The 56,619-nt window shown below is 72.1% G+C and carries 47 protein-coding genes and 2 pseudogenes (1 of these 49 only partly in view); 19 read left to right on the plus strand and 30 right to left on the minus strand.

Going from position 1 to position 56,619, the window contains the following annotated elements; genetic code table 11:
- The first annotated feature begins 75 nt into the window (after positions 1-75).
- The 3 genes from ACGFYV_RS02750 (at position 76) to ACGFYV_RS02760 (ending at position 3,530) form a co-directional block, all read left to right on the plus strand.
- On the plus strand, positions 76-1,896 hold the full coding sequence (locus tag ACGFYV_RS02750) for an acyl-CoA dehydrogenase (protein ID WP_393876516.1): 1,821 nt from the start codon (positions 76-78) through the stop codon (positions 1,894-1,896).
- A 102-nt stretch (positions 1,897-1,998) separates the two neighbouring features.
- Entirely contained in the window at positions 1,999-2,565 is a 567-nt protein-coding gene (locus tag ACGFYV_RS02755; protein WP_393876517.1) for a hypothetical protein, read from the plus strand.
- Between the two features lie 137 nt (positions 2,566-2,702).
- Complete coding sequence (locus ACGFYV_RS02760) at positions 2,703-3,530, plus strand: maleylpyruvate isomerase family mycothiol-dependent enzyme (RefSeq protein WP_393876518.1); 828 nt, start codon at positions 2,703-2,705, stop codon at positions 3,528-3,530.
- 33 nt (positions 3,531-3,563) lie between these two features.
- On the opposite strand, the gene ACGFYV_RS02765 is transcribed toward ACGFYV_RS02760, so the two are convergent.
- From ACGFYV_RS02765 to ACGFYV_RS02780, 4 genes are all read right to left on the minus strand, one after another.
- Positions 3,564-3,791 (minus strand): hypothetical protein, encoded by a 228-nt coding sequence (locus ACGFYV_RS02765; protein WP_393876519.1) that lies wholly within the window; start codon positions 3,789-3,791, stop codon positions 3,564-3,566.
- Positions 3,778-4,125, minus strand: a complete 348-nt coding sequence (locus ACGFYV_RS02770) for a DUF6400 family protein (protein ID WP_393876520.1) — start codon at positions 4,123-4,125, stop codon at positions 3,778-3,780. The genes ACGFYV_RS02765 and ACGFYV_RS02770 overlap by 14 nt, the downstream gene beginning before the upstream one ends.
- 93 nt (positions 4,126-4,218) lie before the next feature.
- Positions 4,219-5,187: a threo-3-hydroxy-L-aspartate ammonia-lyase gene (locus tag ACGFYV_RS02775; RefSeq protein ID WP_393876521.1), complete on the minus strand. Its 969-nt coding sequence runs from the start codon at positions 5,185-5,187 to the stop codon at positions 4,219-4,221.
- A 149-nt stretch (positions 5,188-5,336) separates the two neighbouring features.
- Positions 5,337-6,002 carry a transcriptional regulator gene (locus tag ACGFYV_RS02780; RefSeq protein ID WP_393876522.1) on the minus strand — a complete coding sequence of 222 codons (666 nt, stop codon included), beginning with the start codon at positions 6,000-6,002 and terminating at the stop codon, positions 5,337-5,339.
- A 399-nt stretch (positions 6,003-6,401) separates the two neighbouring features.
- On the opposite strand from ACGFYV_RS02780, the gene ACGFYV_RS02785 reads away from it, so the two are divergent.
- A complete protein-coding gene (locus ACGFYV_RS02785; RefSeq protein ID WP_393876523.1) occupies positions 6,402-7,703 on the plus strand; it encodes a cytochrome P450 in 1,302 nt (433 codons plus the stop codon).
- 24 nt (positions 7,704-7,727) lie between these two features.
- Here ACGFYV_RS02785 and ACGFYV_RS02790 read toward each other — a convergent pair whose 3' ends face one another.
- Complete coding sequence (locus ACGFYV_RS02790) at positions 7,728-8,285, minus strand: GNAT family N-acetyltransferase (RefSeq protein ID WP_393876524.1); 558 nt, start codon at positions 8,283-8,285, stop codon at positions 7,728-7,730.
- Between the two features lie 165 nt (positions 8,286-8,450).
- On the opposite strand from ACGFYV_RS02790, the gene ACGFYV_RS02795 reads away from it, so the two are divergent.
- The gene (locus tag ACGFYV_RS02795; RefSeq protein ID WP_393876525.1) at positions 8,451-9,254 is read left to right on the plus strand and encodes an isoprenyl transferase; all 804 of its coding nucleotides are present in this window, start codon (positions 8,451-8,453) and stop codon (positions 9,252-9,254) included.
- Here ACGFYV_RS02795 and ACGFYV_RS02800 read toward each other — a convergent pair.
- Complete coding sequence (locus tag ACGFYV_RS02800; RefSeq protein WP_393876526.1) at positions 9,242-10,507, minus strand: glucuronyl hydrolase; 1,266 nt, start codon at positions 10,505-10,507, stop codon at positions 9,242-9,244. The genes ACGFYV_RS02795 and ACGFYV_RS02800 overlap by 13 nt on opposite strands.
- A gap of 169 nt (positions 10,508-10,676) precedes the next feature.
- Between ACGFYV_RS02800 and ACGFYV_RS02805 the strand changes: the two genes are divergently transcribed.
- Entirely contained in the window at positions 10,677-11,681 is a 1,005-nt protein-coding gene (locus ACGFYV_RS02805; RefSeq protein ID WP_393876527.1) for an aminoglycoside phosphotransferase family protein, read from the plus strand.
- Positions 11,682-11,931: 250 nt separating this feature from the next.
- On the opposite strand, the gene ACGFYV_RS02810 is transcribed toward ACGFYV_RS02805, so the two are convergent.
- On the minus strand, positions 11,932-12,546 hold the full coding sequence (locus ACGFYV_RS02810) for a TetR/AcrR family transcriptional regulator (RefSeq protein WP_393876528.1): 615 nt from the start codon (positions 12,544-12,546) through the stop codon (positions 11,932-11,934).
- A 212-nt stretch (positions 12,547-12,758) separates the two neighbouring features.
- Between ACGFYV_RS02810 and ACGFYV_RS02815 the strand changes: the two genes are divergently transcribed.
- The 3 genes from ACGFYV_RS02815 (at position 12,759) to ACGFYV_RS02825 (ending at position 16,650) form a co-directional block, all read left to right on the plus strand.
- The gene (locus ACGFYV_RS02815) at positions 12,759-14,297 is read left to right on the plus strand and encodes an APC family permease (protein ID WP_393876529.1); all 1,539 of its coding nucleotides are present in this window, start codon (positions 12,759-12,761) and stop codon (positions 14,295-14,297) included.
- A 155-nt stretch (positions 14,298-14,452) separates the two neighbouring features.
- Complete coding sequence (locus ACGFYV_RS02820; protein WP_393876530.1) at positions 14,453-16,024, plus strand: amidohydrolase; 1,572 nt, start codon at positions 14,453-14,455, stop codon at positions 16,022-16,024.
- 167 nt (positions 16,025-16,191) lie between these two features.
- Positions 16,192-16,650 carry a Crp/Fnr family transcriptional regulator gene (locus ACGFYV_RS02825; protein ID WP_393876531.1) on the plus strand — a complete coding sequence of 153 codons (459 nt, stop codon included), beginning with the start codon at positions 16,192-16,194 and terminating at the stop codon, positions 16,648-16,650.
- Positions 16,651-16,678: 28 nt separating this feature from the next.
- Here ACGFYV_RS02825 and ACGFYV_RS02830 read toward each other — a convergent pair whose 3' ends face one another.
- The 4 genes from ACGFYV_RS02830 to ACGFYV_RS02845 all read right to left on the minus strand — a co-directional run bounded on the left by ACGFYV_RS02830 (position 16,679) and on the right by ACGFYV_RS02845 (position 21,176).
- Positions 16,679-17,206, minus strand: coding sequence for a universal stress protein (locus ACGFYV_RS02830; RefSeq protein ID WP_393876532.1), 528 nt, complete (start codon positions 17,204-17,206; stop codon positions 16,679-16,681).
- Between the two features lie 5 nt (positions 17,207-17,211).
- Positions 17,212-18,468, minus strand: coding sequence for an SLC13 family permease (locus ACGFYV_RS02835; protein ID WP_393876533.1), 1,257 nt, complete (start codon positions 18,466-18,468; stop codon positions 17,212-17,214).
- Positions 18,469-18,523: 55 nt separating this feature from the next.
- Entirely contained in the window at positions 18,524-19,126 is a 603-nt protein-coding gene (locus tag ACGFYV_RS02840; protein ID WP_393876534.1) for a hypothetical protein, read from the minus strand.
- A gap of 238 nt (positions 19,127-19,364) precedes the next feature.
- Positions 19,365-21,176, minus strand: a complete 1,812-nt coding sequence (locus tag ACGFYV_RS02845; protein ID WP_393876535.1) for a GAF domain-containing protein — start codon at positions 21,174-21,176, stop codon at positions 19,365-19,367.
- A 289-nt stretch (positions 21,177-21,465) separates the two neighbouring features.
- Here ACGFYV_RS02845 and ACGFYV_RS02850 point away from each other — a divergent pair, with 289 nt between their 5' ends.
- Positions 21,466-21,954, plus strand: a complete 489-nt coding sequence (locus tag ACGFYV_RS02850; protein ID WP_393876536.1) for a pyridoxamine 5'-phosphate oxidase family protein — start codon at positions 21,466-21,468, stop codon at positions 21,952-21,954.
- A 12-nt stretch (positions 21,955-21,966) separates the two neighbouring features.
- On the opposite strand, the gene ACGFYV_RS02855 is transcribed toward ACGFYV_RS02850, so the two are convergent.
- Both ACGFYV_RS02855 and ACGFYV_RS02860 read right to left on the minus strand, forming a co-directional pair.
- The gene (locus ACGFYV_RS02855) at positions 21,967-23,037 is read right to left on the minus strand and encodes a zinc-dependent alcohol dehydrogenase family protein (RefSeq protein WP_393876537.1); all 1,071 of its coding nucleotides are present in this window, start codon (positions 23,035-23,037) and stop codon (positions 21,967-21,969) included.
- A gap of 82 nt (positions 23,038-23,119) precedes the next feature.
- The gene (locus tag ACGFYV_RS02860) at positions 23,120-25,585 is read right to left on the minus strand and encodes a phosphoketolase (protein ID WP_393876538.1); all 2,466 of its coding nucleotides are present in this window, start codon (positions 25,583-25,585) and stop codon (positions 23,120-23,122) included.
- 238 nt (positions 25,586-25,823) lie between these two features.
- On the opposite strand from ACGFYV_RS02860, the gene ACGFYV_RS02865 reads away from it, so the two are divergent.
- Positions 25,824-26,516, plus strand: coding sequence for a response regulator (locus tag ACGFYV_RS02865; protein WP_393876734.1), 693 nt, complete (start codon positions 25,824-25,826; stop codon positions 26,514-26,516).
- 14 nt (positions 26,517-26,530) lie between these two features.
- Here ACGFYV_RS02865 and ACGFYV_RS02870 read toward each other — a convergent pair whose 3' ends face one another.
- The 3 genes from ACGFYV_RS02870 to ACGFYV_RS02880 all read right to left on the minus strand — a co-directional run bounded on the left by ACGFYV_RS02870 (position 26,531) and on the right by ACGFYV_RS02880 (position 28,996).
- Positions 26,531-27,004: a universal stress protein gene (locus tag ACGFYV_RS02870; RefSeq protein ID WP_393876539.1), complete on the minus strand. Its 474-nt coding sequence runs from the start codon at positions 27,002-27,004 to the stop codon at positions 26,531-26,533.
- 163 nt (positions 27,005-27,167) lie between these two features.
- Positions 27,168-27,809 carry a response regulator gene (locus ACGFYV_RS02875; RefSeq protein WP_393876540.1) on the minus strand — a complete coding sequence of 214 codons (642 nt, stop codon included), beginning with the start codon at positions 27,807-27,809 and terminating at the stop codon, positions 27,168-27,170.
- The gene (locus ACGFYV_RS02880; RefSeq protein WP_393876541.1) at positions 27,806-28,996 is read right to left on the minus strand and encodes a sensor histidine kinase; all 1,191 of its coding nucleotides are present in this window, start codon (positions 28,994-28,996) and stop codon (positions 27,806-27,808) included. Before ACGFYV_RS02880 ends, ACGFYV_RS02875 begins: the two co-directional genes overlap by 4 nt.
- Before the next feature lie 237 nt (positions 28,997-29,233).
- Between ACGFYV_RS02880 and ACGFYV_RS02885 the strand changes: the two genes are divergently transcribed.
- The gene (locus tag ACGFYV_RS02885; protein ID WP_393876542.1) at positions 29,234-29,797 is read left to right on the plus strand and encodes a heme-binding protein; all 564 of its coding nucleotides are present in this window, start codon (positions 29,234-29,236) and stop codon (positions 29,795-29,797) included.
- A 176-nt stretch (positions 29,798-29,973) separates the two neighbouring features.
- On the opposite strand, the gene katG is transcribed toward ACGFYV_RS02885, so the two are convergent.
- From katG to ACGFYV_RS02905, 4 genes are all read right to left on the minus strand, one after another.
- Positions 29,974-32,202 (minus strand): catalase/peroxidase HPI, encoded by a 2,229-nt coding sequence (katG, locus tag ACGFYV_RS02890; protein ID WP_393876543.1) that lies wholly within the window; start codon positions 32,200-32,202, stop codon positions 29,974-29,976.
- A gap of 33 nt (positions 32,203-32,235) precedes the next feature.
- Positions 32,236-32,673 (minus strand): Fur family transcriptional regulator, encoded by a 438-nt coding sequence (locus ACGFYV_RS02895; RefSeq protein WP_393876544.1) that lies wholly within the window; start codon positions 32,671-32,673, stop codon positions 32,236-32,238.
- A 236-nt stretch (positions 32,674-32,909) separates the two neighbouring features.
- Positions 32,910-33,371 carry a GNAT family N-acetyltransferase gene (locus ACGFYV_RS02900; protein ID WP_393876545.1) on the minus strand — a complete coding sequence of 154 codons (462 nt, stop codon included), beginning with the start codon at positions 33,369-33,371 and terminating at the stop codon, positions 32,910-32,912.
- A 117-nt stretch (positions 33,372-33,488) separates the two neighbouring features.
- A complete protein-coding gene (locus ACGFYV_RS02905; RefSeq protein WP_393876546.1) occupies positions 33,489-34,868 on the minus strand; it encodes a serine hydrolase domain-containing protein in 1,380 nt (459 codons plus the stop codon).
- A gap of 298 nt (positions 34,869-35,166) precedes the next feature.
- Here ACGFYV_RS02905 and ACGFYV_RS02910 point away from each other — a divergent pair, with 298 nt between their 5' ends.
- Positions 35,167-36,378, plus strand: a complete 1,212-nt coding sequence (locus tag ACGFYV_RS02910) for an acyltransferase family protein (protein ID WP_393876547.1) — start codon at positions 35,167-35,169, stop codon at positions 36,376-36,378.
- Between the two features lie 65 nt (positions 36,379-36,443).
- Here the strand turns inward: ACGFYV_RS02910 and ACGFYV_RS02915 are convergent, their stop codons facing one another.
- The 7 genes and pseudogenes from ACGFYV_RS02915 to ACGFYV_RS02945 form a co-directional block, all read right to left on the minus strand.
- A complete protein-coding gene (locus ACGFYV_RS02915) occupies positions 36,444-36,683 on the minus strand; it encodes a chaplin (protein WP_393876548.1) in 240 nt (79 codons plus the stop codon).
- A gap of 41 nt (positions 36,684-36,724) precedes the next feature.
- Positions 36,725-37,152, minus strand: a pseudogene (locus ACGFYV_RS02920) (inositol monophosphatase family protein); the annotation flags it as partial.
- The gene (locus ACGFYV_RS02925; RefSeq protein WP_393876549.1) at positions 37,152-38,990 is read right to left on the minus strand and encodes an RICIN domain-containing protein; all 1,839 of its coding nucleotides are present in this window, start codon (positions 38,988-38,990) and stop codon (positions 37,152-37,154) included. The gene ACGFYV_RS02925 and the pseudogene ACGFYV_RS02920, both read right to left, overlap by 1 nt.
- Before the next feature lie 113 nt (positions 38,991-39,103).
- Positions 39,104-39,256, minus strand: coding sequence for a hypothetical protein (locus ACGFYV_RS02930; protein WP_393876550.1), 153 nt, complete (start codon positions 39,254-39,256; stop codon positions 39,104-39,106).
- 277 nt (positions 39,257-39,533) lie between these two features.
- The gene (locus ACGFYV_RS02935) at positions 39,534-42,176 is read right to left on the minus strand and encodes a glycosyl hydrolase (RefSeq protein ID WP_393876551.1); all 2,643 of its coding nucleotides are present in this window, start codon (positions 42,174-42,176) and stop codon (positions 39,534-39,536) included.
- A gap of 164 nt (positions 42,177-42,340) precedes the next feature.
- A complete protein-coding gene (locus tag ACGFYV_RS02940; protein WP_393876552.1) occupies positions 42,341-43,183 on the minus strand; it encodes a DUF4097 domain-containing protein in 843 nt (280 codons plus the stop codon).
- A gap of 124 nt (positions 43,184-43,307) precedes the next feature.
- Entirely contained in the window at positions 43,308-43,823 is a 516-nt protein-coding gene (locus ACGFYV_RS02945) for a toxin-antitoxin system HicB family antitoxin (RefSeq protein WP_393876553.1), read from the minus strand.
- 322 nt (positions 43,824-44,145) lie between these two features.
- Between ACGFYV_RS02945 and ACGFYV_RS02950 the strand changes: the two genes are divergently transcribed.
- From ACGFYV_RS02950 to ACGFYV_RS02965, 4 genes and pseudogenes are all read left to right on the plus strand, one after another.
- Positions 44,146-46,779 carry a TIM-barrel domain-containing protein gene (locus ACGFYV_RS02950; protein ID WP_393876554.1) on the plus strand — a complete coding sequence of 878 codons (2,634 nt, stop codon included), beginning with the start codon at positions 44,146-44,148 and terminating at the stop codon, positions 46,777-46,779.
- Positions 46,780-46,835: 56 nt separating this feature from the next.
- Positions 46,836-47,251, plus strand: a pseudogene (locus ACGFYV_RS02955) (chitinase); the annotation flags it as partial.
- A 146-nt stretch (positions 47,252-47,397) separates the two neighbouring features.
- Positions 47,398-48,171 carry a polysaccharide lyase family 7 protein gene (locus ACGFYV_RS02960; protein ID WP_393876555.1) on the plus strand — a complete coding sequence of 258 codons (774 nt, stop codon included), beginning with the start codon at positions 47,398-47,400 and terminating at the stop codon, positions 48,169-48,171.
- A gap of 95 nt (positions 48,172-48,266) precedes the next feature.
- A complete protein-coding gene (locus ACGFYV_RS02965; RefSeq protein WP_393876556.1) occupies positions 48,267-48,776 on the plus strand; it encodes a hypothetical protein in 510 nt (169 codons plus the stop codon).
- An 82-nt stretch (positions 48,777-48,858) separates the two neighbouring features.
- Here the strand turns inward: ACGFYV_RS02965 and ACGFYV_RS02970 are convergent, their stop codons facing one another.
- The gene (locus tag ACGFYV_RS02970) at positions 48,859-52,233 is read right to left on the minus strand and encodes a pyruvate carboxylase (RefSeq protein WP_393876557.1); all 3,375 of its coding nucleotides are present in this window, start codon (positions 52,231-52,233) and stop codon (positions 48,859-48,861) included.
- A 73-nt stretch (positions 52,234-52,306) separates the two neighbouring features.
- Complete coding sequence (locus ACGFYV_RS02975; protein ID WP_393876558.1) at positions 52,307-53,152, minus strand: hypothetical protein; 846 nt, start codon at positions 53,150-53,152, stop codon at positions 52,307-52,309.
- 514 nt (positions 53,153-53,666) lie between these two features.
- On the opposite strand from ACGFYV_RS02975, the gene ACGFYV_RS02980 reads away from it, so the two are divergent.
- A complete protein-coding gene (locus ACGFYV_RS02980; RefSeq protein ID WP_393876559.1) occupies positions 53,667-54,656 on the plus strand; it encodes an aldo/keto reductase in 990 nt (329 codons plus the stop codon).
- A gap of 30 nt (positions 54,657-54,686) precedes the next feature.
- Here ACGFYV_RS02980 and ACGFYV_RS02985 read toward each other — a convergent pair whose 3' ends face one another.
- Positions 54,687-56,240, minus strand: coding sequence for an APC family permease (locus ACGFYV_RS02985; protein WP_393876560.1), 1,554 nt, complete (start codon positions 56,238-56,240; stop codon positions 54,687-54,689).
- Between the two features lie 268 nt (positions 56,241-56,508).
- Between ACGFYV_RS02985 and ACGFYV_RS02990 the strand changes: the two genes are divergently transcribed.
- Positions 56,509-56,619, plus strand: partial view of a PP2C family protein-serine/threonine phosphatase gene (locus ACGFYV_RS02990; protein WP_393876561.1) — the 5' portion only. It continues 1,074 nt past the right edge of the window; 111 of the gene's 1,185 nt are visible here — the first part of the coding sequence; its start codon is at positions 56,509-56,511; the stop codon falls past the right edge of the window.

Raw genomic sequence — 56,619 nt, forward strand, 5'->3', positions numbered from 1 at the left:
CAGGAAGATCTCGTCTCAGCGCCAGGGGTCGAGCAGTTCAGCAGCCCAAAGATTGACCGGAACACGTCACTCCGCTTGGACCTGTCCCGGCTCCTCTTCGACGACGGCAGCGGCGGCAGGGAGGGCGGCAGAGAGACCGTGCACGGCCGCTGGCGCCGGCTCATCGCACAGGACACCTTCCGCCACCGCCCGGGACTGGGCGGCGCCGAACGCGCGGCGCTCTCCTACGACTGGCTGCGGCTGGTGAACGACTGCGCAGGCGACCCGGAGCAACTCGCCGACGATCCGGCGAAGTTGGCGGCCCTGCACGAGTGGGCGGCGATCGTGGACGGCGGCGGGGGCCTGTGCACGGTGGCGAGCATCCACTACAACCTCTTCCTCGGCTCGCTGCTCGACCACGCGGGCGCCACGCCGCGCGACCTGTCCGACTTCACCGCCCTCCGGCGTGTCGGCACGTTTCTCTGCACCGAGCTGGAGCACGGCAACGATGCCTCCGCCCTGGAGACCACCGCCGAACTCGACCCGGGCACGGGCCGGTTCGTCCTGAACACGCCGCATCCCGGGGCCCAGAAGTTCATGCCCAACACCAGCATGACCGGCGGCCCGAAGACCGCCGTGGTGGCCGCCCGGCTCATCGTGGCCGGCCGGGACGAGGGCGTCTTCCTCTTCCTGGCCCCGCTGAGCGACGAGAACGGCCCGCTGCCCGGGGTGGGCGTGCGCAGGCTGCCCCTGCGCACGGGCGCGCCGGTCGACCACTGCCTGACCTCGTTCAACCACGTGCTCCTGCCGCGCGACGCCCTGCTGGAGTCCGAGCACGGCCGGCTCGACGCCGACGGTCGGCTGCACAGCACCCTCGGCAACCGGCGCAAGCGGTTCCTGCAGTCCATCGGCCGGGTCACCATGGGCAAACTGTGCATGAGCGGCGCCGCCATCGGCGCGACCCGCGCCGCCCTGGCCATAGCCGTACGCTACGGCGACCAGCGGCAGGTCAGCGGGCCGCGCGCGGGCGAACGCATCCCGGTCAACGCCCACCGCTCCCATCACCGGCCCCTGCTCCAGGGCCTCGCCACCGCCTACGCCATGACCTTCCTGCACCGCGCCGCGCTCGCCGGCTGGGCCGCGCACGGGGCCGGCGCGCACACCGAGCAGCGGGCGGAGGCCGAGCGCCTGGTCGCCGTGGCCAAGAGCTGGATCACCTGGCAGGCGCGCGACATCACCATCGAGTGCCGCGAACGCTGCGGCGCCCAGGGGCTGTTCGCGGTCAACGGCCTGTCCGAGTTCCCGCACTACATCGAGGGCACCGTCACCGCCGAGGGCGACAACACGGTGATCTGGGTGAAGGCCGCCGCCGAGATGCTCTTCGCCCACCAGCCGCCACGGCAGGACGCGGAACCCCCGGGCGCACCCGCACAGCTCAGGGACCCCCGGCATGTGCGGGGGCTGCTCGCCCGCGCCGAGGCCATCTGGCAGGACCGGGCCCGCGCACAACTGCGCCGGGGCCCCTCCAAGGACCCGGTGGGCCGCTGGAACGGCGCCTCCTCCGCCGCGCTGGAGATGGTCTCGGTCCACGCCCGGCTCCGCGCCGCCGACGCCTTCCTGGACGCGGCCTCCCGCGCGAACGACCCCGCCGCCGGGGACCTGCTGGAGCGTTTGTGCCTGCTCTTCCTGCTGCAGGAGATCGGCACGTACACCGGCGACCTGCTGGCCCACGGCCACCTCTCCCCCGAGCAGGTCCGCGGCCTACCCCAGCTCCTGGACGACGTCCTCCACGACCTCGCCCCGCACATGACGGATCTGGTCGACGCCTTCGACCTGCCCGACGCGTACCTGGACGGCGTCCCCATGGCCTACTCCGGCAGTGTCTCCCTGGCCGACTACGCGATACCGGCGGAGTGACCCGCGCGCATTCGGGACCCTTTCCCTCCCCGAACACCGCAACCATTCGCCATATCCGTGTGTCTCACCCCATAACAGCATGACTCGACCAAGGGGGACATCATGCGAAGAATGGGGGCAGCGATGGCGGCGCTCGTGCTGGCGGGTTCCGGCGTGGGCGCGGCGGCGACCGCGGCAGGGGCCGCTCCGACAGCCGCCGCGCAGGCCACGGCCTGCCCAGCCGGCTTCGGCAGCGGGGCCAAGGGCGGTCCCACTGCCGGTGCCGTGCCGCTGGAGGACGTCAGGACCGGCCGGCACGCGTGCTTCGACCGGATCGTGTTCGACGTGCCCGGCGGCGGCCGGTCGATCGGCTATTCCGTCAGGTACGTCCAGCGGCTCCACCAGACGGCGAGCGGCCGGCTGATCCCGGTCGGCGGCGGGGCCGTCCTCGACGTCCGTGTCGGCGCGCCGAGTTACGACCCCGCGACCGGTACGCCGACGTACCCGGGCCGGGTGGGCCGCACCCTGCCGGGCGTGCGGCTCACCGGGTACCGCACCTTCAGGGACACCCGGTTCGCCGGGAGCTTCGAGGGAGAGACACAGATCGGCCTCGGGGTCCGCGCCCGTCTGCCGTTCCGGGTGATCCAGCTGCCCGGCCGGCTGGTGATCGACGTCGCCCACAACTGGTGAGGAGCGAAGGCAGCAAGGCGAGGAGCGAAAGTGAGGGGCGCGCCGCACGTCACCCGCGCCTTGCCGCCCGGTCCCCGGTCTGGTTGGGTACCGGCACCCCGTGCGCACGGGGGCGACAGGCGGGAGGGGCGGGCGGCGTGCACGCGACGGAACGGCAGGACGGGACAGGGCAACTGCCCGAGGGGCTGGAGCAGGCGATACGGGCGACCGCCGAGGAGATCGCCGCGCTGGTGCGCGGTGCGCCGGACACGGCGGCCCCGGTGCCGGGATCGCAGTGGACCGTCGGCGAGGCTGCCGCCCATCTCGCCCTGGCCAACGAGCTGATGGCCGACCTCGCGGCCGGCCGCGCCCGGCCCTACGGGGACGGCACGGCACAGAGCCTGGCCGCGGCGAACGCCGAGTCCCTCACCGTCTTCGCCGAGCGCCGGGCGGAGCCGCTCGCGGCGATGATCGCGGAGCAGGCGTCGGTGTTCCTGGACGCCATGGCGGACCCCGCCGGCGAGAGTGCCGTACCGGCCACGCCGCTCGGCACCATGGACCGGCCCGTTCTGGCCTCGTACCTGCTCACGCACATGCTGGGCCACGGATACGATCTCGCGCGCGCCCTGGGCCGCCCGCACATGGTCGACCGGCCGCGGGTGGGCCTGTGCATGCCGTTCATGCTCTCGGTCATGCCGCGTGTCACGAACACCGCGGCCACCGCCGGGCTCACGGCCCGCTACACGATCCGGCTGCGCGGCGGCGAGGCCTTCGGCGTCCGCCTGGCCGCCGGCGCCGTGGAGGTGACACCGGGGCCGCCGCAGGGCCGCTCGGACTGCACGATCCTCATCGACCCGACCGCGTTCCTGCTGATCGCGCTGGGCCGGCTCAACCCCTGGCGGGCCATCGCCCGCGGCCAGATCCTCACCTGGGGACCCAAGCCGTGGCTGGGACCGCGCTTCCCCACGCTGTTCACGGCGCCCTGAGCCGCCCCGTCCGCGGGAGCGCGCCGCGTCACCTCACCCCTGGGACCGCGTGGCGCCGAAGTTCGTCTCGTGGGTCCAGACGTGCGTGCAGGACGGGCACTGCAGATGGAGCAGGCTGCCGGTGTTGGAGAGCAGGTAGCGCCAGTGGGCGTGGCAGGTACGCCCCTGCGCGCAGGTGGCACAGCCGCCGCGGTCGTCGCACTTCGGGCAGTCCACCCAGGCCCGGCGCCCTATGTCGGCCTGCGGATCAAGCGGCAGCATCGCCGCCCCCGCGCCTCGGGAGCACCCCGGCCGCGAGCAGTCGGTCGTAGATGCGCTGCTGCTCGGCGTCGAGGCCGGAGTACAGCAGGTCGTACGCCTCCTCCTCGCCGCGCAGCGCCGCGACGGGGTCCCAGTCCGGGCCCAGCGCGGCCAGGGCGTGCGTGCGGCGGAGCATCTCGTGCGCGGTCAGGTCGACGACGAAGTCGACCGGTTCGGACGGGCTCACGTCGGCCGGTCCGGACGGGCTCACGTCGGCCGGTCCGGACGGGCTCGCCGCGGCGGGCTCGCGCGGCTCGTCCGGCCCGTCGGGGAGGTTCGGGTCAAAGGAGGACATACGACCGAACGTAGGTAGGCCTTTCCCGCCGAGGCAAGAGCAGGTGGGAGAAGTCACAGCAGGTCAGCGCGGTGCCGGGCGCTGACCTGCGGGTCAGCGGCCGACGAGTTCGGTGAAGCGCCCGGTGTCGATGTTGCCGCCCGAGGCGATGACACCGATCCGCCGCGGCGGATCCTCGACGCGTCCGGCCAGGAGAGCCGCGAGCCCCGAGGCGCCGCTGGGCTCCAGGACGATCTTCAGCCGCTCGAAGGCGAACCTCATGGCCTGGACGATCTCCTCGTCGCTGACCAGGGCGACGGCGTCGACCAGACGCCGGTTGATGCCGAAGGTGATCTCGCCGGGGGTGGGGATCGCCTGGCCGTCGGCGATGGTGCGGGGCACGGGGATCGTGACGCGCTCACCACTGGCCAGGGAGCGCTTGGTGTCGTCCCCCGCCTCGGGCTCGACGCCGATCATCCGGATGCCGGGGTGAAGCGCCTTGGCGGCGACGGCGCTGCCGGCGATGAGGCCGCCCCCTCCGACCGGTACGACGAGCGCGTCGAGTTCTCCGGTGTCCTCCAGGAGTTCGAGCACGGCGGTGCCCTGGCCGGCGATGACGTGGGGGTGGTCGTAGGGCGGGATCAGGGCCAGGCCGCGGTCCTCGGCCAGGGCCTCGCCAAGGGTGGTGCGGTCCTGGGCGTAACGGTCGTACGTCACGATCTCGGCCCCGTAGCCGGCCGTCGCCTCCCTCTTGGAGCGGGGGGCGTCCTCGGGCATCAGGATGACGGCGCTGGTGCCCAGTTCCCGGGCGGCGAGGGCGGTGGCCTGGGCGTGGTTGCCGGAGGAGTAGGCGGCGATGCCCCTGGCGAGCTGCTCGGGCGGTAGCTGGGCGGCCGCGTTGTAGGCGCCACGGATCTTGAAGGCGCCGATCCGCTGGAAGTTCTCGCACTTGACGAACACCTCGGCACCCACGAGCGCGTCGAGCGTGCGGGAGGTGAGGACGGGGGTGCGGTGGGCGATGCCCTTGAGGCGCACAGCGGCCTCACGGACGTCGTCGAACGTGACGGGCGAGGCGTCGGGCATGGGGTGTCCTTGGGGTGGAGGTGTCGGTGGTGGGGCAGAGCGCCTGTGGTGGGGACGGGGTGCCCGTGGCGGAGAGGGAGGTGGCGGGCGGGAGCCGGGCGGCTGACGGGCGGCTGACGAGCGGCGGCCCTCGGCCTTCTACGGCCCCTTCACTTCGTGTAGTTGTAGACGGTCGCCCGGGACACGCCGAGCAGGTCCGCGATGGCCTGGGCGGCGTCGCGGGAGTGGAAGTAGCCGTCCTGGCGCAGCTGTTGCACGAGCGCCTTCTTGTCGTCGCGGCCCAGCGACCTGGGCGTGCCACCGCGGTCCGCGGCGCGGGCCTCCACGGCGCGGCGAAGCTCCCGGGCGTTGCGGTCCCGCAGGGTCTCCAGGGACTGGTCGCGGTGTTCCGTGTCGGTGGCGACGAGGTTGGACAGCGCGAGCGTGACCGGCGACAGCACGGAGACGTCGAGGTTCAGGCACAGAGCGGCGATGTACTCGCCCGCGCCGTTCCTGATCCCGATCGACGTGCTCTTCGCCGGGCGGCCGTCGGGGAACCGGTTGGGGTAGTTCTGGATGACGCTGGGGTACCGCGGGTCGGCGATGCGGGCCAGGCCCAGTCCGGTCGCCGAGTCCCCGATCCGGCGGCCGGACAGGTTGTTCTCGATGGCCCGGATCGCGTGCTGCGGATCGCGCAGGTCGTGCAGCACCACCTCGCACAGCCCCGGGAACATCCGCCCCAGGGCGACGGCGACCTTCTCCATCTCCGCAACGAGGTGCTCGTCCGCCTCCTGAACGAGGTGCTCGTCCGCGCCGGCCGTGGCGTCGTCGTCCATGCATACCTCCGCGAACGTGCGTGGGCTCACGCGCGCCCCGATCACTCACTCGACTAATTTTCCAAGTCTGGACAGCATAGTTCAGACGGACTCGCCTTATCCACACGCGCTGCCGTTACTCCGGACGCCGAATGTGTGAAAACATGGCATATATGGCATTTGGTGCTGAAGACAGGCGAGAGGAGTACGTCATGATCGCCAAGCTGCTCGGCAAGCTGTCCTTCACCCGCCACTACGGCGCGTACGGGGCCCACGAGTGGGATGCGTACGCCGGGGACCGAGGCTGACCGCAGTGCCGGTGGGCGCCCCCCGGGCACCCACCGGCTCCCCGCCACCCTGCCGACGACATCGACCTGGACGGTAGGAGAGTCGAGGGGTAGAAGAGTCGAGGACGATCTCATGGGCCGAACGAACGAGCCGCCCCGGTTGCCCGGAGGCGGCTTCGCTGCCTGGAGCCGCGACCGGCTGGCGCTGGCGCGCCGCGGCGCCGACGAGTGCGGGGACGTCTGGCAGCTGGAGCCGGGTGTCTGCGTGGCCGCTACGGCCGGGCCGTGCGAAGCCGTCCTGCACCGCGCGCAGGACTTCCCCAAGGCACCCTCGCCCCTCTTCCCGCCGCTGAACCGGTCGAGCGGGGCACCGACGCCCGAGGAACGCGTGCACGCTCACGCCGCCCGTATGCGCGGGCTGCGCCCGCAGGCGGTCGCGGCCAGGACCGGTGAGATCGCGTCCGGGACCGCGCGGTTCGCCGACCAGTGGCCCACGGGCCAGGACGTCGAGATCCTGCCCCCGGTCCGGCACACCCTGGCAGATATCGGCGTGCGCTACCTCTTCTCCGAGGACGCTCCCGCCCTGCTGCCGTTCGCCGCGCAGCTGTTCCTGGCCCGCGAGGTGCTCGTGCGCCCCTCGCGCTGGGTGTGGCCGCGCTGGATCCCCACACCGGCACGGCGGTTCCGCACACGGCAGCAGACCGCCTTCGTCGATGCTCTGCGGCCCGTCGTCCGCCGGCGCCGTGCGTCGGGCCGGCTCGGTGAGGACGTGCTGGGCCAGATGCTCCGACCCTCCTCCCGCTACGGCCTCCTGGCGGAAGAGGCCGTTCTCGACACTCTCCCCGGGATCACCGTCGCCACCTTCGAGACACCTTCGCGGGCAGCCGGGTGGATTTTGCTCCACCTGGCCACGTACCCCGAGGCAGCGAGCCGCGTCGCGGCCGAAGCCGCCTTGCTGCCCGCGGACCCGGCCGCGACGACCAGCGCCCACCTCGACGCTCTGCGCTACACCCAGGCGCTGGTGCGGGAGGTGCTGCGGCTGTACCCGCCGAGCTGGCTGCTGACCCGGAGCGCCCCCCGGCGGACTCAGCTCGCCGACTACACCATCGACGCCGGGTCCACCGTTCTCGTCTGCCCCTACACCGCCCACCGCGACGCACGGGAACACCGCGAGCCGGACCGGTTCCGGCCGGAGCGCTGGCTCGACGATCCCGAATCACCGGAGAGACCCGGGGTCTTCCTCTCCTTCGGCAGCGGTCCGCACGGCTGCGAGGGAGCCGCCCTGGCCATGGCGATGCTGACGCTCCTGACCGCGCAGACCGCCCGCTCCTACCAACTGAGCGAGCCGCCAGGACCGGAACCCGGCTACCGGGTCACCACCCTCGAAGGTCTCGCGACCACCGGCTTGCGCCTGCGTGCCACCGCGCGCGGCTGACGGAAGTCCTGCTGATCGAACCCGTCATGGCGCGCTCATCGTGTGCCGCCGGTCGAACTCACCCGCGAGCATGCCCCACATGACGAGGTCGTGGTGCCGGCCGCCGAAGAAGACGTGTTCCCGCAAGCGGCCCTCCTCGGTGAAGCCGAGACCCCGAAACAGCGCCAGCGAAGCCTCGTTGTGGTCGAAGACCGCTGCCAGGCACTTGTGATAGCGCCGCTCGGCGAACATGAAGCGCAGCAACAGCACCATGGCTTCCGCCGCGTAGCCCCTGCGCCGGTGGTCCGCGCCGATCGTGACATCACACTCGAACCAGCCCGAACGCCGGCCGGTGCGATGGGAGCCGACCGCGCCGACCAGCTCTCCCGTGGCCGTCGTCTCGACCGCCAACCGGAAACAGTCGTCATCGCACTCGGCGACGGCCTGCGCCTTCGCCCAGGTACGGTAGCTCTCGGCGGACCGCGGCAGATCCAGCCGGCTCTCCCGCCGCCCGTCTTCGTCGGCGAAGCGCATGAACGCTGTCCAGTCGTCGGGCTCGACAGCGCGCAGGCGTACTCGCCTGCCGGTCCAGGACGTTGCCATGCCGCATTTGATCACGCTGCCGTGCGCGCGGGACCGAGAGGCACGCCGAGGACGGGCATCCGCGGATGAAGCGGAGGCGTCGCACGGCCCGGGGCGAAGGGCTGCGTGGCGCGTTCGAAAAGCGTGGCAATATCGTTGCGGCCTCAATCACGGGTCGGGACCTCGATGACGGGTCGGAGAGGGGATGTCGGCGTGGCATGGAAAGCCCTGCGGTCGGCGTTGGAAGCGGTGTACGTACGGCGTCTGAACCACAAGCTGGAGGGCCTGCCCAGGCCACGGCACGTGGCGATCATGCTGGACGGGAACCGGCGTTGGGCCCGGGGCGCGGGGCACAGCGACGTCCGTGAGGGCTACCGCGTGGGCGGCGCCAAGGTGACGGAGTTCCTGCACTGGTGCACCGATGCCGGCATCAAGCACGTCACACTGTGGATGCTGTCCGACGACAACCTGCACCGGCCGGCCGATGAACTCGGGCCGCTGCTCGACATAATCGAGGAGACCGTCCGGCGTATCTGCGCCCCGGACGAACCGTGGGAGATCGAGATCATCGGCGCGCTCGACCTGCTGCCGGGCGACACCGCCCGCGTGCTGAAGGAGGCCGCCGCCGCGACGCACGGCCGCGGCGGGCTCAAGGTCGACGTGGCCGTCGGCTACGGCGGGCGCCGCGAGATCGTCGACGCGGTCAGGGCGGCCTTCGACAAGCACATCGGCGCCGGCGGCGATCCGCGGGAGCTGGCCGCGGACTTCGACCTGGAGCACATCACCGACAACCTGTACTCACCGGCGGGACACGACACGGACTTCATCATCCGCACCTCCGGTGAGCAGCGGCTGTCGGGCTTCCTGCTGTGGCAGTCCGCCTACGCCGAGGTGCACTTCGTGGACGTGCTGTGGCCGGCGTTCCGTCAGATCGACCTGCTGCGTGCCCTGCGCTCGTACGCCGCCCGCGACCGCCGCTACGGCCGCTGACCGCGCGGACCGGAGAGGTCGACGGCCCGGTCGACGTCCTGGGGGCGCAGCACGCGCAGGATGCCTTCCAGCAGGTAGTAGTCGGCGTAGGGGAGGGAGATCTCGATGCCGTCCTCGGCCGGCCGGTTGCGGGTGCAGCGGGCGACGACGGCCTGGGCGCGGCTGGAGTTGTCCGTCAGGCAGGTCTGCGCGAGTGCGGTCAGGATGCGCAGGGCCGCGTCCCGGTAGCGGGGGCGGCCCGAGGCGGTGGCCAGGTCGAGCAGGCCGCAGGCCGTGATCGCGCCGGCGGAGGCGTCCTTGACGTCGTAGGGCTGCTGGGGTGCCCGGTAGTCCCAGACCGGGACGTGATCCGGTGTCAGGGCGCCCAGCGCGTAGTCGGCGAGGCTGCGTGCCGTGGACAGGAAACCGTCGTCGCCGGTGCGCCGGTACATGGTGGTGAACCCGTAGATGCCCCAGGCCTGTCCGCGTGCCCAGCAGGACGTGGGGCTGTACCCCTGGACGGTGTCCGGGCCGATCGGGGCGCCGGTCGTGGGGTCGAAGTCGTACACGTGCGGGGTCGAGCCGTCCGGGCGGGGGAACGTGCGCCGCACCGTCCGGGCGTGCTCGACGGCGATGTCGCGGTACTTCGCGTCGCCCCTCTGCCGGGTCGCGAAGTCCAGCAGGTCCAGGTTCATCATCGTGTCCATGATGACGCGGCCGGCGTTGCCGGGGTCGTCCAGTGCGCCCCAGGCCCGGATGAAGTGGCCGTTCGGGTTGTAGCGCCGTATCAGCGAGTCGGCGGCCCGTACGGCGCCCGCGCGCCAACTGTCGTCGCCGGTCAGGCGCCAGGCGGTGACCCACGACGGGTAGAAGAGGAAGCCGAGGTCGTGGGTGCTGGTGTCGTACTGGCGCGGGGAGAGCTTCTTCGCGGAGTCGAGTGCCAGGGTGCGGAAGGTGTCGTCCCCGCTGTGCAGCCAGGCCATCCACAGGGTGCCGGGCCAGAACCCGCCGACCCAGTCGCCGTTCTGGGAGTACACCCACTTCTCGGCCTTCGTGCCGACCGGAAAGGCCGTCACCGTGGGGGCGACGGTACGGAGTTTGGCGACCGCGTAGTCGGCGGCGGCGCGCAGGGTGCGGGCGGTGTCCTCGGTGGGGGCGGGTGTGGCCGCGTGAGCCACCGTCGCCGTCGTGGCCGCCGTCGCCGTCACTGGCGTCGCGCACAGGGTCGCGGCACCGGCCGCCGTGGTCAGCACGGAACGTCGCGAAAGGTTCATCGGGCTGTGTGCCCCCTCCAACTCGATGTCAACGTACGGGAGTTGATGGAGCGTCGCACGATCCGGACCCTCATGTACACCCACGTGAGCAATGTTCATACACATGAACGTCCATCTCGCCGACGAAAACCGCTGGCCGGTCGGCGGGCCGCGCTGCTGGGATGGGCCGATGACGGAACGCGATGCCTCACCGGCGGTGGACCGGGGCCTTTACCCGGACGCGGTCACACCCTGGGAGCAGGAGACCTGGCGGGCCGCCGCCTTCGACTGGGTGGACGGCGCACTCGCCGCGCACGGCCTGCGGGCCGGTGGTGACCCGCGGGTGCGACTGCGGCCCTGGTCGGTTCTGGTGCGGGTGCCGGTGGCCGGGCGGGAGGCCGTGTGGTTCAAGGCGAGTCCCCCGGCCGGCGGATTCGAGGCCGCGCTGAGCACCGTGCTGGCCCGCCGGGTGCCGGAGCACGTCCTGACACCGCTCGCGGTCGACGCCGACCGCGGCTGGTCGCTGCTGCCCGACGGAGGGGACCTGTTCCGGGACGTCCTGGAGCGGGACGCCGTAGCGCCCCGTGCGTGGGAGGACCTCCTGCGCCAGTACGCGAGCATGCAGCGCGCCCTGGTCCCGCACGCGGAGGAGATCGGGAAGGCGGGCGTCCCGAGGATCCGCACCCCGGAACTGCCCTACTCCTTCGACGAGTTGCTCGCCGACAGCTCAGCGCTGGCCCCGGAGGAACGCGCATCGCTCGCCCGGCTGCGGCCCCGGCTGGTGGAGTGGTCCGCCGAACTGGCGGCCCTGGGCATCCCCGACTCCCTCGACCACGCCGACCTGCACGACGGCCAGGTGTTCAACCCGGAGCCGGGCCGGTACACCTTCTTCGACTGGGGCGACGCCGTCCTCTCCCACCCCTTCTGCAGTCTGTGGGTCCCGGCCCGACGGGCGCGCGAGCGGTACGGCGCCGAGGTGCTGCCGCGACTGCGCGACGCCTATCTGGAGCCGTGGACGGGAGCCGGCCGGACGGCGGCGCAACTGCGGCGCGCCGTGCGGCTCGCGTGGCGCTTCGGCGCTCTGGGCCGTGCCCGCGCCTGGGGCCGCCTGTTCCCGGGCGCGGCCGGCTGTGTTCCGGCCGCTGCGGAGAGTGCCCGCACACTGCTGGAACTCCTCGATGATCCGCCGTTGTAGGTGATCCGTGGCTGTGGGTGATCCGTAGCTGTCGGTGATCCGTGGCTGTGGGTGATCCGTCGCTGCAGGCAGGGGTGGTCAGGCCGTCGGGTCGCCCTGCACAAGGTGATCCTGTTCCTGGCGGTACCGGGAAACCGTCCGCTCAGTGCCGCCGGCCGTCCCGCTCAGTGCCGCCAGCCGTCCCGCTCAGTGCCGCCAGCCGTCCGTTCCGTGCCGCCAGCCGTCCGTTCCGTGCCGCCGGCCGTCCCGCTCAGTGCTCCCGGCCGTCCAGTACGGCCCGCGCGTGGTTCATGAAGGCGGTGAGGCCGACGTCGAAGGCGCGGTCTGCGCGCCCCTCCCCCACCGCGGCAAGGACCTCGGCGAGGCGGGGTGTCGGGGCCCGGTCCGTCAGCTCCCACATCGCCTCGGGGGCGGCGAGGTCGAGGGCCGAGCCCAGGACGAGGTTCTCCAGCGCGACGAGCAGCGGCATGACCTCGGCGGGGGCGAAGCCGGCCGCGAGGAGCAGGTCGACGGCGCGTTCGTACTGCTCCAGCACCCGGGGCGCTCGTACGGGTGACGTCATCAGCATCGGGATGGCGCGGGGGTGCGCGGCGAACGCGGCGCGGTAGGAGCGGGCCCAGGCCTCGACGGCGGCGTCCCACGGCCGCAGGTCCAGGGTGGCGGTGTCGATCGCGGAGGCCACCCGTTCCCGCAGCAGTTCCACGATGCCCTCCCGGCCGTCCACATGGTGGTACACGGAGCCGGTCTGGGCGCCGAGCCGACGGGCGATCTGCGGCACGCTGAAGTCGCCGCTCTCGTCGATCAGTTGCAGCGCGGTGGCGGTGATGCGCTCGCGGTCGAGGAGCGGTGTGCGCGGCCGTCCCATGGTCAGCGTTCCCCCTGAAGGTCTTCCCGGATTCCCAACGGCAGGTTACATTGCGGAAACCGAAAGCCTTTAGGTTTCCGGCTCCGGGCGTCCGCGCACCCGCCCGCCCCGCCACCGCACCATCACCGCACCACCACCGCACCATCGCTGCCACCACCGCTGCCCCGTCACCGGGACCCCCCTCCCGTCCGCCGCCAGAAGGGCTCCCCCGAATGTCCGTGACCACGTCCGAGATCCCGGAGGAAGGAGTGCGGTCCGACGCGGCCACACTCCGCTCCGGCTCCCTCGGCACCGCCGACATCGCCTTCTTCGTCGTCTCCGCCGCCGCACCCCTGACCGTGATGGCGGGCGTCGCTCCCCTCGCGATCCTGCTGGGCGGCATCGGCGCCCCCGTCGGCTATCTCCTCGCCGGACTGACCCTCGCCATCTTCGCCGTCGGCTTCACCACCATGAGCCGCCACGTCCGAAGCGGCGGCGCGTTCTACGCCTTCATCACCCGTGGTCTCGGCCGCCCGGTCGGCATCGGCGCGGCCCTGCTCGCCCTGGTCGGCTACAACGGCATGGAGATCGGCGTCTACGGCCTCCTCGCCTCCACCACCCGGGACACGCTGCACTCCCTCTTCGGCACCGACGTGCCCTGGCTGCCCGTCTCCCTGGCCGGACTCCTGCTGATCGGCTACGGCGGCTTCCGCTCGATCGACTTCGGCGCCAAGCTGCTCGGCATCCTCCTCGTCGCCGAGACCGGGATCCTGGTGCTGCTCGCGGGCGGGGTCCTGCTCAAGGGCGGCGCCCACGGGCTGTCGCTCGGCTCCCTGGCCCCGGCGCACGTGTTCGTCCCCGGCACGGCCGCCGTCCTCGCGTTCGCGTTCGCCGCGTTCACCGGCTTCGAGTCGACCGTCATCTACCGCCGAGAGGCCCGCGACCCGGAGCGCACGGTGCCGCGCGCCACCTACCTCGCGGTCGCCTTTCTCGGCCTGTTCTACGCGTTCATCGTGTGGGTGGCCATCCAGGCGTTCGGTGACGACAAGGTCGTCCAGGCCGCGGGCAAGGACCCGGCCGGACTGTTCTTCACCGCGATCACCACGTACGTCGGCGGCTGGGCGGCGGACCTGATGCACATCTTCATCATCACCAGCGTCATCGCCTCCCTCCTCGCCTTCCACAACGCCATCAACCGCTACGCGCTGGCCCTGGCCGAGGAGGGCGTGTTGCCGCGCCGGCTCGGCCGCATCCACCACCGCCACCGCTCGCCGTACGTCGCGGGCATCGCCCAGACCGTGCTCGGCGCGGCCGTCGTCCTCGCGTTCTGGGCCGCGGGCGCCGACCCGTACCAGCAGTTGCTGCTGTGGGTGAACACCCCGGGAATGATCGGCCTGTTGCTGCTCCAGCTGCTCGCCGCGATCGCCGTGCCCTGCTACTTCCGGCGCATCCGCCACCAGGAGGGCACCCTGCGGACCCTGGTGGCGCCCGTCGTGGCCACCGTGCTGCTGGCAGCCGCGATCGTGCTGGTGGTGGGCCACATGGACCTCTTCACCGGCGCCTCCCCGACCGTGAACACGGTGCTCGTCGTCGTGTCCCCGGCCGTCTTCCTCCTCGGTCTTCCGCTGGCGTGGTGGCTGCGCCGCCGACGCCCCGAGGTCTACGAGGCCTTCGCCGCCGAGCCGTCCACGCCCGCCGAAGCCGCGGGGGCCACCGGAGCCACGGGAGCCACCGAAATCGGCGAGCCGACGGAAGCCGCCACGCCCGCCTGACCGACCGACCGACGACGACGCCGCCGCCGCGCCCGCCGTACCCACGGCACCGCACCCACCGTGGCCGCCCGGCCCGCCCGGCCTCCCCACCTGGCCCGGCCTCCCCGACCTCCCCGCCCTGCCGAACGACCGTCATCCGTACAGGAGTTCCTCTGATGCCCGCTGCCGACCTCATCCTCACCGGCGCCCAGGTCCGCACCCTCGACCCCGCCCGCCCCACCGCCTCGGCCGTAGCCATGCGCGATGGCGTGATCGCCGCGGTCGGCGAGCAGGACGACGTACGCGAGTGGCGCGGCCCCGGCACCGAGGTGGTGGATCTGACCGGCGCGCACCTCGTGCCCGGCCTGACCGACTCCCACAACCATCCCGTGTGGGCCCTGGAGATGGCGACGGGCGCGGACCTGTCGGGCGTACGGGACCTGGCCGGGCTGCGCGCGGCGCTCGCCGCGGCCGAGCGGATCGACGGGTGGGTCCTCGGCCACGGCCTCGATCACAACGCCTTCGAGGGCCGCCCCGTCCACCACGACCTGGTGGCGGACGTCCTCGGCGACGCGCCCGCCTTCCTGCGCCTGTACGACGGCCACTCCGCCCTCGTCAACGGCCCGGCCCTGGCCGCCGCCGGCGTGAGCGGCCCGCGGACGTTCGCCCAGCGCGCCGAGGTGGTGTGCGACGCCGAGGGCCGGCCCACCGGTCACCTGGTCGAGCACGCGGCGATGGACCTGGTCATGGACGTCGTACCGCGCCCCTCGTACGCCGATCGGCGCGCCCGCCTGCTGGAGCTGCTGTCCGCCATGGCCGCCACGGGGCTGACCGGCGCCCATGTGATGGACGGCGGCGACCTGGACCTGATGACCTCGGTGGCCGAGGAGACCGTGCTGCCGATCCGGCTGCGGTTCGCCCCCTGGTGCATGCCCGGCGCGGACGACGACGCCCTGCGCGAACTCATCGAGGCGCAGGGGAAGGGCGGCCGGCACTGGCTGGTCGGCGGCGTGAAGTTCTTCATGGACGGCACCGTCGAGGGCGGCACCGCGTGGCTGGACCACCCCGACTGCCACGGCCAGGGCACGGAGGCGTTCTGGCCCGACCCCGAGGCGTACGCCGCCGCCGTACGCACGCTGCACGCGGCGGGCGTACGGACGGCCACGCACGCGATCGGGGACGCGGCCGTGCGCCACGTCCTGGACACCGTCGCCTCGCTGGGCCCCGGCGGGCGCGGGGTGCACCGGATCGAGCACATCGAGACGGCTCCCGACGACCTCCTGCCCCGCTTCGCCGAGCTGGGTGTCGCCGCCTCGCTCCAGCCGCCGCACACGGGTTACACCCGCGACGACGGCACCGACGAGTGGTCGAAGCGCCTGGGCACCGACCGGTCCACCCGCGCCTGGCGGCTGCGGGACCTGCGCGAGGCGGGGGCCACGGTCGCGCTCGGCTCGGACTGGCCCATCGCGCACTACGACGTCCGAGCCGTCCTGGCCACGGCCCACCACCCGAAGGGGGCCGCGGCGCAGCGGCCGGGACTCACCCCGCTGCAGGCGCTGGAGGGCTGCACCACCCACGCGGCGGCCGCCGCCGGCGAGAGCGCCGTGGCCGGCCGTATCGCGCCCGGTCTGCGGGCCGACCTGACGGCGCTCTCCGTGGACCCCGTTCTCGCCCCCGGCGACGAACTGGCCGACGCGCCGGTCGTGTTGACGGTGACCGGCGGCCATGTGGTGCACCGGGGCAACTGACTGCACCGGGCAACTGAGTGCACCGGGACAGCTGACCTCGGTGCACCGGTGCGGCGTCGGCGCGCGCGGGGGCCGAACGGCCCATCGCCCGGGTCCGGGCGGCCCGTGGCGGCCGGGACCCGGGCGGGCACAGGCTGGAAGCACCAGCGAGGAAGGGAGCCGGTGCGATGACCTCCGCGACCACCATGACCACGGCACTGGAACCCGAGTACCGTGAACGGCTGATGCACCTCGCCCGCGAGGTCTCCTTCGAGGCCGGTACCCGCCTCTTCGAGGAGGGCCGGCGCGCCGACCGGTTCTGGATCGTGCGCACCGGAACCGTCGCCCTCGACCTGCGGGTGCCCGGCCGTCGCCCCGCCGTCATCGAGTCGCTCGGACACGGCGAGCTGGTCGGCTGGTCCTGGCACTTCCCGCCCCGCCTGTGGCAGCTCGGCGCCGAGGCGATGAGCCCGGTACGGGCCTGGGAGTTCGACGCCGACGCCGTAGGGGAGCTGTGTGCGCGGGATCCCGCGTTCGGCCGGGCCGTCGCGGTCTGGGTCGGCCGGGTCGTCGCCCAGCGCCTGCACGCCTCCCGCATCCGCCTGCTCGACCTCTACGCCCCGTACGGCAGCGGTACGACGGCCTGAGCGCCCGGTACCCCGTACCGGTCTGCCGCTAGCGATGATGCGGCGGGTCCGGCGGGTGTGACGGATGCGGCGCGTGTGGCGGGTGTGGCGGGATGGTGGTGATGCCGGGGGCCGGCTCGGGCCACACCAGCAGCAGGGGGCACGGGGCGTGGTCGACGATGAACCGGCTGGCCGGCCCGAGGCTGCGCGGCCCGAGACGGGTGCGGTCGCCGTCACGGGCGAGGACGAGCAGATCGGCGCCCTCGGCCGCGGCGACGACTTCCCGCTCGACGCGGCCGGTGCGGTCGACGCGGGCGCACGGACGCCCCAGACGCCGCGCCGCGTCGTCGAGGAGCTGGTCGGCACTGGCGGCGGCGAGGTGCTCCACTCGTGTGCCGGGATCGCGTTCGGGGTGGCCCCGGCCGAGCAGACCCGCGAACGCGCTGTGCGCCGCGCCCGGAACGTCGGCCGGGGTGACGTGGAGCAGCACGATGTCGGCGTCGTCGGCCGCGTGGGTGTGGACCGCGTCGATGCCGGCGGGCCAGGTGCCCTCGGTGATCCAGACGATGATTCTCACGGTGGTCAGCCTCCGACGAGGGTGAGCGAGGTCCACAGTGCCACCACCGACAGCCCCAGGGCCGCCGGCACGGTGAGTACACCGAGCCGAGTGAACTCACCGAGTTCGACATCTCCGTCGTGGTCGTGGACGATGCGCCGCCACAGCAGGGTGGCCAGGGAGCCGGCGTAGGTGAGGTTCGGGCCGATGTTCACGCCGAGCAGGACCGCCAGGACCGCTCCCGGGCCCGACGGGGCGGTCAGTGGCAGCAGCACCAGCACGGCGGGCAGGTTGTTGATGACGTTGGCCAGCGCGGCGGCCAGGGCCGCGATGCCGAGCAGGGCCACCAGGCCCGTACCGCTCGGGATCAGGTGTCCGAGCCCCCTCGCCAGCCCGTTGTCCACGACCGCGCGGACCACCAGGGCCAGGGCCAGGACGAACGCGAGGAACGGCACCGCGGCGGCGCGCGCGACGGTGGTGAGCGTGGTACGGCACTGGGCCAGAGCCCGCACGGCGAGCACCACGGCTCCCGCGAGGGCCGCCCAGGCGGGGTTGACGTCCACGGCCGAGGTCAGGACGAACCCGGCCAGCGTGCACGCGACGGTGACCAGCGCGAACACCGGCAGTTCGGGGGGCTCGGCGGTGTGCGGCGCCTGGGCCCCCGCGTCCAGATCGGTGGCGAAGAACCACCTGAAGACCACGTACTCGGTGGCGATGGTGACCAGCCAGGGCAGGGCCATCAGGGTGGCGAAGCGCGTGAAACCCAGCCCGCTGGCGGCGAAGGCCAGCAGGTTCGTCAGGTTGGAGACGGGCAGCAGCAGGGACGCGGTGTTCGACAGGTGGGTGCAGGCGTAGACGTGCGGTTTCGGCCGGGCGCCGAGCCGGGCGGCCGTGGCGAACACCACCGGCGTGAGCAGCACGATCGTGGCGTCCAGACTGAGCACCGCGGTGATCACCGAGGCGGTCGCGAAGACCTGCGCCAGCAGGCGGCGCGGACGCCCCGCGGCCCTGCGGGCCATCCATGCCCCGCACGCCTGGAACAGTCCCTCGTCGTCGCAGAGCTGGGCCAGGACCAGGACGGCCGCGAGGAACCCGATCACCGGCCCGAGCCGCTCGGCCTCCTCGCGGGCGTGCCCCAGCGAGAGCGCTCCGGTGGCGACGACCACGCCCGCGGCCGGGACGGCGACCACCGCCTCCGGCCATCCGAACGGGCGTATGACGGCGCACGCGAGCACAGCGAGGAGCAGCACGACGGAGAGCGCCTCCGCCACCGATGAGTTCACGAGCAGATCTTCTCCCCGGCACCGCCGGTCGGCCGCATCGGGAAGCTCGCCCCCGTCAGCCCCTGCCTCCGCTCAGGTTCCGCCATTCGGGCTCGACCCGCCGCCATTCCTCGTCCCACTCGGCCAGCCGGCGCCGCACCAGCCGGGCCCGGACCAGCCGTCCGCCGGCCCATACGGTCGTGCCGGCGACCTGCGCGACGAGCACTCCGGCGAGGACGGTCTGCAGCAGGGCCTCCGACCTGTCGGCGGGCGGCGAGACCATGTGGTCCGCACGGTCGGCCCAGACGGTCACCGAGGAGCCGGCCGGAGTGCCGGGGACGACCTTCGCGCGGTCCGTGTGCACGGTGCCGTCGGCGGTCGTCCACCGTACGGTGGCCCAGACCCGGCCGTCCTCGTACCCGCTCTCGTTGGGCAGGGTCCGCGCCGCGGCGTCGGTGAGGACGGCGGACACGGGGTGCACCTCGGCCCGCCGTGCGGAGAACGTCTCGTCCATGGAGTGGGCCGCGTGCTGGCCGGTGAACACACCGGCCGCCACGGCGAGGAGCCAGGTGACGAGCACGATCCAGGCCTCGACGACGTCACAGTGCCGCTTGAGGGGGTTGCGCTTCCAGCGCCACAGCCGCACCCGGGTGACCGTCGTGGGAGGTCTCCGTGTCATGGTCGCCGCCTCCTCTCGCGTGCCGGCGGCAGTCCGCCCGCGCGAGGCGGACCGTGGGCGGCACCAGGGCCGTGTCACGGACCCGGCCCATGAGCGTCACGACACCATCGTGCACCTCCGTCCGGGCGTCCGCCGAACGGGGGACCGAAACGTCCCCGCACCGGCGCCGTACCGCCCACGGCCCCCGCGCCCGCCTCGCCCACTGCGCCCACCGCCGACCGCACCTGCCACTTGCCGCCTACCGCTCAGACAGCGGCACCCACCACTCGATCACCGCGCCGCCGCCCTCAGGGCCGGACCCCTCACGGCCGGCCACCTCACGCCCGGCCACCTCACGGCCGACCCCCTCACGGCCGGACGCTTCGCCGCTGGACACCTCCAGCCCTCCGCCCAGCTGCCGCGCCCGCTCGGACATGTTCCGCAGCCCGCTGCGGCGGCCGTCCGGCGGGATGCCGACGCCGTCGTCCGAGACGGTCAGGCGCAGCGTGCGGCCGTCGGTCCGCAGGCGCACGTCCGCCCGGTGGGCGTGGGCGTGGCGGGCGATGTTGGTGAGGGCCTCGGAGAGGACGGCCACGACGTGGTCGGCGATCTCGCGCGGTACGTCGGTGTCGAGCAGGCCCTCCATGCGGACGGAGGGCGCGAAGCCCAGGACCGGGGCCGCGTCGCCGGCCACGTGCACGACCCGGGCGCGCAGCCCGCTGCCGGTCGCGCCGTCGCGGGTGCGCAGCCCGAAGATCGTGGAGCGGATGATCTTGATGGTCTCGTCGAGGTCGTCCACGGCGCGCAGGACCCGTTCGGAGGCCTCCGGGTGCTCGATGAAGCGGCCCGCGCTCTGCAGGGTCATCCCGGTGGCGAAGAGCCGCTGGATGGCCAGGTCGTGCAGGTCCCGGGCGATCCGGTCGCGGTCCTGGAGGAGCGCGATCCGCTCGGCGTCCTGCCGGCGCTCGGCGAGTTCCATGGCGATGGCGGCCTGTGCGGCGAAGGCCCCCAGCATCTCGGTCTCCTTGCCGGAGAAGACCGGGCGGCCGGCCTCGCGGGCGAGCAGCACCACGCCCCGCACCCCGTGCTCACCCGTGCCGATGGGGACGGCGACGGCCGGGCCGAGGCCGTGAAAGCGCGGGGGGTCGGGCGCGACCCGCTGGTCGTGGGCGACGTCGTCGCTGGTGACCGGGGCGGCGGCGGAGAACGCCAGGCCCATCAGGCTCTTGTCCAGGGGGAGCACGAGCCCCCGGTGCGCTTCCGCCTCGACGCCGAGGGCGATCTCGACGCCGAGCGAGCCGCCGCCCTCCAGCGGCATCGCGACGGCGGCCAGGGCCGAGTCGGTGATCTCCCGGGCCCGTTCGGCGATCAGGCCCAGGGCCTCGGCGCGCTCGCTGCCGGACATCAGGCTGTGGGTGATCTGCACGTTCGCCCGCAGCCAGCGCTCGCGCAGCCGGGACTCCTCGTACAGGCGCGCGTTGTCGATCGCGACGCCTGCCGCGACGGCCAGCGTCGACAGGACGGACTCGTCCTCCGCGTCGAACTCGGCGCCGCCGCGTTTCTCGGTCAGGTACAGGTTGCCGAAGACCTGGTCGCGGATGCGGATCGGGACGCCGAGGAAGCTGTTCATCGGCGGGTGGTGGGGCGGGAAGCCGTAGGAGGCCGGGTGATCGGAGAGCTTCGACAGGCGCAGCGGTTCCGGGTGCCGGATCAGCTCCCCGAGGATGCCGTGCCCCTGCGGGTAGGGGCCGATCACGGCGATCTGCTCCGCGCCGACGCCGACGGTGTGGAAGGCCGACAGGGTCCGGCCGTCCGGCCCGATGACGCCGAGGGCGGCGTACTCCGCGTCCACGAGGACCGCGGCCGCGTCCACCAGGGAGTGCAGGACCTGCTCCAGCTCCAGCTCCCGGCCGACGGACAGGACCGCCTCCAGCAGGGTGTGCACCCGGTCCCGGGTGCCACGGGCCGCGTCGAGCCGTGCCTGGACCTCCTCCAGCAGCTCGTCGAGCTTGAGCTGCGGCAGCCGTATGCGGGGCGCGTCGGGGCCGGTCACCACGTTCCTCCCGGTCACCACGATCCTCTTGGTCCCCGCGGTGCGGGGATCCGGACCGGGGGCTCTCTTCACCGTATCGGCCCCGGCGCGGGTCCGTTACGCCCGGGGGGCGTGGGACGGCCGGTCCTCGGCGGGGGCCGAACGGCACTGGAGCGCGGGGACGCCGTCCATGACAGTGGGATCAGGAGCGGCACCGGTTCCCCCGCGGTGTCGCTCCGTCTCCTCCCCCGGTCGCAGCCCCGCGTCGCGGCCCCCGAACCCGCGTCACACCGCCGACGCCCGCATCGCACCCCCGAAGAAGTGGGCCATGATCCGTGACGACCGCCCCGCACACCGGCGTATCGACCTCGACCGTGCCGAGGCGCTGCGGCTGCTGGGCAGTGTGTCCCTGGGCAGGATCGTCTTCACCCGGCAGGCCCTGCCGGCCGTCCGGCCGGTCCGGCATGTGCTGGACGGGGGCGACATCGTCTTCCGCGTCCCCGAGGACACGGCCCTGACCGTGCCGGACCGGCGGGACCACGGGGAGGACGGGGCCGGCGGGGACTACGGGGACTACGGGGACTACGGGGACGAGGTCGGTGTGGTGGTCGCGTTCGAGGCCGACGCGATCGACCCGGACACGCACCTCGGCTGGAGCGTGGTGGTCACGGGGTACGCCCGCCCGGTCACCGATCCCGGTGAACTGGCCCGGATCCGGGGGCTGCTGGGCCCGTGGGAGCAGCGACCGGACGCGGACCGGGCGGTGCGTGTCCGCCCGGATCTGATCAGCGGGATGCTCCTCGTCCGGGACGCGTGACACAGCCGGTGGTCAGGCCGCGGGCACGACCACCTCCGCGTGGGGTTCGGCGCCGAGCACCACCTTGAGGGCGCCGGTCTCGGCGGCCCGGGAGAAGACCTCGTACGCCTCCTCCATGAGGCCGAGCGGGAAGGTGTGGGTGACCATCTCGGCGGTGGGCAGCCGGCCCGCGGTGGCCATCCGCAGCAGGGTGGGCGTGGAGTAGGTGTCCACAAGTCCGGTGCTGATCGTGACGTCCCTGATCCACAGGTCTTCGAGGTGCAGCGTGGCCGGCTTGCCGTGCACCCCGATGTTGGCCACGTGTCCGCCGGGGCGGACCATGCGGGTACACAGCTCGAAGCTCTCCGGGACGCCGACCGCCTCGATGACGACGTCCGCGCCGAGCTCGTCCGTCAGGTCGTCCACCAGCTGGCGGGGCGCCTCGTTCGCGTCGGCCACCGCGTCCGCGCCGAACCGCCGGGCCGCCTCAAGGCGGGCCGGTACCAGGTCCACCGCGATGATCCGCTCCGGCGAGAAGAAGCGGGCCGTGGCGATCGCCGCGAGCCCGATCGGGCCGGCGCCGACCACGACCACGGTGTCGCCGGGCCGTACCCGGCCGTTGAGGACGCCCACCTCGTACGAGGTGGGGAAGATGTCCGCCAGCAGCACGGCGTCCTGGCCGCGTATGCCACCGGAGAGCGAGTACACGGACAGGTCGGCGTACGGCACGCGGACGTACTCGGCCTGGGTGCCGTCGACCAGGTGCCCGAGGATCCAGCCTCCGCCGCCCCGGCACTGCCCGTAACGCCTCTCGCGGCAGAACCGGCACTGGCCGCAGGAGGTGATGCAGGAGACCAGGACCCGGTCACCGGGCCGGACGCCGCGCACGTCGCCGCCGGTCTCGACGACCTCGCCGACGGCCTCGTGGCCCAGGACCGTTCCGGGCTGCACCTCGGGCACGTCGCCCTTGAGGATGTGCAGGTCGGTCCCGCAGATGGTCACGGCCTCGACCCTGACGATGGCGTCGGTGGGGTCCTTGATCGCCGGGTCCGGGACGTCCTGCCAGGCGGACTGTCCCGGGCCGTGGAAGACGAAACCTTTCATGGCGCTCCTCACCCTCTCCGGAGGAACGGGCTGTCCCTCCGGTGTGACGGGGTGTCCGGCCGGGCGGCGGCCGGACGGGTGTTCAGCTGTTCCAGCTCCACGCCGCGACCTCGGGCATGTCGGTCCCGTGGGCGCGGATCCAGGCGTGGTGGCGGGTGCGGGCGTCGGCCATCGCCTGGCGTACGGGGGCGGCGCGTACGGCGAGGCCGGGGACCCGGTCGATGACGTCCATGACGAGACGGAACCGGTCGAGGTCGTTGCGCACGACCATGTCGAACGGGGTGGTCGTGGTGCCGGACTCCTTGTAGCCGCGCACATGCAGGTGGTGGTGTCCGGTACGCCGGTAGGCGAGGCGGTGGATGAGCCACGGGTAGCCGTGGTACGCGAAGATCACCGGCTTGTCGGTCGTGAAGAGGCCGTCGTACTCGAAGTCCCGCATGCCGTGCGGGTGTTCGTCGTAGGGCAGCAGCCGGGTCATGTCGACGACGTTGACCACGCGCACCGCGAGGTCGGGCAGGTGCCGGCGCAGCAACTGCGCGGCGGCCAGCACCTCCAGGGTGGGGACGTCGCCCGCGCAGGCGAGGACCACGTCGGGTTCGCCGCCGTTGTCGGTACCGGCCCACTCCCAGATGCCGGCGCCGCGCGCGCAGTGGGCCTCGGCCTCTTCCATGGAGAGCCAGTCGAAGCAGGGCTGCTTGCCGGCGACGACCACGTTGACGTAGTCGCGGCTGCGCAGGACGTGATCAGCCACGGACAGCAGGGTGTTGGCGTCCGGCGGCAGGTAGACGCGGACGACCTCGGGGCTCTTGTTGAGGACGTGGTCGACGAAGCCGGGGTCCTGGTGGGAGAAGCCGTTGTGGTCCTGGCGCCACACATGGGAGGTGAGCAGGTAGTTGAGGGAGGCGACGGGGGCGCGCCAGGGCAACTGCCGGGAGGTCTTCAGCCACTTGATGTGCTGGTTGACCATCGAGTCGACGATGTGCACGAACGCCTCGTAGCAGGAGAACAGCCCGTGCCGCCCGGTCAGCAGATAGCCCTCCAGCCAGCCCTGGCAGAGGTGTTCGGACAGGACCTCCACGACCCGGCCGTGCCGGTCCAGGTGTTCGTCGACCGGGAGCACCGCGGCCTGCCAGGCCTTGCCGCTGGCGTCGAAGACGGCGTCCAGCCGGTTGGAGGCGGTCTCGTCCGGGCCGACCAGCCGGAAGTTGCGGTCGGCGGCGGTGTCCTTCATGACGTGTTCGAGGAGGCCGCCGAGGATCCGGGTGGGCTCGCGCAGTGTGCTGCCGGGCTTGTCGACCGGGACGGCGAAGGTGTCGAGGGGCGGGATCGGGAGATCGCGCACGAGCAGGCCGCCGTTGGCGTACGGGGTGGAGCCGAGGCGCCTCGCTCCCTCGGGGACGCAGGCGAGGACGTCGGCGACAGGCCGGCCGTCGGCATCGAAGAGTTCCTCGGGCCGGTACGAGCGCAGCCACTGCTCCAACTGCCGCAGATGCTGCGGGTTTTCCCGGACGCCGGGCAGCGGGACCTGGTGGGCCCGCCAGGTGCCCTCGACCGGTACGCCGTCCACCTCGGCCGGTCCGGTCCAGCCCTTCGGGGTGCGCAGCACGATCACCGGCCAGCGCGGGCGTTCTGCGTCGCCGTCCTCGACGTCCGCGCGGGCGGTGCGGCCGTCGCCGTCCTCGCCGGCGGTGCGGCCGTCGCCGTCCGCGCGGGCGGTGCGCTGGATCAGGTCGATGCGGTCGAGGGCGGTGTCGAGGGCGGTGGCCAGGGCGCGGTGCACCTCGGCGGGGTCGTCGCCGCTGACGTACAGGGGCTCGTGGCCGTATCCCCGCAGCAGCGCGTCGAGTTCGGCCTCGGGGAGCCGGGCGAGGAGGGTCGGGTTGGCGATCTTGTAGCCGTTGAGGTGCAGAACGGGCAGCACGGCTCCGTCGTGCACGGGGTCGAGGAACTTGTTGGAGTGCCACGAAGCGGCCAGCGGTCCGGTCTCCGCCTCGCCGTCGCCGATGACGCAGGCCACGACGAGGCCGGGGTGGTCGAAGGCGGCGCCGTAGGCGTGCGCGAGCGAGTAGCCGAGTTCCCCGCCCTCGTGGATCGAGCCCGGGGTCTCCGGCGCCACGTGGCTCGGCACGCCGCCCGGGAACGAGAACTGGCGGAACAGCGTCGCCATGCCGGCCGCGTCCCGGGTCACGTCCGGGTAGGTCTCGGTGTAGCTGCCCTCGAGCCAGGAGCCGGCGAGGACGGCGGGCCCGCCGTGCCCCGGCCCCCACACGCACAGCGCGTCCAGCCCGCGCTTCTTGATCACGCGGTTGAGGTGCGTGTACACGAGGTTGAGGCCGGGCGAGGTGCCCCAGTGGCCGAGCAGACGGGGCTTGATGTGCTCGGGCCGCAGCGGTTCGGTCAGCAGGGGGTTGGCCAGCAGGTAGATCTGGCCTGCGGCCAGGTAGTTGGCGGCGCGCCAGTGCGCGTCCAGGGTGCGCAGTTCCTCGTCGGTGAGTTCGGTGAGTACCGAGGTGGCGGCGGGGGCGTCCGGGTGGTCGGCCTGTGACATGGAAGGCTCCGGAAGTCGTCGTCGGTGGTCGGCCGGTATGCGGGGAACATCACGACATGTCCGAGACTACGGCCACCGGGCACACCCCGCGGTACGGCGCTGATCCGCTTCCAGCGTGGCGGTCCGGGCGCCCGCGGGGACAGGGGCCGAACGGCCCTGGTGCCCGCCGTGCCGGGGAGTGATGATCGGTGTCGGGGCCGTCCGCAGCCTGTCCCCGACCGCGGAACGAGAGGTCGTCATGCCGCAGCCGCGCACCTTCACCGCACAGGATCCGATCCGGGTGTTCCTGCTGGACGACCACGAGGTCGTCCGGCGCGGTCTGAGCGACCTGCTCGACGCCGAGCCGGACATCAGCGTGGTCGGCGACGCGGACACGGCCGAGCACGCCCTGGTGCGCGGCCCCGCCCTGCGCCCGCACGTGGCCGTCCTCGACGTGCGTCTGCCGGACGGCGACGGCATCACGGTCTGCCGGGAACTGCGCGACCGCATGCCGGAGCTGGCGTGTCTGATGCTGACCTCGTTCGACGACGAGGAGGCCCTGCTCGACGCGATCATGGCCGGCGCCGCGGGCTATGTGCTGAAGCAGATCAAGGGGTCCGACCTGGTGTCGGCCGTGCGGACGGTCGCCTCCGGGCAGTCGATGCTCGACCCCGAGACGACGGCCCGCCTCATGCGTTCCCTGCGCGCCGACCCCGCCGAGACGCCGTCGCTGCCGCCCGAGCTGGCAAGCCTGTCGCCCCGGGAGAGGGACGTCCTCGCTCTCATCGGGGACGGCCTGACCAACCGCGAGATCGGCAGGAAGCTGTTCCTGTCGGAGAAGACCGTCAAGAACCACATCTCCCGGCTGCTGGCCAAGCTGGGCGTGCAGCGCCGGGTCCAGGCGGCGGTCCTCGCCTCCGAACTGCACCGGCACACCACCGACTCGCGCTGACGCCCCCTTCGTCGTCAGTCCGTACCCGTACCCGTGCCCGTACCGTGCTCGGCCTCGGGGCGCACGATCACCACGGGGCAGCTCGCGTGGTACGACACGTGCTGGCTGACGGAACCCAGCAGGGCGCGGGCGAATCCGCCCCGGCCCCGGCTGCCGACGACCAGGGCCTCGGCTCCCTCGCTGGCCCGCAGCAGGACGTCGGCCGGGTTGCCGTGCACCACGAGCGCCCGTACGGAGGCCGCCGCCTCGGTGCCGAGCGCCGCGGTCAGGTCCGTCGTGATCTGATCCCGGGTGTCCTCCTCGTCGACGTCCAGGTCCACCGCGGGCGCCGACCAGCCGTACATGCCCGGAAGCTCCCAGGCCGCCACCGCGTCCACGGTGCCGCCCAGGAGTGCGGCATAGCGCACCGCCCAGCGCACCGCCGCGTACGAGGTCGACGAGCCGTCGACACCCACCACGACCCTGGGCCGGGAAACCTCCGCGTCCATGCGTCCCACCTCTCTCGCGGCCGGGGCAGGCCTCGGGGCGTTCACCCCTCCCTCCCCACGCTGCGCGAGGTGGCGCCGCACCGCCACAGCAGCGCACCCGCTCAGGGCACCGGCGCATCGCGTGAGGCAACGGCGCATCGGCTCAGGACGGCGGCGCACCGGCTCAGGACAGCAGCCGCTGCTCCTTCGCGACCGCGACCGCGCCCGCCCGGGTGTCCACGCCGAGCTTGTCGTAGATGCGGCGCAGATGGGTCTTGACCGTGGCCTCGCTGATGAAGAGGGCGCGGGCGATCGCGTGGTTGGGCAGACCGCGGGCGAGGTGGGCGAGGATGTCGCGTTCGCGCGGGGTGAGGGCGGGGCGCGGGTTGCGCAGGCGGGACATGACGAGGTCCGCGACCGGGGGCGACAGCGCCGGGCGGCCCTGGGCGGCGGAGTGGATGGCGGCGAACAGGTCCTCAGGGCGCTCGGCCTTCAGGAGGTAGCCGGTGGCGCCCGCCTCGATGGCGCGGGTGACGTCGGCGTCGGTGTCGTACGTCGTCAGGACCAGCACGTGCGGTGCGGGTGCGGCGGACAGCAGTCGGCGGGTGGTCTCCACGCCGTCGATGCCGTCTCCCAGTTGCAGGTCCATGAGGACGACGTCCGGGTTCACCTTGCGGGCGAGGGCGAGGGCCTCCTCACCGCTGCCCGCCTCGCCGACGACCTCGATGTCCGGCGCGCTGTGCAGGAGCGCGAGGAGTCCGGCGCGTACGACGGCGTGGTCGTCGCAGACGAGGATGCGCACGGGCGTTTCGGGTGTCTCGTTCATCGCCGCTCCAAGGGGATCGCCGCCGACAGTGCCGTGCCCTCGCCGGGGGCCGACTCGATGGTCAGGGTGCCACCCAGCTGGCGCAGGCGGGCGCGGATGGCGGGAAGGCCGTGGCCCCGTCCCTCGGCGGCCGGGACCGCCCCCGTGTCGAATCCGTGGCCGTCGTCCGTCACATCCAGGACGATCTGGTCCTCCAGGCAGGTCAGGGTGAGGGTGACCGTCGTGGCGCCCGCGTGTTCACGGACGTTGGCCAGCGCGCCCTGCGCGATCCGCAGCAGGGCCGACTCCACGGGGGCGGGCAGCACGGCGGGCGGTGTGCCCTCGGTGTGGACGCGGACCGTGAGTGTGGACGACGTCTCCCGTTCGGCGACCGCCTCCAGGGCCCGCGGCAGGCCGCCGCCCCCGGCGAGGTCGGCGGGGGTCAGGTCGTGGACGAAGCGGCGGGCCTCGGCGAGGCTCTGCTCGGCGATGCCGGCCGCCGTGCGGACATGGTCGCGGGCCGTGCCGGGGGCGCTGTCCCAGAGCCGGTCCGCGGCCTGCAGCAGCATCCGCTGGCTGGACAGGCCCTGGGCGAGGGTGTCGTGGATCTCCCGGGCCAGCCGCTCCCGTTCGGCGAGGGTGCCCTCGCGGCGTTCGGTGGCGGCCAGGACCCGGCGGGTGCGGACCAGATCGGCGATCAGGGCGTCGCGGCGGGCCGCCTCGCGCTGCATGAGGACGTAGACGGTCGTGGCGACGGCGGCGACGGCCGGGGGCGCGAGCAGCAGGTTGGGGTCCCACCAGCCCGCGAGGCGCAGCTGCGCCGCCACCACGAGCGCCGTCAGCAGCGTGACGAGCGGCACGGCGGCGCGCGGCGGAAGCGTGCGCAGGCCGGTGAAGAAGAGCGGTACGGCGCACCAGGCGAAGCTGGGCGCGAGGACGACGAGCAGGGCCCAGGTGGCGACGACCAGGGCCAGCCAGGTCAGCCGGCGCAGGGTGGGGCGGGCGCCGGGCGCGGGACCGAGCAGGTACAGCACGGCCAGCAGCACGGAGAGCCCGATGATCCAGGGGGTGCGCGGGCCCTCGGCGTGCCGGGCCAGGAAGCGGGCGACGGACGCCGCCAGCAGCAGGTAGAACGCCGTGTGCATGACGAAGGCGAGGGTGCGGCCCTCGTCCTGCTCGGGCGCGGCCATCGGCCTCGCCTCCCTCATGTCCGCTCCCTTGTCCACCGTCTCGCCGCAACCCCGCTCCCGCGCCTGATCTCGGCGTTGAACTGGGCAAACACCCTTCATTGTTCCCTGGCCCGCAGCGTACGGGGGTCATCCGATCGGATGACCCCCGGGACCACCGGTCCGTCGACGGGGAAGGGCCGCTCGCGGACCGAGGATCGGCGAGGGAGCGACACCGCCCCCACGTCCCCGTGCTTCCCACCGAGGAGAGGTCCTGTCATGCCCAGCCGCAAGCAGCCGTCCAGCCGTCGTCGCGTCCTGCTCGGTGGTGCCGTCCTCGCGCTGGCCGGCGCGGGTGTCGTCGGTACGGTCGCCGCCAGCGCCACGGGTCCGGGCGACAGCGCCGCCCCGGCCTCGGTGTCCCCGCGCAAGGGCGCCCTCACGCGAAGCACACACCTCTCCCTCGGCGCGGCCACCGAGGCGGCGCGGGCCGCGGTCGACGCGGCGAGGAAGGACGGCCGGCAGGTGTCGGTGGCGGTCGTCGACCGCGACGGCAACACGCTGGTCACGCTGCGCGGTGACGGCGCGGGCCCGCAGTCGTACGAGGCGGCCCGGCGCAAGGCGTTCACCGCGGTCTCCTGGAACGCGCCCACCTCGGAGCCGGCCGGGCGCCTTGAGCAGGCGCCGGCCCTGAAGGACATCCCGGGCACGCTGTTCCTCGGCGGCGGCGCCCCGGTCACCGCGAAGGGTGCCCCGGTCGCGGGCGTCGGCGTCGCGGGCGCCCCGTCCGGCGACCTGGACGAGAAGTACGCGCGGGCGGGCGTGGCGGCGCTCGGCCACTGAGCGTCGCCCCTGGCGGCTCTGGCGGCTCTGGCGTCCGTGGCGGTTCTGGCGTCCGTGGCGGTTCTGGCGCCCCTGACGTCCCTGGTGCCCCTGGCACGACGACGGCGTCCGGTCCCGACCCTGCCGGGTCGGACCGGACGCCGTCTCACGGTGTGTTCAGGCCTTCACCGCGGTGCTCAGGCGACGTCGAACCGGTCGAGGTTCATGACCTTGTCGAACGCCGCGACGAAGTCCTTCACGAACTTCTCCTTGGCGTCGTCCGAGGCGTACACCTCGGCGAGCGCGCGCAGCTCGGAGTTCGAGCCGAAGACCAGGTCGGCACGGGTGCCGGTCCACTTGACCGCGCCGGTGGCCGCGTCGCGGCCCTCGAACGTGGTCTGGTCCTCGGACGTCGACTTCCACGCCGTACCCAGGTCGAGCAGGTTGACGAAGAAGTCGTTCGTCAGCGTGCCGGGCGTCTCGGTGAGGACACCGTGGCGCGAGCCCTGGTGGTTGGCGCCCAGGACGCGCAGGCCGCCGACGAGGACGGTCATCTCGGGGGCGCTCAGGCCGAGCAGGTTCGCCCTGTCGAGCAGCAGGTACTCGGCCGGCAGGCGGCTGCCCTTGCCCACGTAGTTGCGGAAGCCGTCCGCGCCCGGCTCCAGCACCGCGAAGGACTCGGCGTCGGTGTGCTCCTCGCCCGCGTCGACACGACCGGGGGTGAAGGGCACCTCGACCTCGTGGCCGCCGTCCTTGGCCGCCTTCTCCACGGCCGCGACGCCGCCGAGGACGACGAGGTCGGCCAGGGAGACCTTCTTGGCGCCGGAGGAGGCGTTGAACTCCTGCTGGACGCCCTCCAGCACACGCAGCACCTGGGCCAGCTCGTCGGGCTCGTTGACCTCCCAGCCGCGCTGCGGCTGCAGCCGGATACGGCCGCCGTTGGCGCCGCCGCGCTTGTCGCTGCCGCGGAAGGTGGACGCGGACGCCCACGCGGTGGAGACCAGCTGGGCCACGGTCAGACCCGAGTCGAGCAGCTTGGCCTTGAGGGCCGTGACGTCCGCGCCGTCGATCAGCTCGCCCTCGCGCTCCGGCAGCGGGTCCTGCCACAGCAGCGTCTCCTGCGGGACCTCCGGGCCGAGGTACAGCGACTTCGGGCCCATGTCGCGGTGGGTCAGCTTGTACCAGGCGCGGGCGAAGGCGTCCGCGAACTGGTCGGGGTTCTCGTAGAAGCGGCGGGCGATCGGCTCGTAGATCGGGTCGAAGCGCAGCGACAGGTCCGTCGTCAGCATGCTGGGCGCGATCTTCTTCGACGCGTCGTGGGCGTGCGGGACCGTGCCCTCGCCCGCGCCGTCCTTCGGCTTCCACTGGTTGGCGCCGGCGGGGCTCTTCGTCAGCTCCCACTCGTAGCCGAAGAGGTTCTCGAAGAAGCCGTTGCTCCACCGGATCGGCGTGGTGGTCCAGGTGACCTCCAGGCCGGAGGTGATGGCGTCCGCGCCCTTGCCGGTGTTGAACGTGCTCCGCCAGCCCAGGCCCTGCTCCTCGAAGCCGGCGGCCTCGGGGTCGGCGCCGACGTTGTCGGCCGGGCCCGCGCCGTGGGTCTTGCCGAAGGTGTGGCCACCCGCGATGAGGGCGACGGTCTCCTCGTCGTTCATCGCCATGCGGCCGAACGTCTCACGGATGTCGCGGGCCGCGGCCAGCGGGTCCGGGTTGCCGTTGGGGCCCTCCGGGTTGACGTAGATGAGGCCCATCTGGACGGCGCCGAGCGGGTTCTCCAGCTCGCGGTCGCCGGTGTAGCGCTTGTCGTCGAGCCAGGTGGTCTCGGGACCCCAGTAGACGTCCTCCTCCGCCTCCCACACGTCCTCGCGGCCACCGCCGAAGCCGAAGGTCGTGAAGCCCATGGACTCCAGCGCGACGTTGCCCGACAGGACCAGGAGGTCGGCCCAGGACAGGCTCTTGCCGTACTTCTTCTTCACCGGCCACAGCAGCCGGCGGGCCTTGTCCAGGTTGGCGTTGTCCGGCCAGCTGTTCAGCGGCGCGAAGCGCTGCTGTCCGGCGCCGGCGCCGCCGCGGCCGTCACTGACGCGGTAGGTGCCCGCGCTGTGCCAGGCCATACGGATGATCAGCGGACCATAGTGACCGAAGTCGGCCGGCCACCACTCCTGGGAGGTGGTGAGCACCTCCTCGATGTCCCGCTTGACGGCGGGCAGGTCGAGGGCGTCGAAGGCCTCGGCGTAGTCGAAGCCGTCGTCCATCGGGTTGGCCACGGCAGGGTTCTTGGCAAGGATCTTCAGGTTGAGCCGGTCCGGCCACCACTGGCGGTTGCCGCCGCCCTGCGTCGGGTGCGGGGCGCGGCCGTGCACGACGGGGCAGCCGCCGCTCCCCTCCTCCGACTTTTCCGCGGCGAACTCGTCGTAGTTGTCAGTCATGGCAATCCTTCCGAACTGGACGGAACTCGGTGCTCAGAAACTGCGGCCGGTGGAACAGTCGGGGCAGGTGCCCCAGTAGACGACCTCGGCCTCGTCGATCGCGAAGCCACGGTCGTCGGACGCGGTCAGGCAGGGTGCGTCGCCCACCGCGCAGTCGACGTCGACGACGGCACCGCACGCGCGGCACACGGCGTGGTGGTGGTTGTCGCCGACACGCCCCTCGAAGCGGGCGGGGCTCCCGGCCGGTTCGATACGGCGTACGAGGCCCGCGGCCGTGAGGGCGTGCAGGGCCTCGTAGACAGCCTGGAGAGAAATGTGGCCCACGCGTTCACGGACCCCCGAGGCGATCGCCTCGACGCCGAGGTGGTCGCCGTCCCGGACGGTCTCCAGCAGCGCGACGCGGGCCGCCGTCACGCGCAGGCCGGCACCGCGCAGCTCCTCGGCGGTGGTCGGAGTCGGGGATGCGGTCATGAGGCCGAACCTACCCTCATAAACACGAAGGATTCAAGAAAACGAACCATGCAATTCTGGTTTCCTGACCGCACCCGGGAATTTGCCTGCGCACAACATTCCCGCGCATGCCTGCGAACGCGCCGCGCACACCTCGTACGCATCATGTGACCCCGCCCCCGCCGGGGCGCAGCGGCAAGCCGGGGGATCCTTCGTACGGGTGAGTGCGGTGGTACGGCGGCACGGCGCCGGGGGCGTCACGGCGCGCCGAGCCGGCGCTCGAAGACTATGCGGTCGACTCCGGGCCCGTCGTAGTCGGGGACGGGGCCGGTGACCGTGAATCCCATCGCGGCGTGAAAGGCGACGGAGCGCCGGTTCTGCGGGGAGGTGATCGCCCTGACCCGCGTACGGCCATCGGCCTCGGCCTGCCCGAAGAAGCGCTCGTACAGACGGCGGGCCAGTCCCGCACCGCGCAGCCGGGGCGCCACGCCGACGACGTGGATGTAGGCGGCGTCGGGCGCCGACGGGGACATCAGCCCGACGAGGAAGCCCGCCAGGCCGGTGTCGTCCTCGGCGATCAGGCTCGTGCGGTGGAAGTGGTCGAGGAAGAGGCGGGGCAGCACCGAGCTGATCGGCCGCTCCCACCACTCGTCCACGACGGCGACGATCCGGTCGTGGTCACCGGGTTCGGCGGGCCGCACACGCACGCTCCGATTCATGATCGGGATGCTTCCAGTGCGGGCGCGACCTGTCCACAGCACACCGCCGGAACCCCGCGCCCGCCTCCGCCTTCTCTCCCCCGCCTTCCCCCGTCTCCCCCGCGCCCGCCTCCGCGATCAGGAGGTCTCGCGGACCCGGCCGAAGAGCCGGCCCGCGAGGTCGACGCCGGTGACCGTGCCGTCGTCGTCGAGCGTGAAGAAGCCCCGCTGACCCTTCAGGCCGCCCTCCGTGATGATGTACTCGGCGCCGTCGCCGGGCAGGAATCCGAGGCCGGCCGGCGGGTAGTCCGGCGGCATCTCGGTCCCGGACGCGGCACGGATCTCCGGCTTGATCCCGACGGCGAGCGTGAGCCGGGACCCGTCGGCGGCGATGTCCAGGTCCATGGCGCCGATCTCGTACCGGCCGGCGACCGCACGGGCCCGCGCCTCGTCGTGCGGGACCGGCTCGGGGTCGCGGTCCACCACGCCGAGGTGGTGTTCGAGGGCCCAGCGGGCGACGGACTGGTTGAACCGGTACCCGTCCGGCCCGCCGTTCGCCAGGGCGACGACGGCGAAGTCCCTCTCGGGCACGAGGAGCAGTTCCGCGAAGTGGCCGTGGCCCGACCCGCCGTGCCCGACGGTGCGCACGCCGTCCACGTCCCGCAGGAACCAGCAGATGCCGAAGGCGTCCCCGAGTGTGCTGCCACGCAGCGCGACCGTTTGCGTCCGCATGCTTCGCAGTGCCTCGACGGGCAGCACGCCCTCGCCGGTGCCGAGGTGGAACCGGGCCCAGCGCAGCAGGTCGCTCGCGCACGAGACGAGTCCGCCGCCGCCGGGATTGTTGGCACGGCCGCCGGCCCGGTACACGTTCCACGGCCGCACGGCCCGCATCGTGCCGTCCTCGCCCCGGTTGTGGCCCCGGGCGAAGCGGCCGGCCATGGCGTCGTCCAGGTCGTAGCACGTGCCGGACATCCCGAGCGGCTCCAGGACCAGGGAGGTCACGGCCCGTTCGAACGGCACTCCCGTGACCTTCTCGATCACTCGTCCGGCGAGGTTGAATCCGGCCTGGCTGTACGAGGCCCGGGTGCCGGGCGGCGCGATGACGTCGAGGGTCGCCATCCGGTCCACGAACGCGGGCAGGGAGAGGTCCTCCGCATCGGCGTCCATGAGGTTCCAGCCCAGGCCCGCGGTGTGGTTGAGCAGGTTCATCACGGTGATCCGCCCGGCCGACCGCTCGTCGGCCAGCCGGAGTCCGGGCACGTACCGGCGCACCGGCGCGGAGAGCTCCACCCTGCCCTCGGAGGCCAGGCGCATGAGCGCGGTGGCGGTGAAGGACTTGCTGATCGACGCCACGGGGAAGAGTGACTTCTCGTCCACCGGGAGCGGGTCCTCGATGCTTCGCACCCCGTGCGAGACGAACGTCTCCCGACCGTCCGCCAGAACCGCGACGGCCACGCCCGGGACGTCGAACTCCCCGGCCGTCGCCGCCACGAACTCCGCCAGCGCCTGCTGCGTCACGATGACCCCTCCCCTTTGCTTGAACTAAGTACAAGTGGAGGATAGAGCACCACCTGAACAAAGTGCAAGTACTCACTTGAACTAAGTACACGCGACATGGCGGCACGTCCGCCGCGCGGGCCGGGCGGGCAGACGGCCCTCACTCGTACGGGTGCACCGGGGCGGGCCATCCGTGGCATACCCCGGGTTGTGTCGTTCGGCAGCAGTGTGACCTTTCCGACGTGACGTGAATGAGAGGGCCGGAAGCGGCAACGTTCCCCTTCATGCCCCACGCGAACCTTCTGCGGCAGGTGATTGGATGAGTACGGCGACGACCCGGGCGAACCGGACGCCGCCCGCACGGACCGGCGCGGCCACGAACCCGGCCCCGCCCCCGGACACGTCCAGATCCTCGCCGCCCTCGGCGAGGCCGTCCCTGCCGTCCCTCACCGGGCTGCGGTGGATGGCGGCGCTGCTGGTGTTCGGGCTGCACGTCAACAACTTCGGCTACTTCGGCGGTTACGCCGGTCACCTCGTCCTCTGGGGCTTCGGGGCCGGCGCCACGGGGGTGTCGTTCTTCTTCGTGCTCTCCGGATTCGTGCTGACGTGGTCGGCCCGGCCGCACGACCGTGCGCTCGGTTTCTGGCGGCGGCGCATCGCCCGGGTCTACCCGGTGCACCTGGTGACCCTCTCCGTCGCGTTCCTCATGACGTACACACTGGCCCGGCAGCCGAAGCCGACGGCGTCCCAGGCGCTGGCCAACGTCCTGCTGCTGCATTCCTGGTGGCACCCCTGGTGGCAGACCCTGAACCCGGTCAGCTGGTCACTGGCCTGCGAGGCGTTCTTCTACGCCGCGTTCCCGCTGCTGTTCCTGCTGCTGCGCCGGCTCGGCGCCCGGAGCACCCTGGCGCTCGGCGGCCTCGCGGTGGTGACGGTGCTGGTCCTGGCGCGGGCGGACACCCATCACTGGTGGACGAGCCAGTCGATGTACACCCTGCCCCTCGCCCGCCTGCCCGAGTTCGTCCTCGGCGCGGTCACGGCCCGGCTGGTGCTGCTCGGCCGCTGGCGCGGGCCCGGCCTCGAAGCGTCCCTGGCCCTGGCCGTCATCGGCTACTTCCTCGTCCCGCAGGTCAGCCCCGGCTATCCGGCGACCGTCTGCACCCTGGCCGGGTTCACGGTGCTCATCCCCGCGGCGGCCGTCGCGGACCTGCAGGGGCTGCCCTCGCTGTGGCGGCGCCGGCGGATGGTGCGGCTGGGTGAACTGTCGTTCGCCTTCTACATGATTCACCTGCTGGTCCTGCGCGCGGGCACGAACCTGCTGGGAAACAAGCCGCACTTCGGCATCCTCGCCGGCCTGGCGGTCACCACCGCCGCCTTCACCCTCTCCCTCGTCCTCTCCTGGGTCCTGTACGAGGCGGTCGAACGCCCCGCCAGACGCCTGCTCCTGCGCCGCCGCAGCCGCTCGGCACCCACCGGGGAGAGGGAGCCGCTGCCCTCCGGCCGCGAGGAGACGAAGACCGTCTCGGACTGAACCCCGCCTCCCCGCACACAGCCGTGCGCCGGCCCCCTCGGGAGGGGACCGGCGCACGGGCGTCGTCAGGAGTTGCTGCAGGTGCTGGCGGCGGCCGGGTTCAGCAGACCGATGATGTCGATCGAGTCGCCGCAGAGGTTGATCGGAATGTCGACCGGGACCTGGATCACGTTGCCCGAGACGAGTCCCGGACTGTTGGAGGCCACGCCGGTCGTGGGGTCGGGGTCCGACGCCGCGTGGGCCGCGGTGGCGCCCGTCAGGGCGAGGGCACCGGCAAGAACGGCCGTGGTAGCAAAGCTGCGCATACGCATGAGTTGCCTCACTGGTAGACGATGGAACGTTTCCATCAGACCGGCAGCACGACGGGGCCGCCTGCGCTGGTACGCCGTTCGGGGCGCTGCACGCACCGGGGCATCTCCTCGGGCCGCCGTGTCCGGTTCGCGGCCATCTCCACCAGTGCGGCGTGGGTGCCCTCGTCGGCGGCGGCGATCAGTCCGACGACGCCGGTGCGCAGGGGCCGGCCGTGGAGGCCGGTCGCCGTGCGGCCCGCGGCCCGGCACAGGGCGATGCCGGCCGCGAGGTGCACGCTGTCGCGCAGGTCGCCGTCGGTGACGCAGGCGGCTCTGCGACCGGCGGCCACCCAGGCGAGCGCGAGGGTCGTGGCGACCACCCGGGGGCGGAACCGCTCGCCGAACCCCGGATCGGCCGGCAGCCGGACCGCCCGGAAATCGGGGCGTTGGGGAACGGCGGATCGAGATTGACGTCCACCAGCCTCAACTCCCCGCCCCGGGCGTCGAATTCGGGCGTCCGGTGGGTGTCAGGGACAGGGTCTGCTCAGCCGCGGTACGGCCACCACCGACCGAACTGCCGCTGGAGTCGGTCCAGTTGCGCGGCGCGGCGGTCTCGGCTCGCCGGTCGGGGGTCCCGGACAGGGCGAGGACGAGGCCGCTGTAGCGGTTGACGAGGCGGTAGGTGTGCTCGTCGCCCGCGTTCAGGATCAGGAACCACTGCTGGCCGACGGCCGGTCCGCCGGCCGGTTCCGCGGTGGCCGTCGGCCTGGCACCCCACGCGCGGCCCGCGGTGGAGGCGGAGTCGACGCCCAGCAGGCGCCCGGTCGCGGCGTTGGCGAGGGTGAAGGCACCATCGCCTGTGGGCGTGAAGACCCAGGACTCGCGCGGTGAGCCGGTGGAATCGGCGACGGAGGTCGTCTCCGGACCGCCGGAGGCCTGGGCGAGGACCCTGCCGGTGCCCGCGGCGATGCGGTAGCGGCGGCCGGTCTCCACCGGCGACGCGGCGCGCGCGGCGGTGTCGATCGTGACGTCGACGTACTCGCCGTATGCGTCCTGGTGGCAGCCGAACGCGCAGTAGGAGCGGAACGACCTGCCGACGATCGCGGAGCTGGTGCGGTTGCCGCTGTCGAGGAACCAGCGGTACCAGGAGGCGTTCGTGTAGGCGCCGGTGTCGCCGATGAGATGCCACTTCTGGGAGGCCAGATCGTCGGTGGCGTAGAAGTACTGCGGCGAGTTGCCGCTCTGGTCGACGGCCTGCGGTTCGCCGATGTACAGGCCGAGGTAGGCGTCGTACGCGATGTTCATGACGAACAGCGGGGAGGTCGGGGGCATCGTGCCGGCCGCGATCTGCTCGGCGGAGGTGCCGGTGTTCGCGGGGTCGTACTCGGCAGTGGCGGGGGTGTAGCCGGTGGGGTGGTCGGTGTCGACGGGCACGATGTCGCTCTCCCGGCCGCCCGTGCCGGGCTGGGACCAGGCGCCGTCGTACCACTTGCTCCAGGAGCCGGGCGCCATCTTCGCGGAGATCGGGGCGCGGGCCACGTGCTCGTAGAAGGCCTTCCAGCCGCCCTTCTTGTCCACGATCCGGGAGCCGTAGTAGGCGTAGAAGTAGCCGGAGGCGGTGTCCACGAAGAGACGCTGGTCGCCGTCGCCGTAGGAGTACGTCTGGTTCGGGAAGGCCGTCGTGTCCCCGCGTTTCGTGCTGTACGGGGAGGTGATGACGTGGTCCCTGATGGTCCAGGTGCGGCCCCGGTCGGTGGAGACGGCGTAGTCGATGGCGTCGTAGTGCAGGCCGTCGCCGAAGGGCTGCGGGGTGAACTCGTTGTGGACCAGGCCGTACCAGTCGCCGGTGTCGGGGTCGACCCACACGCCGGACAGGTCGCAGTAGTTCTTCTGCGCGTAGTGCGAGCCGGCCGGGGCGTACGTCGCCTCACGGCCGGTGGGGCTGTTGTTGCACCGCCAGGTGGTGTCGTCGTTGCGGTCGGCGCTGTTGGCCGGGTCGACCGCCCGGCTCAGCTTCTTGTCGAAGGTGGCTGTGTCGAAGTTCCTGCCGGTGTAGAAGTCCCAGGTGCGCGGGTCGTTCGCGCCGTAGAGCGCGGCGGACTGCTGGTAGTGGAACGTGCCGTCGCGGTCGATGTAGGGCGTGGCGGGGGTGTCCGTGGGGTTGTCGAACGGTACCGGTGTCCCCACGGTCACGCTGTACGCCGCGCCGTCGCCGGCGCCGGTGTCGGGGGAGGCGGCGGACGCCGGGGCCGCTGTGCCGCCGCCCAGGACCAGGGCGACGACCGTGGCCACGGCGCCGCCCGCTCTGCTCAAGAGTCGCACGAGTGCTCCTTGTTGCCGAAGGGCCGGTTGCACCGGAACGATCCGGGCAGGGCCGCCGCCGCGGCAATGGACTCCCCTGCTCGCCCTCTTGCACTTTCGCGGCGGCGCGCCGCTCACGCCTGCGGGCCGAGGTCCTCGTCGAGCGGTGTCTCCCAGTCCAGTTGACGGATCAGCGTCTCGTCCGCGCTCAGGGCGTCGGGGGTGTGCAGGCCGAGCGCGGCCGCCGACCCCGCGATACCGCCGCCGATCACCAGGATGCGTGCCATCGGTCCACCCCACCGTCCCGTTGCGCCGTCTGGGTCGTAGGCACAGGTACGCCATGGACGGCGGGCGGGCAAACCATGGCGACCACATCCGGTCGCGCCCCCGGTCCCCCGACTGGTCCCTCAGCCGGTCGCTCAGCTGGTCCCTCACCAGGTCCCTCAGCCGGTCGCTCAGCCGGTCCGTCGTTCCGGGATCCTGCGTGGACGGTCGGGTGCCGTGCGCACGGAACGGGTGGCCCCGGGGTGGCGGGGTCACCCGTTCCGTGTTCCCACGCGGCGCTCAGTCGAGGTCGCGCAGCTTGATCGCGTAGATGCCGCGGCCGTGGGTGGCCGCGTACAGCGTGCGGCCGTCGGGGCTGGTCTTGAGCTGGAGGACGGCGACGGCCGGGAGGTCGCCGACGCGCTGCCAGGTCGTACGGCCCGGGGCGCGGAGGACGACGCCGAGGTCGGTGGCGACGGCGAGGCCGCCGTCCGCCGTCACCACCGCGGAGTCGGCGGGCACGTCGGGCAGGTTCGCCGAGATGTCCTTCCAGGTGGTGCCGCCGTCGGTGGACTCGAAGAGGTGGCCGACGCCCGCGCCGGGGCCCTCGGTCCAGTGCCGGGAGAAGCCGTTGACCGCGAGGAACACGTGGTCGGCGTTCTTCGAGTCGACGGCGAAGCCGCTCAGGTAGCGGTTGGGCACGGTGCCGTCCACGGGGAGGGTGATGTCGTGCCAGCCGGTGCCGTCGGCGTTGCCCACGGCGATGCCACGGGCGAAGCCCTGGTTGTTGCACGGCCCGCACCAGGCGGCGTAGATCTTCCCGCCGGAGGCCGCGACGGCGGTCGCGACGCGGCCGGGTCCGAAGTCGTGGACGCTCGTCCACTCGGAGCCGCTGCGGATGGCGTACCCGTGGGTCTGCACCCAGACGTGCCGGCCGCCGGCGATCCAGGTGGCGGCGTTCTTCTGGTCGGCGGCGAGCGGGGCGATGAAGCGGGCCTCGCCGGTGGCGTTGTCGGCCGGGGCGACGCCGTACGACGTGGCCTTGGCCGGATCGGTGAGCCAACTGCCGTCGTTGAGCGCGCAGTTCTGGGTGACCTGGATGGCGAGGTAGACGTACTCCTCGGCGATGTCGCAGCCGTCGGCGGGGTCGGTGAGGGTGTCGCCGCCATCGCCGCCGAAGTTGGAGCCCATCACCTTGTCGTTGCTTCGCAGGACGGACTGGCCGTTGTCCTGGAGGCCGCCGGTGACCGTGACGCCGCCGTTCTCGCGGTCCTTGCCGATGCCGACGGAGTAGTACTGGAGAGTGTCGATCGTGCCGTCGTTGAGGGAGGCCCAGTCGGTGGCGTGCCCGTCGGTGTCCTGGGCGCCGTCGAGCGGGCGCTTGTAGATGCCGCCGTCGTTGCCGACGTACACCCAACTCCTGCCGTGGTAGCGGCCGATGGCGACGCCGTGCTGGTCGGAGTGGGTGGTCGGGTTGCAGTCACCGGTCTGCTTTGCCGGGTCGATGTTCCAGCAGGAGAAGCCGAAGTTCCAGTACGGGCCGACGGTGGACCAGGTGCTGCCGCCGTCCTTGGTCTCGTAGACCTCTTCGAGTCCGGCGTACACGTGCCGCGGGTCGCTCGGGTCGACGGTGAGGAACTGGTTGTACCAGGCCTGCACGCCGGGCATGTAACCGGGCGAGTTCAGCGCCGAGTTGTCGGCGGCCAGGCCCTTGTAGTCGGCGATCTTCGTCCAGGGGCCGGTCGGCGAGCCGGACGTGGAGACGAAGATGCCTTCGAGGCCGCTGTCCGGGTTGGTGTCGAGTTCTTCCGGCGACTGGTCGACGGCGTAGTAGCGGGAGCCGTCGGCGGAGCGGGCGAAGGTGACGTTGCCGACGCCGTCGGGGTCGGCCGGGAGGTCGCCGAGTCCGCTGGTGATCCGGGTCCAGGTGCCGCGGACCTTGGTGAAGAAGCCGTTGTAGTCGTCACCGCTGCGCCAGCCGACGGCGAGGACCACCTTCGACGGGTCCTTGGGGTCGATGGCGATGTCGTTCGCGATGTTCTTGTACGGCGCTGCCGGGTCGCCCGCCTTCGAACCGCCGGGCAGGTACTCGGGGTTGGGCGCGTACTCCAGGGTCCAGGCCCCGTCCAGGCGCTTCGTGGAGTGGCTCCACACACCCTTGCTGGTGGCGGCCCACACCCGGCCGCCGCCGAAGCGTAGTTCGTGGATGGTGGTGCTGTCCAGCTCGTCGCCGCCGATCCTGCGGCGCGGGGAGAACGTGCCGTGGTGCGGGTCGGCGAGGACGTAGACGCCGCTGCCGAGGTAGGCGTCGGCGTTGGTGGTGGCCTCGCCGGTGCCGAGCCACAGCCGGCCCGATCCGTCGAGCGCGAGGGCACCGGTGGACTGCGCGGGCAGCCGGTCGCTGATGGGCTGCCAGCGGCCACCTCCGGTGTGCGAGCGCCACACTCCGCCGCCGGCGCTGCCCGCGTACACGTAGCCGTCGTCGTCGGCCGCGATCGCGGCCATACGGCCGGTGACGTTGCCTGAACCGCCGCTGGAGTTGGAGTCGATGTCGCGGTAGCGCCCGTCGTCGGAGTTGTACGGCAGTGCGGTGACGTGGCTCCAGTTCCCGTCCGTCGAGGGGAGCTTGTGCAGGTCGCGCCAGGCGGCGCCGTACGCGCCCGGCGCGACGACGCCGGGTGAGGTGCGGGCCTCCGCGTACTGGTCGGCGCCCTCGGCGATCTCGTCCGCCTCGCCTCCGTCGTCGTCCTCCGCCTTCAGATGCGGCGTCCTGACGGTCGCCGACTGCTCGCGCTCCTTGGCGAGTTGGCCGAGCGCCCGGATTCCGAAGGGGCTCGCGTCGCCGCGGCCGGACGCGACGGACGGGGGTATCGCGACCAGCGCGGCGGACGCGGTGAGTGCGCAGACGGTGAACCACCGTCTTCTGCGGGTTGGCACGGACACCAGGGGCCTCCCGAGGGGCATCGACTCTGCCGACGCAGGAGACCCGATCACGGGAGGCGCGGCGCGTCCGCCGCTTGGTGAATTTTTGACGGGAACCTGCCACCGGCAGGAAGTTCTGCCCGTCAACCACCCGCATTCGCTGATGACTTACCGAAGGTGGGTGCTCAGACCTTGGCGCGGAGGATGTCGATGTTGCCCCAGTTGGTGCGCGCGCGGACCGTGACGGCGTCCTCGGTCCGCTCCGGGGCCTCGGACTCGGCGAGCGAGTTGCGCACCTGTCCCCGGTTGGAGGTGACGTCGAGCCAGGCGGCGGTGCCCTGCCGGATGCCCACCTCGATGGGGCCGTTGGAGGTCTCCAACCGGACGTCGCCGCGGGCGACATCGGCGACGCGGAGGTGGCCGTTGGTGGTGGTGGCGGTGACCGACGCCTCGGCGCGACCGATGTCCACGCCGCCGTTGGCGCCGCGCACCCTCAGCTCGCCGGTCACGGCGGCGACGGTCATGGTGCCGTGCGAGTTCTTCAGGACGGCGGGTCCGTCGATGGTGCCGACGCGCACGGTGCCGGTGCTGCTGGTGATCTCGGCCCTGCCCTCGACCCGGTCCACGGTGCTCGCGCCGTGCGACGCGATCAGGGTCAGCGGGCCGGTGGTGTCGAGGCGGACGTCGCCGGCCGAGGTCTTCACGTGGACCTCGCCGAGCCGGCCCTCGCCGACCACGCTGCCACCGGCGCCGCTCGCGTCGACGCGCGAGCCCGTGGGCAGTTGCACCGTCACGTCGACATTGCCGGCGCGCCCGAGCAGATTGGCCTTGGGGGTGCTGACGGTCAGGACGTCGCCCACGTAGGCGACCTCGGTCTGCTCGGCCGCCCGCACGTCCTGGTCCTTCTTCGGGTCGCGGGGCCGCACCTCGACGACGGTGTCGGTGCGGTCGCCCGCCGTGAACCGGATGGAACCGGCGTACACGAAGGCGGTGACCGAAATCGGTTCGGGGGTGTCGAAAGAAGGCATGACTGTCCCGTCCTCTTGAGTCCTTGGTCCGTCCCCGCTGGTGGGACGTGGTGGGGGTGCGGTGCGGTGCGGTGAAGCGGTGCGGTGCGGTGCGGTGAAGCGGTGCGGACGTCGCCGGATCCGCTCAGCGCACCCAGCCCGTGAAGCTCTGGCCGACGCTGCGGATCCTCTCCGTCGCATGCGGCCGGGTGCCGCCGTCGACCGCGGCCGACACGGCCCGCACGAGCCAGGCGTTGACCGACAGGCCCTCGCGGTTCGCCGCCTCCTCGGCGCGCGCCTTGAGGTTCGCCGGCAGCCGCAGGTTGACGCGGGCGGTGCCACCCTCGTCGCCGTCGGCGGGCGCGGGCGCCTTGAACGGCTCGACGGGCGCGGCGGCTTCCATGGCACCACTGTCGGCAGGCGGCAGTGTCACCACGAAGTCGGGGTCCAGCCCCCGCAGCCGTACGTCGACCGAGCCGGGGGCGAGCTCGCGGGTGATCTCGTCCATCGCGGCCGAGAGCACGTTGAGCATGGTCAACCGGGCCGCCGACTCCAGCGGAGCGGTGAGCCGCTCGGCCAGCTCGCGGGCATCCTCCCCGCCCGCTTCGGCGGCCACCGCGAGTTCGCGGCGCAGGTTTTCGACATACGGCGTGAGGTCCATGACGCCATCATGGCACCACTATACCGCCATAGGCAAGCACGATCGGCAGCATGTATGGCACCACCCGACATCACATGACGCCACGTACCCCTCCCTCTCGTTCGCGCTATTGACATGAACCCGCGCCAACCCCGAGGCTCATGCGTGAAGTTGCTCAAAGGTGCTCGAATATCGCTTATTTCAAGCGCTAACAAGCATCCGGTGCAGAGTGGCGCAAGAACAAGAAGAGCAGTGCAAGGGCAAGAGCAGCGCGAGAACAAGAGCAGGAACAGCGAGAGCAAGAACAGTCAGTCCGCAAGGGTGCGAGAGGAGCTGTTCCGCCGTGCGAAGACTCCGACATCGTGTGCCGTGGCCGGCCTGGGTTCCGCTGGGGTTGGCGACCGCCCTGGCCGGGACCGTGCTCGCCGCTCCGGCGCCCACCGCTGCCGCCGCCACAACGGCCGGCGGCACGCTCGACCCGGGTCACGCGAGCGTCAGCTGGCAGAGCCCGGTCTACCCCGAGGGCACCGGCGGCGGCACCGAGAGCTGCCCGGCCGCCGCCGACGACCCGGAGAACAAGGTCTGCGACCGCTTCGACCTGACCGTCTCGGTGCCCGACGGCTACTGGGACGACAACCCCGAGGGCGGCGTCCCGCTCTCCATCACATGGGAGCACCCCTCCGACGACTTCGACATGTACGTCTACGACGACAACGGCAAGCAGGTGGCGTCCAGCGCCGGCACCGCCGACCCCGAGGCCACGGTGATCCCGCGGGCGTCAGGGACGTACCACGTCGTGGTCGTGCCGTACGACGTGCACGACAACTCCTTCGCCGGCACCGCCTACCTGCCCTCGACCACGGATGCCGGCGACCTCACGTCCTTCTCGGGCAAGGACGGCGGCTACACCGTCGAGGCGGGCGGCCTCAAGGCCCGCGCGGACTTCCTCGAAGGCGGTCAACTGCGGCTCCAGGCCGACCCGTCGGGCTCGCTGAGCGATCCGGCCGGCACGGCGATCGTGCGCGAGCAGCCGGCTCTCCAGCGGCACACCTCGTCCTTCGACGCGGGCGACTACTACGGCATCCGGTCCCCCGAGGCCGTCCTGCGCGTCTACAAGAAGCCGCTCCGCTTCGGCCTGTACAAGGCCGACAACCGCACCCGGATCTGGCAGGAGGACAAACCGCTGCGCTGGTCCACGGGCGGCATGCGGCAGAGCCTGGAGCGGGGCGCGGACGAACAGTTCTTCGGCGGCGGCGAGCAGAACGGCAGCTTCTCGCACCGCGGGCAGACCATGTACGTGGCCAACAGCTTCGACTGGAACGAGGGCGGCTACAACAACTCCCAGCCGTTCTACCTCTCCAGCACGGGCTACGGCGTCTTCCGCAACACCTTCGCGCCCGGCGTCTACACCTTCGGCGCGCCGGTCACCACGGGCCAGCAGGAACGGCGCCTGGACGCGTACTACTTCCTCGGCGACGCCAAGCAAGTGATAGGCAAGTACACGGCGTTGACCGGCAGGCCCTTCATGCCTCCGGTGTACGGCCTCGAACCCGGCGACTCCGACTGCTACCTGCACAACGCCAACCGGGGCGAGCGGCACACCCTGGACGCGCTGAAGATCGCCGACGGCTACACCGAGCACCAGATGCCGCTCGGCTGGATGCTGGTCAACGACGGCTACGGCTGCGGGTACGAGAACCTGGAGCAGACCGCTCAGGGCCTCAAGGACCACGACGCACAACTCGGCCTGTGGACGCAGAACGGCATCGACACGCTGGCCGACCAGGTCAAGGCGGGCCAGCGGGTGGCGAAGCTGGACGTGGCCTGGGTGGGCAACGGCTACAAGTTCGCGCTGGACGCGTGCGACGCCGCGAAGAAGGGGATCGAGGACAACAGCGACGCGCGCGGCTTCGTGTGGCTTCCGGTGTCCTGGGCGGGCGCCCAGCGCTGCGGGGTGCTGTGGAGCGGCGACCAGAAGCTGTCCTGGGACTACATCCGCTGGCAGATCCCGACGTACGCCGGGGCGACGATGTCCGGCATCGCGTACAACACCGGTGACGTGGGCAGCATCTACCGGCACGACGCGAAGATGTACGCCCGCGACCTGCAGTGGAAGGCGTTCCTTCCGGCCATCATGACGATGGACGGCTGGGCCAGTGACATCACCACCAAGAAGCCCGCGGACCAGCAGCCCTGGCTGGACGGGGAGCCGTACACCTCCATCAACCGCACGTACCTTCACCTGAAGGAGCGGTTGCTGCCGTACATGTACACGCTGTCGGCGCAGGCGGCGAAGACGGGCGTGGGCGCCGTGCGTCCGCTGTGGCTGGAGTATCCGGACGACCCGAACACCCTGGGCGCACAGGCCAAGTACGAGTTCCTGTCCGGCCGGGACTTCCTCGTGGCGCCGGTCTACGAGGACTCCGACACCCGTGACGGCATCTACCTGCCGAAGGGCACCTGGACCGACTACTGGACGGGCCGCACCTACCGGGGCCCCACGACCCTGAACGGGTACCACGCGCCGCTGGACACGCTCCCGCTGTTCGTGCGCGAGGGTGCGATCGTACCCATATGGCCCAAGAGGACGACGAGTTGGCAGAGCCGTGACCGGCACGAGCTGGACTGGGACCTGTACCCGTCCGCCCACGGCACCGGTCACTACACGCTGTACGAGGACGACGGCGTGACGCGTGACTTCGCCAAGGGCGCGGCTGCGACCCAGCGGGTGTCGGTGCACTCGGACCCGAAGGGAACGACCGTCTCGGTGGGCGCGAGCAGGGGTGACTACGCGGGCAAGGTGGACGCGCGGTCGTACCGGTTCACCGTGCACGGGGACTCCGCACCGGCGAAGGTCTTCCTCGACGGGCGCCGACTCCCGCACTCTGCCTGGTCGTTCGACGCGAACACCCGCGTGACGACGGTCAGCACGCCGAGCCTTCCGCTCGACCGCGGCTTCACGGTGCGCCTCACATAGGGACCGCCGGGCAGGAGTGGCTGGGCGGAGTCCCCGGGCAGAGGTTCCCAGGTAAAGGGAGCGACTTCCAGACCGTGTTGGACTATGCGACCGGTCATCACATGGACCGGTTCACGTCCCGGTCCTTGAACGCGACCGGCAGTGCGACCCGCCCGACAACGGCGGCCGCACGCCCGGAACCTGCTCCGGCGTGGCCCAGAACTCCTGGGACTTCGCCACGTACTCGGTGAAGTTCGCGGGCGCCACCCTGCCCTCCACCACCCCGACGCCGCCCCCCACATCGCCCCCCACGGCGACGCCGACCCCGACGCCGAGCGCCTCCTGCAAGACGGCCTGGAGTGCGACGACGGTGTACACGAGCGGGGACGAGGCCTCGTACGACCACCACAACCGGAAGGCCAAGTGGTGGCCCCGGAACGAGGCGCCGAACGGCGCCGAGTGGGGTCCGTGGCAGGGCGAGGGCGCCTGCTGACCCCCTTGACGGCGCCGGTTCCCAGCTCTACCTTCCGGGTCATCGGGCGAACAAGGATGCGTTCAGCGTTCAGATAACTGAACAGCATCGTTGAACGTGTGAACGCACCCTTGTGAGCGCATCCTTCTGGTGGAAGGACCCCCCACATGTCCCGTTCCCGGCTTCTCGCGGCGACGACCGCCGCGGGACTCACCCTCGTCCTCACCGCCCTCTGCGGCAGCGCGGACGCGGCCGACCCCGATGCCGCACCCGGCGGCAACTTCGACCTCTCGGCCTGGCAGCTCCAGGAGCCCGTCGGCTCCCCCGGCCACCCGGACACCATCCCCTCCTCGCGTCTGCAGGGCGCGGACGGCTACCAGGACGCGTACTTCTACACCGACACGAACGACGGCGCGATGACCTTCTGGGCTCCCGAGAAGGGCGTCACCACCCCCAACTCCCACTACGCCCGCTCCGAGTTGAGGGAGATGAACCGGGACGGCAGCCCCGCCGACTGGAAGCTGAGCGGCTCGCACCGGATGAGCGCCACCCTGCGGACGGTCTCGGTGACCAAGAACGTGTGCGTCGGCCAGATCCACCTCGGCTCCGGTGGCTCCTCCACGAAGCCGCTGCTGGAGCTGTACCAGCACGCGAACGGCGACATCGTGCTCGGCACCGAGGACTCGCCGTCCGGCGGCCAGACCTCGCACGACGTGGGCCATGTGGCCATCGGCGAGACCTGGAGCTACACCATCGCCGTGAGCGGCGGAAACACCATCGACCTGACCGTCGACGGCACCACGACCCACTACGCCATCCCGTCGTCCTTCAAGTCGTACAAGCAGTACTTCAAGGCCGGGTCGTACAACCAGTCCTCCTCCAGCAGCACCAAGAAGGGAGCCAAGGTCGCGTTCTACAAGCTGACCGTCTCGCACGGGTGACACGCGGTGTGACCTGCGCGACTGGTGGATCCGCACGGACGGTCGTAGCGTCGTGACCACTCGGTCGGAACACAGCACGACGAGTGGGAGCGGCCATGCGCGGATCACTGGTGGGAACGGCAGTCACCCTCGCGGCGGGAGCTCTGCTCACGGCCGCGATGCCCACGGCCTCGGCCAGTCCGCCCGGCGGCACGGCCGAGGCCGCTTCCACGCCCGCCACCGCATCCCCGTCCGTGCCCGCCTCCGCGCCCGTGGCCGAGCCCGCGCCGCGGCCGGTGCTCGTGGACTGCGCGTGGGCGCGCCATGTGCGCCCGACGGACTTCATCCTGGCCTGTGGCGACGGCAACAGCGTCCTCACGCATCTGAACTGGACGAAGTGGACCGACAGCGGGGCGGTCGCCGAGGGGATGAACGCGGTCAACGACTGCAAGCCCTACTGCGCGGCGGGCACGTTCCACTCCTACCCGGTGACGGTCCGGCTCGACCGCCCGGAGCCGTGGAAGAAGGACCCGGACGTCACGCACTTCACGCGGATGAGCCTGACCTACTCGGACGCGCGCCCGGACGGCTTCACCCAGGTCAAGACCTACCCGCTGTGGAACTGAGCGGGTAGGCCGGGCTTCACCCGGGCGCGCCCCGGAGGGCGCCGAGCCGTGGTCCGCGCGGGCGACCTCACCTCGGCTCGCCTCAGCCGATCTCCACCAGCAGATCGCCGCCCTCCACCTGCTGGATCCGGTTGATGGCCAGCCGGGAGACCCGGCCCGCCTTCGGCGCGGTGATCGTGGCCTCCATCTTCATCGCCTCGATGGTGGCCACGGTCGCCCCGGCCGCCACCACGTCGCCCTCGGCGACCGCGAGCGTGACCACACCGGCGAACGGCGCGGGCACATGGCCCGGGTTCGCGCGGTCGGCCTTCTCGGTCACCGGCACGTCGGAGGCCGCCGCCCGGTCCCGGACCTGGATGGGGCGCAGCTGGCCGTTGAGCGAGGACATCACGGTGCGCATGCCGCGCTCGTCGGCCTCGCCGACCGCCTGCAGCTCGATCAGCAGCCGGACGCCCGGTTCGAGGTCGACGGCGTACTCCTTGGCCGGCCGCAGACCGTAGAAGAAGGCCTTGCTGTCCAGGACACCGGTGTCGCCGAACGACTGCCGGTGCGTGTCGAACTCCCGTGTCGGGCCGGGGAACAGCAGCCGGTTGAGGGTGGCCCGGCGGTCCTTGGACAGGCCCTCGCGGTCCTCGGTGGACAGTTCGGGGACCGGCTTGGGTTCGCCGCGGCCCCGCAGGGCCTTGGTACGGAAGGGCTCGGGCCAGCCGCCGGGCGGGGTGCCCAGCTCGCCGCGCAGGAAGCCGATGACCGAGTCGGGGATGTCGAACCGGTCGGGGGTCTCCTCGAAGTCCGCCGGGGACACGCCGGCGCCGACCAGGTGCAGGGCGAGGTCGCCGACCACCTTGGACGACGGGGTGACCTTGACCAGGCGGCCCAGGATGCGGTCGGCGGCGGCGTACATCGCCTCGATGTCCTCGAAGCGGTCGCCGAGGCCGAGGGCCACGGCCTGCGTGCGCAGGTTGGACAACTGGCCGCCGGGGATCTCGTGGTGGTAGACGCGCCCGGTCGGGGAGGCGAGGCCCGCCTCGAACGGCGCGTAGATCTTCCGCACGCCCTCCCAGTACGGCTCCAGGTCGCCGACGGCCTGGAGGTCGAGGCCGGTGGGCCGCTCGGAGTGGTCGGTGGCGGCGACGAGCGCGGACAGCGAGGGCTGCGAGGTCGTCCCGGCCATGGAGGCCACCGCGCCGTCCACCGCGTCGACGCCCGCCTGGATCGCGGCGAGGTAGGTGGCGAGCTGGCCGCCCGCCGTGTCGTGCGTGTGCAGGTGCACCGGGAGGCCGAACTCGCGCCGCAGCGTGGAGACCAGCGTCGCGGCGGCCGGGGCACGCAGCAGGCCGGCCATGTCCTTGACCGCCAGGACGTGCGCGCCTGCCTCGGCGATCTGCTCGGCCAGGCGCAGGTAGTAGTCGAGGGTGTAGAGCCGCTCGCGGGGGTCGCTCAGGTCGGCGGTGTAGCAGAGGGCGACCTCGGCGACGGCGGTGCCGGTCTCGCGGACGGCGTCGATCGCGGGCCGCATCTGGCCGACGTCGTTGAGCGCGTCGAAGATGCGGAAGATGTCGATGCCGGTGGCCGCGGCCTCCTGCACGAAGGCGTCGGTCACCTCGGTCGGATAGGGGGTGTAGCCGACGGTGTTGCGGCCGCGCAGCAGCATCTGGAGGCAGATGTTGGGCACGGCCTCGCGCAGTGCGGCCAGCCGCTCCCAGGGGTCCTCGGCGAGGAAGCGCAGGGCGACGTCGTAGGTGGCGCCGCCCCAGCACTCCAGGGACAGCAGCTGCGGCAGGGTGCGGGCGACGACCGGGGCGACGGCGAGGAGGTCCTTGGTGCGCACCCGGGTGGCGAGCAGGGACTGGTGGGCGTCGCGGAAGGTGGTGTCGGTGACGCCGAGCGCCGGGGACTCGCGCAGGTGCCGGGCGAAGCCCTCGGGGCCGAGGTCGACCAGCAACTGTCGTGATCCCACCGGGGGTTCACCGGCCGGCAGCGGCGGCAGCTTGGTGGTGGGGTCGAGGAGGTCCGGGCGTTCGCCGTGCGGCTTGTTGACGGTGACGTCGGCAAGGTAGGTGAGCAGCTTGGTGCCGCGGTCGGCCGAGCTGCGCGAGGTCAGCAGATGCGGGCGCTCCTCGATGAAGGAGGTGGTGATCCGCCCGGCCTGGAAGTCGGGGTCGTCCAGCACCGCCTGGAGGAAGGGGATGTTGGTGGCCACGCCGCGGATGCGGAACTCGGCCACGGCGCGCCGGGCGCGGCCGACGGCGGCCTTGAAGTCCCTTCCCCGGCAGGTGAGTTTGACCAGCATGGAGTCGAAGTGGGCGCTGATCTCCGTACCGGCGTGGGTGGTTCCGCCGTCGAGCCGGATACCGGAGCCGCCGGGCGAGCGGTAGGCGCTGATGCGGCCGGTGTCCGGGCGGAAGCCGTTGGCCGGGTCCTCGGTGGTGATACGGCACTGGAGGGCGGCGCCGCGCAGCCTGACGGTGTCCTGGGCCAGGCCGAGGTCGGCGAGGGTCTCGCCGGCGGCGATGCGCATCTGGGACTGGACGAGGTCGACGTCGGTGACCTCTTCGGTGACCGTGTGCTCGACCTGGATGCGCGGGTTCATCTCGATGAAGACGTGGTTGCCGTCGCGGTCGAGGAGGAACTCGACGGTGCCCGCGTTGCGGTAGCCGATCTCGCGGGCGAAGCGCACGGCGTCGGCGCAGATCCGGTCCCGCAGTCCGGGGTCGAGGTTGGGCGCGGGCGCCAGCTCGATGACCTTCTGGTGGCGGCGCTGCAGCGAGCAGTCGCGCTCGTAGAGGTGGATGACGTCGCCCGCGCCGTCGGCGAGGATCTGCACCTCGATGTGGCGCGGGTCGATGACGGCCTTCTCCAGGAAGACGGTCGGGTCGCCGAACGCGGAGGCGGCCTCGCGGGAGGCCGCCTCGATGGACTCGCGCAGCAGCGCGGGGTCCTCCACGCGGCGCATGCCGCGTCCGCCGCCGCCCGCGACCGCCTTGACGAAGACGGGGAAGCCGATCTCGTCGGCGGCGCGCACGAGTTCGTCGACGTCGGTGGAGGGCGCGGAGGAGCCGAGGACGGGCACGCCCGCCGCACGGGCGGCGGCGACCGCGCGGGCCTTGTTGCCGGTCAGCTCCAGCGTGGCCGCGCTCGGCCCGACGAAGGTGATGCCCGCTTCCTCGCAGGCACGGGCGAGTTCGGGGTTCTCGGACAGGAAGCCGTAGCCCGGGTAGACGGCGTCCGCTCCGGCGCGGCGGGCGGCGCGCACGATCTCCTCGACGGAGAGGTACGCCCGCACGGGGTGGCCCGGTTCCCCGATCTCGTACGCCTCGTCGGCCTTGAGCCGGTGGAGTGAGTTGCGGTCCTCGTGCGGGAACACGGCGACCGTGCGCGCGCCGAGTTCGTAGCCCGCCCTGAACGCGCGGATCGCGATCTCTCCACGGTTGGCGACCAGCACCTTGCGGAACATCCTGGATTCCCTTCAGCCTGCCGGCGACGAGCACCATGGTGTCAGCCATGACCTGCCGTACGTCGCGGCAACATTAGGGGGCACCGGCACGGGTCGAAGTGCGAAAAGGGTCACATTGACGAGGCTGCGGGGGCTTCCCCGGCCCGTCCGGCGGGGGTGCGGGCGCCGTCGCGGACTCGGCCTTCCGGGTGGGCGCCAGGGACCGTACGACGGCTCGCACCTGCTCGCGGCGGCCGTGCAGGAGCCCCAGCACGATCGCCGCGCCCACCGCGATCAGATGTTCACGGCCGGCCAGGTTGGGGACGGCGACCGATTCCCACACCATCGATCCGCCGGTCAGCGCGAACACCACGGGGGCGCGCCGGACCACCGCCAGATAGGTGAACAGGCCGACGACGGCGGCGGAGGGCCCGGTGTCCAGGACCCGGCCGCACGCGGCGGACAGACCGAACCCCCACCAGCCGGGGCCGAGCGCGATCATCAGCCGCGCGGTGAGAGTTCCGGCCAGCGTGGTGAGGTAGGCGACGGCGAGCGTCCGGGCCCGGCCGAGGAGGAGTTCGGCGAGGGCGAAGGCGAGGAACAGCTGGGTGATGCCCGCCCACACCGGCAGGTCGAGTGCCGGGACGTACAGCGACACCGGGGTGCGCAGCAGGGACAGCCACAGCGGCAGGTCGGCGGTGACGCCGCCCAGTCGCCGCACCCATCGGGCCCCGGCGGGATGCTGGGCGAGGTCGTGGAAGAAGACGACACCGCCCGCGGCGACGAACGCCAGCACCAGTGCGGACAGCCCCCGGTGCGCGAGGCATCGTACCGGGGTGACGACGATGGCGTTCCACTCGCCTCTCAGCGTGCGCCCGGTGAAGCGGGCGAGACGCGCGAGCACCGAGCCGGCCGGCTCCCTGTGCCCGTGGCCGCTCATGAGGGACGACGGCCCGTCGCCTCCGGCTCCCCTTCCCCTGTTTCCCCCGCCGCTTCCTCCGTTTCCCCCGTTCCCCTCGCCACTCCACCTGTTTCCCCCGTCGCGTGCATCGCCCCCCCTTTGCCCCGCTTCCGGCTGTCCCAGTTCAGCGATCCCGGAGCCGGGCGTCAAGATCCGTCACCGGTGCGCCACCGTGACAAGAATCGGCTGCCGGCCGGGCAACCCGGCCGCCCTCGCGGACGTCCTCTCGCGGACGTCCTGGCCCTGACCCCGGACGTCCTGGCCCTGACCCGCCGCCCGCGGTTGACTTCGAGTGCACTCCAGGTCATAGCGTCGTGACCGACCCGGCGCACACAGCCCGCACCGCCCCGGCGCCGCCGTGGCATGCGGCCACGGGATATGGCCACGGGACACGGCCACGGGATGCCGGTGCGCGCGATCCGTCGCTAGATGGATGGAGGGCTTCGTGCGCGGGGGACGACCATCGAGAGTGCGGGAAAGGCTGGAACACGACATGCGACAGCGCAGTCTGCGGGATCTTCAGGTATCGGCCATCGGCCTCGGCTGCATGGGAATGTCCGCCTTCTACGGCACGACCGACCAGGGCGAGGGCATCGCCACCATCCGGCGCGCCCTGGAGCTCGGCGTCGACTTCCTCGACACCGCGCAGCTCTACGGTCCCCTCACCAACGAGTCCCTGGTCGGCGAGGCGATCCGGGGGCACCGCGACGAGTACGTGATCGCCACGAAGTTCAACTACCGGATGGACGACGCGGTTCCGGGCGACATGAGCACGGTCGGCCCGCAGGACGGCTCGGCCGAGCACGTCCGCAGCTCGATCCACGGCTCGCTGCGGCGCCTCGGCACCGATCACATCGACCTGTACTACCAGCACCGGGTCGACCCGAAGGTGCCCATCGAGGAGACGGTCGGCGCGCTCGCCGAGCTGGTCGCCGAGGGCAAGGTGCGGCACATCGGTCTGAGCGAGGCGAGCGCGGACACCATCCGGCGCGCGAACGCCGTCCACCCGGTCACGGCCGTGCAGAGCGAGTACTCGCTGTGGTCGCGGGACGTGGAGGCCGAGGTGCTGCCCGCCTGCCGGGAACTCGGCATCGGCTTCGTGCCCTACTCCCCGCTCGGCCGCGGCTTCCTGGCCGGCCGCTTCTCCTCCGCGCAGGAGCTGGACGAGAACGACTACCGCCGCAGCAGCCCCCGCTTCACCGATGCCAACATCGACGCGAACCAGCGGCTGGCGGCGAAGGTGAAGGAGATCGCCGCCGAGAAGGACGTCACCCCCGCGCAACTGGCGATCGCCTGGGTCCTGGCGCAGGGCGAGAATCTGGTCCCGATCCCGGGGACCAAGCGCCGCACCTACCTGGAGCAGAACGCTGGCGCGGTCGGTATCGAGCTGACGAAGGAGGACCTCGCCCGCATCGACGCCGAGCTGCCCCAGGTGAAGGGCGAGCGCTACGACGAGGCGGGGATGCGCTCGGTCAACGGCTGAGCGCCGGGCGGGGAACTGCCCCGGCGCCGGTCAGTCCGCGACGACCAGAGCCGGGGTCCCTGCGGTGAGGACCTCGCCGCGGAAGAAGGCCGGGCTGCGGCGGCGCATCACCAGCAGGATGACGACACCGAGCAGCAGCAGTCCGACGCCGATGACGAAGACCGAGCCCACGCCGAGGACGGCGGAACCGCTGCCGTAGGCCGGGTTCCACATGTCGTGGAGGGTCTTGCCGAACACGGCGGTGAGCAGGAGGCCGCCGAGGACCGGGAAGACGCCCTTGAACAGGGCGTCGCGCACGGAGCCGGTCAGGTCGCGGCGGAAGTACCAGGCGCAGGAGAAGGCCGTCAGCGCGTAGTAGAAGCAGATCATCAGGCCGAGCGCGTAGATGGTGTCGACGAGGACGTGCTCGCTCAGCAGCGTCATGACGGTGTAGAAGACGCCGGTGGCGACGCCGGCGGTGACGGTGGCCCGGCCGGGGGTCTTGAAGCGCTCGTGCACGCGCGCGTAGGAGGCGGGCAGCGCCTGGTAGGCCGACATGGCGAGGACCGTGCGGGCGACCGGGATGAACGTGGTCTGGAGGCTGGCCGCGGCCGAGGCGAGGACGGCGACGAAGAGCAGGATGCCGAGGGCATGGCCCATCACCGGGCCGGCGAGCGCGGCGAAGACGTTGTCGGAGGTGTCCGGGTTGGCGAGGCCCAGGCCGTGGGTGCCCGAGCCGACGGCCATCTGGGCGGCGACCGCGGTGGTCAGGTAGGAGCCGACGAGGACCACCATGGCGATGAGGGCGGCCCGGCCGGGCGTCTTCTCGCTGCCGATCGTCTCCTCGTTGGCGGTCAGGCAGGTGTCCCAGCCCCAGTACATGAAGATCGACAGCGAGAGTCCGGCGCTGAAGGAGGCGAAGGACTTCACCGCGAAGGGGTTCAGCCAGGACCAGGAGAAGTCGGCGTGGCCCGCGAAGGCGCCGGAGTGCGCCTTGCCGAGGGCGAGGACGACGAAGAGGGCGAGCACCATGAGCTGGAGTCCGACCAGCGCGTACTGCACGCCCTTCGTCGTCGTCATGCCCCGGTAGCTGATCGCGGTGGCCGCCGCGATCAGCGCCAGACAGGTGACGATGTGCACCGCCTTGTTCCCGTCCAGGTCGGCGACCGCGCCGCTGCCGGTGAGTTCCCCGGCCAGCAGCCAGAAGTAGGACGTGGCGACGCCGGCGAGGTTGGACAGCACGATCACCGTGGCGATGACCAGGCCCCAGCCGCACATCCAGCCGACGTGCGGCCCGAACGCCTTGACGGTCCAGGTGAACGAGGTGCCGCAGTCCGGGACGGCCTTGTTCAGCTCCCGGTAGGCGAAGGCGACCAGCAGCATCGGCAGGAAGCCGGCGAGGAACACGGCCGGCATGTGCAGGCCGACCTCGCCCGCGGTGGAGCCGAGCGTGGAGGTGAGGCAGTAGACCGGCGCCACGGTGGACACGCCGATGACCGCACTGCCGAGCAGGCCGATGGAATTGCCGCCGAGGCCCTTGCCCCGTACCCCGTCGTCACCGGATGCTGTGTCGTCGGCCGCGGGCCGCACTGCCGTCTGTGTCATGACACAGCACGCTAAATGCTGCGATTTCGGTTGAACCGGATTCGCCCCGATCACCAATGACCTTGACTTCTCAGGTCAATCACCATGAACGACACATGATTGAACGGTGAATGACGCTATCGGATAGGCGAAACGAAGGCAACATGATCAACGTCCGATATCCGGGAATCGAAGTCGGGCCCGGAATGCCCGATTCCAATTCTTCCGTGTGATGTGCGCCGCGTTCCCTCCGTGTGCCGTCCGTCGTGTGCTGGCGCACGCTGGTGGCATGAAGGTCCGCGCGCGTGGTGCCTGGCCGCGGCAGCCATGGCGGTCGGCACACGCACTGCCGCTGCTCCCGACCCTGCTCATCGTGGTGATCACGGTGGTGGACCTGCGC

This window comes from Streptomyces sp. NPDC048297, assembly GCF_043201585.1.
Taxonomy (GTDB): domain Bacteria; phylum Actinomycetota; class Actinomycetes; order Streptomycetales; family Streptomycetaceae; genus Streptomyces.

Excerpts from the sequence above, each read along its gene's own strand:
- ACGFYV_RS02915 (WP_393876548.1), bottom strand. The coding sequence starts at position 36,683 with ATGCGCAGCTTTGCTACCACGGCCGTTCTTGCCGGTGCCCTCGCCCTG.
- ACGFYV_RS02850 (WP_393876536.1), top strand. The coding sequence starts at position 21,466 with ATGATCCGTGACGACCGCCCCGCACACCGGCGTATCGACCTCGACCGT.
- katG (WP_393876543.1), bottom strand. The coding sequence starts at position 32,202 with ATGACTGACAACTACGACGAGTTCGCCGCGGAAAAGTCGGAGGAGGGG.
- ACGFYV_RS02985 (WP_393876560.1), bottom strand. The coding sequence starts at position 56,240 with ATGACACAGACGGCAGTGCGGCCCGCGGCCGACGACACAGCATCCGGT.
- ACGFYV_RS02930 (WP_393876550.1), bottom strand. The coding sequence starts at position 39,256 with ATGGCACGCATCCTGGTGATCGGCGGCGGTATCGCGGGGTCGGCGGCC.
- ACGFYV_RS02810 (WP_393876528.1), bottom strand. The coding sequence starts at position 12,546 with ATGGGACGGCCGCGCACACCGCTCCTCGACCGCGAGCGCATCACCGCC.
- ACGFYV_RS02865 (WP_393876734.1), top strand. The coding sequence starts at position 25,824 with ATGCCGCAGCCGCGCACCTTCACCGCACAGGATCCGATCCGGGTGTTC.
- ACGFYV_RS02765 (WP_393876519.1), bottom strand. The coding sequence starts at position 3,791 with ATGCTGCCGCTTGATCCGCAGGCCGACATAGGGCGCCGGGCCTGGGTG.
- ACGFYV_RS02870 (WP_393876539.1), bottom strand. The coding sequence starts at position 27,004 with ATGGACGCGGAGGTTTCCCGGCCCAGGGTCGTGGTGGGTGTCGACGGC.
- ACGFYV_RS02825 (WP_393876531.1), top strand. The coding sequence starts at position 16,192 with ATGACCTCCGCGACCACCATGACCACGGCACTGGAACCCGAGTACCGT.
- ACGFYV_RS02965 (WP_393876556.1), top strand. The coding sequence starts at position 48,267 with ATGCGCGGATCACTGGTGGGAACGGCAGTCACCCTCGCGGCGGGAGCT.
- ACGFYV_RS02800 (WP_393876526.1), bottom strand. The coding sequence starts at position 10,507 with ATGAACCTTTCGCGACGTTCCGTGCTGACCACGGCGGCCGGTGCCGCG.
- ACGFYV_RS02785 (WP_393876523.1), top strand. The coding sequence starts at position 6,402 with ATGGGCCGAACGAACGAGCCGCCCCGGTTGCCCGGAGGCGGCTTCGCT.
- ACGFYV_RS02980 (WP_393876559.1), top strand. The coding sequence starts at position 53,667 with ATGCGACAGCGCAGTCTGCGGGATCTTCAGGTATCGGCCATCGGCCTC.
- ACGFYV_RS02970 (WP_393876557.1), bottom strand. The coding sequence starts at position 52,233 with ATGTTCCGCAAGGTGCTGGTCGCCAACCGTGGAGAGATCGCGATCCGC.
- ACGFYV_RS02775 (WP_393876521.1), bottom strand. The coding sequence starts at position 5,187 with ATGCCCGACGCCTCGCCCGTCACGTTCGACGACGTCCGTGAGGCCGCT.
- ACGFYV_RS02880 (WP_393876541.1), bottom strand. The coding sequence starts at position 28,996 with ATGAGGGAGGCGAGGCCGATGGCCGCGCCCGAGCAGGACGAGGGCCGC.
- ACGFYV_RS02755 (WP_393876517.1), top strand. The coding sequence starts at position 1,999 with ATGCGAAGAATGGGGGCAGCGATGGCGGCGCTCGTGCTGGCGGGTTCC.
- ACGFYV_RS02790 (WP_393876524.1), bottom strand. The coding sequence starts at position 8,285 with ATGGCAACGTCCTGGACCGGCAGGCGAGTACGCCTGCGCGCTGTCGAG.
- ACGFYV_RS02900 (WP_393876545.1), bottom strand. The coding sequence starts at position 33,371 with ATGAATCGGAGCGTGCGTGTGCGGCCCGCCGAACCCGGTGACCACGAC.
- ACGFYV_RS02875 (WP_393876540.1), bottom strand. The coding sequence starts at position 27,809 with ATGAACGAGACACCCGAAACGCCCGTGCGCATCCTCGTCTGCGACGAC.
- ACGFYV_RS02805 (WP_393876527.1), top strand. The coding sequence starts at position 10,677 with ATGACGGAACGCGATGCCTCACCGGCGGTGGACCGGGGCCTTTACCCG.
- ACGFYV_RS02940 (WP_393876552.1), bottom strand. The coding sequence starts at position 43,183 with ATGCCTTCTTTCGACACCCCCGAACCGATTTCGGTCACCGCCTTCGTG.
- ACGFYV_RS02770 (WP_393876520.1), bottom strand. The coding sequence starts at position 4,125 with ATGTCCTCCTTTGACCCGAACCTCCCCGACGGGCCGGACGAGCCGCGC.
- ACGFYV_RS02840 (WP_393876534.1), bottom strand. The coding sequence starts at position 19,126 with ATGACACGGAGACCTCCCACGACGGTCACCCGGGTGCGGCTGTGGCGC.
- ACGFYV_RS02945 (WP_393876553.1), bottom strand. The coding sequence starts at position 43,823 with ATGGACCTCACGCCGTATGTCGAAAACCTGCGCCGCGAACTCGCGGTG.
- ACGFYV_RS02860 (WP_393876538.1), bottom strand. The coding sequence starts at position 25,585 with ATGTCACAGGCCGACCACCCGGACGCCCCCGCCGCCACCTCGGTACTC.
- ACGFYV_RS02795 (WP_393876525.1), top strand. The coding sequence starts at position 8,451 with ATGACGGGTCGGAGAGGGGATGTCGGCGTGGCATGGAAAGCCCTGCGG.
- ACGFYV_RS02815 (WP_393876529.1), top strand. The coding sequence starts at position 12,759 with ATGTCCGTGACCACGTCCGAGATCCCGGAGGAAGGAGTGCGGTCCGAC.
- ACGFYV_RS02910 (WP_393876547.1), top strand. The coding sequence starts at position 35,167 with ATGAGTACGGCGACGACCCGGGCGAACCGGACGCCGCCCGCACGGACC.
- ACGFYV_RS02855 (WP_393876537.1), bottom strand. The coding sequence starts at position 23,037 with ATGAAAGGTTTCGTCTTCCACGGCCCGGGACAGTCCGCCTGGCAGGAC.
- ACGFYV_RS02885 (WP_393876542.1), top strand. The coding sequence starts at position 29,234 with ATGCCCAGCCGCAAGCAGCCGTCCAGCCGTCGTCGCGTCCTGCTCGGT.
- ACGFYV_RS02895 (WP_393876544.1), bottom strand. The coding sequence starts at position 32,673 with ATGACCGCATCCCCGACTCCGACCACCGCCGAGGAGCTGCGCGGTGCC.
- ACGFYV_RS02975 (WP_393876558.1), bottom strand. The coding sequence starts at position 53,152 with ATGAGCGGCCACGGGCACAGGGAGCCGGCCGGCTCGGTGCTCGCGCGT.
- ACGFYV_RS02820 (WP_393876530.1), top strand. The coding sequence starts at position 14,453 with ATGCCCGCTGCCGACCTCATCCTCACCGGCGCCCAGGTCCGCACCCTC.
- ACGFYV_RS02960 (WP_393876555.1), top strand. The coding sequence starts at position 47,398 with ATGTCCCGTTCCCGGCTTCTCGCGGCGACGACCGCCGCGGGACTCACC.
- ACGFYV_RS02780 (WP_393876522.1), bottom strand. The coding sequence starts at position 6,002 with ATGGACGACGACGCCACGGCCGGCGCGGACGAGCACCTCGTTCAGGAG.